This window comes from Pelagibacterium flavum, assembly GCF_025854335.1.
Lineage (GTDB): Bacteria > Pseudomonadota > Alphaproteobacteria > Rhizobiales > Devosiaceae > Pelagibacterium > Pelagibacterium flavum.
Genome location: NZ_CP107716.1, coordinates 3,801,917 through 3,858,052 on the forward strand (window position 1 = coordinate 3,801,917; position 56,136 = coordinate 3,858,052).

The following is a 56,136-nucleotide window of genomic DNA, read 5'->3' on the forward strand; positions in this document are numbered from 1 at the left end:
CGCGCAGATCGAGCCCGCCGGTGAGTTGGATCAGGCGGTCGGCAAGCGTCGATTTCCCGTGGTCGATATGGGCCACGATGGAAAAATTGCGGATGCGGGAAAGCGGGGTCTTCTGCGGTGTTTTCATGGGGCCGCTGATAGCAGTAAACCCGGCGTTTCGGGAAGATGGTTTGTGCGCGGTTAACGCGAGTTTTGGCAACATGTCGCGCCTTTGCGCGTTGGAGATGCACCTCAAGCGCCTCCCGGAGCCAAAAATGAGATGTCTCGCCATAGTTTTAGCCCTGGTCCTGCTCACCGCCATGCCGGTTGCGGGCCAGGAACCGCAAGCCGAACCCCCGCTGCCGCAGCCGCGTCCTGAAGGGCTTGGCAGCGAGAATGGCGAGTCCGAAGCGCCCGCACCCCAAGCGGAAGAAGAGCCCGAGGCTGTCCCGAACGATGAACCCGAACCAGAGACGGGCGAACCTGGCCGCATCTATCAGGCCGCCTGTCCGGCCCTGCTCACCGGATCGGTCGTCGGGGAAATGGTGCCGCCTCAGTCGGAAGGCAGTTGCGGTCTGCAAAGTCCGATCGCTGTCTCGGCCGTTCTCGTGAATGGCCGGAAAATCCCGCTTTCGGGCAGCCCGGTCACCAATTGCACGATGGCCACGGCGCTCGCCGATTGGGCCGGCGAGGTCGATGCCTATGCCGGCGCGGTGCTCGACACCGAAATCGAAAGCCTTGCCACCGGGCCGGGCTATACGTGCCGTCTGCGCAATGGCGCGGACACCGGGTTCGTCTCCGAGCATGGGTTGGGCAACGCCATCGACATTGCCGCCGTCAATCTTGCCGATGGCAGCACCATCTCGGTGCTTGAGGACTGGCGCGCCCTGCCCGCGCAGCCGGAAGCCAAATTCCTGAGCTTTGCCCATTCAGCGGCGTGCGGGCGGTTCACCACCGTTTTGGGCCCCGAGGCCAATTCCGAGCACGAAGACCATTTCCATTTCGATCTGGGCTGTCACGGTCAAAGCTGCACGGCCCGGATCTGTCAATGACCCGTTGGGCAACGCGACCCTGTACCGGGGCTCTTCTCGGGGGCGCGGCAGGGCTCCTCATGCCGTGGGTGATAGGCGGGCAGGTCGGCCAGTGTGTGCAAATCGAGGGCGTCCAGGGTTTGCACGTCGCGTTGCAGCGTCCCGGATGGGGTCTCGGCTTCGGTCAGAAACGCAATGAGTGATTTTAGCATTTGTCGTGGCCTTTGCGGATCAGGACTACAGTATCGCCTATCAAACGCCGCACTCCCATGGACATCTTCTGGTCCTGGGTTTAGAAAAACTATATGAGCGATGCCCCTGCCATCCCGTTCAATGCCCTCCATGCCCTCGCCCTTGTGGCGCGGCACGGCGCGCTCGGTCCGGCTGCCGAGGCGCTCGGGGTGACGCCGGGCGCTGTCAGCCAGCACATCCGCCGGGCCGAGGAGCGGTGTGGGCTGGCCCTGTTCGAGCGCACTCCGAAAGGGCTGGTGCCCACCCGTGCGCTCTTGGGTGTTCTGGGCGATCTCGACACCGGCTTTGCCGCGCTGGCCCGCGCGCAGGCGAGCCTGATGACGCCCTCGCAAAACCGCAACCTATTGACGGTCACCGTCGGCAATGTCTTTGCCTCGCGCTGGCTGATCTGGCGGCTGGCCGATCTGGGCGCCGTACATCCCGAAATCGAACTGAAGCTTTTGACCACCGGCGCGCTTGTCGATCTTGGCCGGCCGGACGTCGATTGCGCCATCCGGTTCGGCGCCGGTGACTGGCCGGGTGTTAGCGCCGAACCCATCGGCACCCATGCGGTGTTTCCCATCTGCGCGCCCGCGCTGGCCGAGCGGCTCAAGACGCCAGCCGATCTGGCCCATGTTCCCGTCATCATGGATCAGGCGTCCATGCTCTCCTGGCCCGACTGGCTGGCCGCCGCCGGCCAACCCGATCTGAAGCTTTCAGGGCCGGCGATCTCCGATCCCGCCCTGGCGTTCGATGCGGCCATTGCCGGGCAGGGCGTCTTGCTGGCGCTTGGCATCATGGCCGAATACGGGCTGGAGCGCGGGCAGGTCGTCGCCCCGTTCCCCACGATCACGCATTCAAAGTTCGGCTACTGGTTTGCGACCGCCAGGGGCCGGGAGTTGCCGGCCCGCACGCGCAAATTCCGCTCCTGGCTGGTCGGCCAGATGAGCGCTTGCGAAACCAGGACGCAAAAGGTGGTTGCCAGACGCGCCGAGTAGTTTAGAATAGTTCTAAACTATGTGATCGAGTGTCCTTCCATGCTGACAGCCTTCCGCCCCGCCCGCCGCGATTTTTCCTCCCTGTCCGAAAGGGAAATCCTGGCCCTCGCCATCTCGTCCGAAGAAGAGGACGGGCGCATTTACGCTGCCTATGCCGAACGGTTGCGTGAGGATTATCCGGCCAGCGCCGCAATTTTCGATGGCATGGCCGCCGAGGAAGACAATCACCGGCGCCTGTTGATCGACCGTTACGCGGCGCGGTTCGGCCCCTCCATCGTGCCGATCCGGCGCGAGCATGTGCGTGGCTTTTATACCCGCAAGCCCGTGTGGCTGATGGCCGAGCTCGATCTGGACACGGTGCGCAACCAGGCCCGCGAAATGGAGCAGGATGCGGCGCGGTTTTATGCCGAAGCCATAAAGCAGACCAGGGATGCCGACACCCGTAAATTGCTGGGCGATCTCGAGCGTGCCGAGCGCGGGCACGAGCACAAGGCCGAGAGCCTTGAGGACGCCCATCTCGACACCGAAAGCCGCGACAGCGAAAAAACCACCGCGCATCGCAATTTCGTTCTGACCTACATCCAGCCCGGACTTGCCGGACTGATGGACGGCTCGGTTTCCACCCTCGCGCCGATCTTTGCCGCCGCCTTTGCGACGGGCGACACCTGGTCGACATTCCTGATCGGTCTTGCCGCATCGGTGGGGGCGGGCATTTCGATGGGCTTTACCGAAGCGGCCAGCGACGATGGGCGCCTGACCGGACGCGGCTCACCGATCAAACGCGGCTTTGCCTCGGGCATCATGACCGCCGTGGGCGGGCTGGGCCACGCCCTGCCCTACCTGATCCCCCATTTCTGGACCGCCACCACAATCGCCATGGCGGTCGTGGTCGTCGAGCTTTGGACCATCGCCTGGATCCAGAAGCGGTTCATGGACACCCCCTTCTGGCGCGCCGTCCTGCAGGTGGTCCTGGGCGGCTCCCTGGTCTTTGCCGCCGGCATCATCATCGGCAATGCATAGATGAAACGCGCCCTTCCCAGGTGAGAGAGCGCGGCTGGGCGTCCGGGCCGCAAGTGTTGATATCTGTCGTTTCGGCAAGATGAACCCTCTCCCTCGGGGGGAGAGGGTGGCCGGCAGGCTGGTGAGGGGGCCTCGAGCGGTAGCACATCCCGCCTCACCCTGCGCCACTCTCCCCGGTCATCCCGGGCGAAGACTCCGACAGCGATGGTGAGTGGACCGCGCAACACCGTTATTCTCAACCTCGACCCACGCACCACCGTCATCCCGGGCGAAGACCCGGGACCCAGTAGCCGGCAGCGCCTGAGGCTCAATCACCTCCCTCTCCTCGCTTCCCCGGGCCCGACCCGGGGCCCATGCGCGCCGCCGCACCCTGCAGTGGTTCGGCAAGACCGCTGGATCCTTGCTCACGTCCGGGCCGGCGATAATGAGGGATGCCACCATTGCCCATCCTCCCATCTCGTTTCATAATTGAAACATGGATGTGTCCTGGGATGATCTTCGGCTGTTTCTCGACGTGGCGCGGCTCGGCGGGCTGTCGGCGGCGCGTGCTACGACGGGGCTGAGCGCGGCCACACTGGGGCGGCGCGTCACGGCGCTCGAACGCCAGATTGGCGAAACGCTTTTCATACGCGCCCAGACCGGGTTCACCCTCACCGGTGCCGGCGAAGCGCTGCTCAAGCGCGCCGAGGACGTCGAAGCCGCGATGCGCGCCGTCACCCATTGGCGGGACGGGGCCATCGGCGCACGGGTGGTGCGGGTGTCGGCGGGCGGCTGGACCACCGATTTTCTGTCCCGGCATATCGAAGAGCTCTGGTCGCCCGATGACGGGTTCCGCGTCGAATTCGTCACCGCCTATGACAAGGTCGATATCGGGCGCCGCGCCGCCGATATCGGCATCCGCAATTCAGCGCCGACCGAACCCAATCTGGCGGGCCGCAAGATGACCCCGGTCGCCTATGCACTCTATTGCGCGCCGCGTCTGGTGGCTGGAGTGCGCGATGGATTGTTCGTCGGGGTCACCGGCCCGGCCGCCGCAACGGCCTCGGCGCGCTGGCTGCAGGCCCATCATGGCGACCGCATTGTGGTCAGCGGCAACGACACCCATTCGGTGCGCGAACTGGTTGCGGCAGGCACGGGGCTCACCGTCCTGCCGTGCTTTATCGGCGACGCCGATCCGCGCCTGTCGCGCATCAGGGGTCCCATTGCCGACCTTGCCGCGCACCAATGGCTGGTCCTCCATCACGAGGAGCGCCACAGCCCGCCGGTCAGGACGCTCGCCGACCGTATCGTTCGCCTGATGGTGGCGCATGCAAAACTCTTTGCCGGCGATATTTCATAGGGCGGCGCGCCGCCTCTGATAATAAAGCGCCACCAGAAGGGCCGCGATGACCAGCGCAGCAAGCAACGCCGTCGCGCCGCCATCGGCAAACACCACCTGATGCATGATGCGGCCGGGCAGGAAGGTGAACAGACCCGCGCCGATCAACCCGCCGCCATAGACCGAGATCATCGTTGTGCGGTGCGTCTTGACATCGCCGGCCCGAATGGCCTGCCAGCCGCCCCACAATCCAAAGAGCGTGAACAGCGAAAGAATGTGGATCGGGCTATAGGGTCCGAGCAGACGGATTTCCGAAATCAGGAACGATGAGAGCGAGACACCGAGCATCAAGCCGATCCAGATCCGGCCCAGCGCCTTGTGCAGGGGCGTGCCCTTGCGCCAGAACAGCATCGCGGTTCCGATGACCAGCGCGAGCACCGCGCAGGCGACGTGAAGCTGAATGGGGAGTGGGGCATGGGTGAGGGCTGTTGCATCCATTGGACGGCGCCGGCATGTAGTTTGGGCGTGAGGCGGATGTGCACCGAGTGTCCAATGGGCGTCACCGCCGCAAGTCCGGATACGTGAACCAGGAATTTGCCTTCGTGAACGACAGCCCCATTCATTTCACGCTTCGCCAATTGCACGGTGTTTTTTCCAGCCCGCTGGCGTGGGGAATCATGGTGGGAGTGGGGGTAATCGCCGGGATTACCGGGCCTTTTTCGACCTTTGCGCATCTGGCGCCGGCGCCGCGCATCGCTTATTGGCTGCTGATCGTTGTGGGCAGCTACGGGGCGGGCACCATCGGGGCCACGCTTGCCCAGGCGCTGATCCTGCCTCGTGGCGGCCCGCTTGTCGCGCGCATCGCGGTGCTGGGCATCGGGGCCTCATTTCCCGTCACCGCCGCGGTTGCCCTGATCAGCTGGCTGTTCTTTCCCGACCTCAGCGATACCGGGCTAAGCCTTTTCGAACTCTATATCTATTGCCTTTTTATCAGCCTGGCGCTGATGGGTGTTATAGAAGGGGTGGTTGAACCCCAACTCGAAAGGCGCAGGGACCAGACGACGCCGGAAACGGTGAAAACGCCGAAAATTCTGGACCGGCTGCCAAAGGAGCTGCGCGGGCCGCTCAGCCATATGTCGATGGCCGACCATTACGTGGAAGTCCATACAGACAAAGGCAAGTCATTGATTTTAATGCGTCTTTCTGACGCAATCGCCGAAACGGAAGGCGTCGAGGGCCTACAGGTTCACCGCAGCCATTGGGTGGCCAGGGACGCCATTTCGGCCATAAAACGTGTGGACAGTCGCGTGGTCGTACAGCTTGTGACAGGGCAAACGCTTCCCGTCTCACGGAGCTATCTCGCCGCCGTACGCGCCCACGAAAAAGGCGCCGCCCGATGAGCAGCGCCTTTTAAAATCAATGGTTTAGCGAGATTACAGCGTCCGCTGAACCTTTTCGACGCGATAGCATTCGATGACATCGCCGGGGCGCATGTCTTCGTACTTCTCGAACGCCATGCCGCATTCCTGACCGGACTGGACTTCCTTGACCTCGTCCTTGAAACGCTTGAGCGTCGAGAGCTTGCCTTCGTGGATAACCACGTTGTCGCGAATCAGACGCACGCCCGCGCCACGCTCGACCATGCCATCGGTAACCCGGCAGCCTGCGACCTTGCCGACCTTGGAGATGTTGAACACCTCGAGGATTTCGGCATTGCCCAGGAAGGTTTCACGCACTTCAGGGGCCAGCATCCCGCTCATCACGCCCTTCACGTCATCGATCAGGTCGTAGATGATGTTGTAGTAGCGGACTTCGATGCCTTCGCGCTGCGCCAGATCGGCGGCCTGCTTGTTGGCACGCACGTTGAACCCGATGATGACCGCACCAGAGGCCGTGGCGAGCGTCACGTCGGATTCGGTGATCCCACCCACACCCGAATAGAGGATCTGGGCCGACACTTCGTCGGTCGAGAGCTTGTTGAGCGCGGTCACGATCGCTTCGACCGAACCCTGAACGTCGCCCTTGATGAGCAGCGGGAACTTGGCGATGCCCGAAGCTTTGAGCTGGTTCATCATCTGCTCGAGCGAGGTCGCTCCACCACCGGCGGTCTTTTCGCGAATGACGCGCTGGCGGTATTCAGTGATCTCGCGGGCGCGGGCTTCGCTTTCGACAACGGCGAAACGGTCGCCGGCGTCGGGAACGCCCGAGAAACCAAGCACTTCGACCGGCGTCGAGGGACCCGCAGTTTTGACCTGCTCGCCCTTGTCGTCGATCAGCGCACGGACCTTGGCCCACTCGTTGCCGGCCACGACAATGTCGCCGACGCTGAGCGTGCCGCGCTGCACCAGAACGGTGGCAACGGCGCCACGACCCTTGTCGAGCTTGGATTCGATGACCAGACCCTGGGCCGAACCGCTTTGGGGCGACTTGAGTTCGAGCACTTCGGACTGCAGCAGCACAGCTTCAAGCAGACCATCGAGATTGGTCTTCTTGAGCGCGGAGACTTCCACGTCCAGCACTTCACCGCCCATCGATTCAACAAACACTTCATGCTGAAGCAGTTCGGTGCGCACGCGGGTGGAATCGGCGCCCTGCTTGTCGATCTTGTTGATCGCGACAATGATCGGAACGCCCGCCGCCTTGGCGTGCTTGATGGATTCGATGGTCTGGGGCATCACGCCGTCGTCGGCTGCCACCACAAGAATGGCAATGTCGGTGGCCTGTGCGCCACGGGCCCGCATGGCGGTGAACGCTTCGTGGCCCGGAGTATCGAGGAAGGTGATCTTCTGGCCGTTCTTTTCGACCTGATAGGCACCAATATGCTGGGTGATACCACCGGCTTCGGTCGAGACCACGTTGGCCTCGCGGATCGCATCGAGCAGCGAGGTCTTGCCGTGGTCGACGTGGCCCATGATGGTCACAACCGGCGGACGGTTGACCAGATCACCTGCGTCGTCATTGTCGATATCATCGAACAGGCCACCTTCGACGTCGCTTTCGGCGACGCGCTTGACGGTGTGTCCCATTTCGGTGGCGATCAGTTCGGCCGTATCGGCATCAATGACGTCGTTGATCTTGAGCATCTGGCCCTGGGCCATCAGCAGCTTGATGACGTCGACAGCGCGCTCGGCCATACGGTTGGCCAGTTCGGCCACCGTGATCGCCTCGGGGATCGTGACCTCGCGGGCCAGCTTGGGCTGGGCCACCTTGGTGTTGCGGCCCATCTTCTTGTTCTGGCGCCGGCGCATGGCGGCGAGCGAAGGTCCACGACGATCACTGTCGTCGAGTGCCGAATTGACGTTGAGGCGCCCACGCGAATTGGAATCGCGGCGCGCCGGCGTGGCGCTCGGCCGCGGTGCGGCATTGCGCTTGGCGCGTTCGAGTTCGTCCTTGTCGACAAGGGCCTTGGGACCGGGCGCCGCACGGCGGCGCACGCGGTCATCCTCGCCTTCGCCCGGAGGCGGCGGAGGCGGCATATCGGGCTGAGCAGCGCGCGGGCTGGGCTTGGCAACGGGCTTTGGCCGGGCCTGACCGGCCTTGACCGGAACGATCCCGTCCAACTCCTCATTGGCCGCTTCCCGGGCCTTTTCGGCTTCGACCGCGGCAGCGCGGCGCTCGGCCTCTTCGCGCTCGGCCTTGCGGCGGGCGTCGATCTCGGCGTGGCGCTGTGCTTCTTCTTCGGCCTTGATGCGATCTTCTTCGGCACGGGCCGCGGCTTCGCGCAGAGCGCGTTCGCGGGCCTGGTTCTCATTTTGGGTGAGACTGGCCGAATTGACGTTCTGACGCGGGCTGGCCGATTGCGGGCGCCCACCCGGACGGGACGGCTGGGGCCGCCCGCCCCCTGATGCATTGCCGCCCGACTGTTGAGGCGCGCCCGTACCGGGCCCACCCACGCGGCGGGTGCGCTTTTCAACAACGACGGTGCGTGAGGACCGCGACATGCCGGGCCGTGCGCCAAGATTTGGCGCGCCCTTGAGGGTCAGGGTCTTTTTCCCCGAGCCCGAATTGTCGCTGGTCTTGTCCTTATCGGTCATATGGTGCCGTCTTCTTCTCTGTCTGTGGCGTTGAAAAGGGCAAGCCGATTTGCCCGTTCAATCACCGAATTTGCTGCCGCGCCGGGAGTCAGCGCAGCGTGTATCACATTTTCGAGCCCCAATGCCAAACCCAATTGGGTCGACGAGAGAGATTCGATATGAGCCAGCCTGTCGGCGACTTCGCCGCGCCGGGCCCATTGCAGCATCTTGCGGCGGCCGTCGGGAGCGGCATCGCTGGCTGTAATCAGCGCGCCCACCCGCCCCGACTGGAGAACCGAAGCGACCTTGGCGGCGCCGGTTACCAGCGCGCCCGCCTTGCGCGCCAGCCCCAGGGTGCCCATCAGGCGCTGTTCTAACCGGGTCCGCACCTGTTCTGCAAGGTCGGGCGGCACCGTTACGTTTTCCTTGAGGCTTCGCGCAAAAACCTTTTTGCGCACCGCCTCGTTCACTGCGTCTGCAGAAAGGGTGATCCAGACACCGCGGCCGGGAGCCTTGGCATCAACATCGGGCGCCAATACCCCGTCGGGGGAAACCGCGAAGCGGATGAGCGCGGAAGCGGGTTTTTCGGCCCGCGTAAGAGCGCACATCCTGTCTACATCTTTTTCGCGGCCCAATTGCGGCGCCCTTTTACCCTTGTTCTGACAAACTCCCCGATGGGGGCGTTTCGTTATTCTGCGACCTCGCCCTCGGCGGGAACTTCGCCTTCATCCTCAACGACTTCTGCCTGAGGCAGGTCGTCTTCGGTGATCCAGCCGGCCTTGAGACGCGCGGTCATGATCATGTCCTCGGCCTCTTCACGCGACAGCGGGAAGGCCGAAAGCGTGCCCTCGAAGCGCTTGGTTTCACCGTCCTTGCGCTCGGTCCAGCCGATCAGATCATCGGCGATGCAACCGGCGAAGTCCTCGACGGTCTTGATTTCTTCCTTGCCCAGGGCAACCAGCATTGCTGCCGAAAGGCCCGGAATGTCGTAAAGCGCATCCTCGACACCGAGCTTTTGACGCTCTTCGTCGAGTTCACGTTCCTGTGCATCGAGGAACTCGGTGGCACGGTTCTGAATCTCTCCGGCCGTTTCTTCATCGAACCCGCCGATCGAGGCGATTTCCGCCAGATCGACATAGGCCAGTTCCTCTATCGAGGAGAAGCCTTCCGAGGCGAGCAACTGGGCGACCATTTCGTCCACGTCGAGCGCGTTCATAAAGAGCGCCGTCCGCTCGGTGAATTCCTTCTGGCGGCGTTCGGATTCTTCCTGCTCGGTCAGGATGTCGATGTCCCAGCCGATCAGCTGGCTGGCCAGTCGCACGTTCTGGCCGCGACGACCGATGGCGAGCGAAAGCTGTTCGTCGGGAACCACGACTTCGATGCGCTCTGCCTGTTCGTCGAGCACCACCTTGGCGACGTCGGCGGGCTGGAGCGCGGATACGACCAAGTCTGCTACATTGTTCGTCCAGGGGATAATATCAATCTTTTCGCCCTGCAATTCTCCAACAACCGCCTGAACGCGGGATCCGCGCATGCCCACGCAGGCCCCGACCGGGTCGATCGAGGAATCCGAAGAGGTCACGGCGATCTTGGCGCGCGAGCCCGGATCGCGGGCGATCGAGCGGATGGTGATGATGCCGTCGTAGATTTCCGGCACTTCCTGGGCAAAAAGCTTGGCCATGAACTGGGGATGGGTGCGCGAGAGGAAAATCTGCGGTCCGCGTTGCTCGCGGCGCACGTCGTAGATATAGGCGCGCACGCGATCGCCATAACGGAACTGCTCACGCGGGATCAATTCGTCGCGACGAATGATGGCTTCACCCCGGCCCAGATCGACGATCACATTGCCGTATTCAACGCGCTTGACGCTGCCGTTGACGATTTCGCCAACACGGTCTGCATATTCTTCGTACATGCGGTCGCGTTCGGCGTCGCGCACCTTCTGGACGATGACCTGCTTGGCCGACTGGGCAGCGATACGGCCGAATTCGATCGGGGGGAGCGGCTCTGTCACGTAATCGCCGAGCTTGGCGGCGTCGTTCTTGGCAAGCGCTTCCTTGAGCGAAATCTGCCGGCCATATTCTTCGACACGCTCGACAATTTCGAGCAGGCGCCACAGGCGCAGCTCGCCGGTGCGGGGATTGATCTCGGCCTTGACCTCGGTTTCGGCACCGTAGCGGGCCTTGGCGGCGCGCTGAATGGCCTCTTCCATAGCCTCGATAACGATCATGCGGTCGATGGACTTTTCGCGCGCCACGGCATCGGCGATCTGCAAAAGCTCCAACCTGTTCGCTGAAACGGCCATTGGATCAATTCTCCTGGGTTCGCTCGTCGGCGTCGCCGCCGTCGGTTTCGTCAATGATGGTTTCGACGTCCTCATCGGCTTCGTCGTAATCGGGATTTTCGGCCTGGCGCTGGCGTGCTTCGTCGAGCAGCTTGTCGGTCATCAACAGCTTTGCTTCGGCCAGAAGCGCCAGCGGCAGCACATGGACCGGATCGGTGCCTGCCGGAGCGTCGGGCAGGCGAATCGAGAAATTATCATCGTCGGCGCCGACGATATCGCCCCGGAAGCGCTTGCGGCCCTCGATCATTTCGGCGAGTTCAACCTTGGCTTCGTGTCCGACCCAGGCCTGGAAATCGCGGGCCCGGACCAGCGGACGGTCGACGCCGGGGGAGGAAATCTCGAGGTGATATTCGCGGTCGATGGGGTCTTCGAGATCGAGAACCGGATTGAGGTCGTGGTGGAGCTTTTCGCAATCGGTAATAGCGAAATGCCCGTTTTCGTCCTCACACATGATCTGCAGCGTGCAGCCATTGTCATTGCTGATGCGCACGCGAACCAGATCGTAGCCCAGCGATTGGGCCACCGGCTCGACGATAGCGGCGACACGCGCCTCAAGGGCGGATTCGCGGATGTAGCGTTTTGTATTGGCCGTCATGCTTACCCTGATCGAGGTAATAAAAAAGAGCGGGGCCGGTCGGCACCCACTCTCTCATTTTCCGAGATTGTTACGCTTCATATAGCGCCGCATCGTCACGAACGCAAGAACTCGAAATAAAAGCTCTTCATGCGCCCCTGCCGGCGAGCCTTCTGCTCGTACCTTGTTGCCTGCCAGCCGGGATAGGGTGCGTGCCAGGCGCCGGGTTCTGCGATGGCCCAGTCAAAACTGTCGGCTCTTAAAATATGGGCCAGCGTCCAGTTGGCATAGTCCTCGATGTCGGTCGCGAACCGGAATGTGCCGCCGGGTTTGAGGACGCGGGCGAACTCGGCGAGAATTTCGAACCGGATCAGGCGCCGCTTGTGATGGCGCGGCTTGGGCCACGGGTCGGGATAGAGAACGTAAAGACACTCAACCGAGGCGTCAGGCATAACGGCGAGCAACTTGATGACGTCGTCGGGGAAAAGCGCGATATTTGTGGTGCCCTCGACATCGATGGTTTCCAGCAACTTGCCGATGCCGCCGGTAAAGACCTCGCAGCCGATGAAACCATCTTGCGGGTTTTCGCGCGCCATACGCGCGAGATGTTCGCCACCGCCATAGCCGACTTCGAGGTGGATGCGTTTTGCCTGGGAGAACAACGCGCCGGGATCCACAGGGGCGGAAATATCGACCGTTAGTTCGGGAAGCAGGGTCTCGAACAACACCTGCTGGCCCTTGTGGAGCTTCTTGCCCGAACGGCGTCCGAAAAAGGCACGCGGCCCTTTGGGGTCCTGCGGGATGGATTTGGACGTCATGGGTTCACAATCAAAAACAAGAAGCGCGGCGTGTTGCGCCGCGCTTTACAATCAATGGGTCGGCCGGGCAAGGATCAGGTCAGCTCGGCCCGGATCGCGTCGGCCAGGTCGGTCTTTTCCCAGGAGAAACCGCCATCGGCTTCCGGCTCGCGCCCGAAATGGCCATAGGCGGCGGTCCGCTCGTAAATGGGCTTGTTGAGGCCCAGATGTTCGCGGATCCCGCGCGGGGAAAGGTTCATCACTTTTTGCAGCACCACACCGAGCCGATCCTCATCGACGGTGCCGGTGCCGTAAGTATCGACAAAGATCGACAGCGGCTTGGACACGCCGATGGCGTAGGAAAGCTGGATGACGCATTTTTCCGCCAGGCCCGCCGCGACGACGTTTTTCGCCAGATAGCGGGCCGCGTATGCTGCCGATCGGTCGACCTTGGTGGGATCCTTGCCCGAGAACGCGCCGCCGCCATGGGGAGCCGCGCCACCATAGGTGTCCACGATGATCTTGCGACCGGTCAGCCCTGCGTCGCCGTCAGGCCCGCCAATGACGAAAGCGCCAGTGGGATTGACGTAGAATTCGTCCTCTGGCGGCATCCAGCCCTTGGGCAGCACGTCTTCGACGAAGGGGCGCACAAGGTCACGGACGCATTGTTGGGATACGTTCTCGACATGCTGGGTGGAGACGACGACAGCGGAAACGCCAACTGGCTTGCCATTCTCGTATTTCAGCGTCACCTGGCTCTTGGCGTCGGGGCCGAACTGGGAGACGGCGCCGGAATGGCGGGCAGCCGCCATGTTCTTCAAGATCTTATGGGCGTAAGTGAGAGGCGCCGGCATCAGCTCGGGCGTCTCGTTGACGGCAAAGCCGAACATGATGCCCTGATCGCCGGCCCCTTCGTCCTTGTTGCCCGAAGCATCGACGCCCTGGGCGATGTGGGCAGACTGCTCGTGCACGTGGCAGGAGACATCGAGGGTCTTCCAATTGAAACCCTCCTGCTCATAGCCAATCCGCTTGACGACACCGCGCGCGATGTCTTCCATGCGGGCCGCATCGATGGAGGCGGGACCGCGAACCTCGCCTGCCAGAACGATGCGGTTGGTAGTCGCCAAGGTCTCAAGGGCAACGCGCGAATAGGGGTCTTCGGCGAAGAATGCGTCGACGATGGCGTCGGACACCTGGTCGCAAATCTTGTCGGGATGTCCCTCGGAAACCGATTCCGAGGTAAAGAGATAGGAAGAACTGGCCACGTTAAACCTCATTTCAACTGGCGAGGGCGCACGCGGAAGTGCGCGTGCCCAGGCTCAATCCCGGGCACTTTCGAATTTGCTTTTCGCAGGTTGGGATGCAGAAAGCAAGGGCGATATAAAGAAAGCTTTATATGGATCAGGTCAATCGAGGCGCTTGAGGCGGCGGCGCCAACCCGGCAGTGAAGCCAGCGCACCCAAGATCAGCATGCCGACCAGCGGCCAATGGCGGTATTGTGCAAAAAACGTCGGAGCGATCGGCTTGGCCGGCGTGCCCTTGATGGCACCGACCATGCCTTCTCCCATCATCGCATCGACGCGCCCAAGCGGATCGACAATGGCCGAAATGCCCGAATTTGCTGCCCGGACCATCGATTTCCCCTCTTCGACCGCCCTGACGCGGGCATGATGGAAATGCTGGGCCAGGCCGATCGAGCCGTCGAACCATGCGTCATTGGTGACAACGAGAATGAAATCGGCGTCGGCGACGGGAGCACCAAGGCCGCCGGGAAAAACAATTTCGTAGCAGACGAGCGGCAGGATGGCGGGCGAGCCGGGCAGTTCAAGCAACCTGCGCCCGGCGCCCGCTGCCCAGCCTTGCGACCCCTCCACCAGTTGCGTGACGCCAAACCGGCGCAGGAAATCGCCAAACGGCAGATACTCTCCGAACGGGACGAGATGGGTCTTGTCGTAGGAAGTCACCACCTCCCCCTCGCCGTTGAAGGCAAGAACCGAATTGAACGGCTTGGCGCCGGGCACAATTTCACCATTGGCGCCATAAGGCTGGCGGGGAGCGCCGGTCAGAAGCCAGATATCGTCCGGCAGGGTGCGGGCGATGCGGGCAAGCAGTTCGGGCTCATCGGACAAAAAGAACGGAATGGCCGCCTCGGGCCAGATCAGATGGGTGACGTCACCCAGCCCCTGATCGTCAGGGTTGGTCTGCATGGTGGACAAATCGAGTAGGCGGGTAACAGTCTCCTCGCGCGCAAAGGTCTGCCATTTAACGTCCTGGGGGATGACCGGCTGGACGATGCGCAGCACGACGTCTTCGAAGGGCTCGGTCTGCGTCTCATTGAGGCGAAAATTGCCCCAGGCGATCTGGCCGGCGAGCAAGCCGAAGGCGGCGAACAGGGGAAGGACGCGCGCAATCAGCGAGCGCTCGGCGGCAGGCCAGACCAAAGCCGGAGTGGCCGCAATGAGGATCGCCACAAATGTCAGCCCGTAAACGCCGACGAGGCTGGTGGCCTGCATCATTTCGGGGTTGGCGGTTAGCGTGTAGCCCAAAAGATTGAACGGAAAGCCGGTGAAAAGATAGCCACGCGCCAGTTCCGCCAAGGTCAGTGCGGTCGCCAGCGCAAATATCCGGCCCGGTCCGGCTGACCAGAACAGATGGGCCAAGGCTGTGCCCAGCCCCCAGAACACAGAAAGCAGCAGCGCAAGCCCGGCCACAGCAAGTGGCATGACGACAAGCAGCCACCCGCCGTCAACGAAAAAGGCCGCGCCGATCCAGTGCAGGGCGACAAGGAAATAGCCAAAGCCAAAAGCGAGCCCGATGCGGAACGCGGGGCCCAGCACACTGGCGCGAACCGAGCGTTTGCGCTCGGCGCCGTCCAATGCCCAGACCAGCACCGGCATGGCGAGAAACAAGGCAACGAGAAAGAAGATCGGAGGGGCCGAGGAGCCGGCCAGCGCGCCTGCAACCACCAGCATCAGAATGCGCCGCCACCCGTGGGCGAGCATTGCAAACTCTGCAACAGCGGTCATGGCGGTCCTTGCGCATCGAATCACTTGCTCAGAACCGTGACCGGACGGCCCGGAACGGTCAACTAATGCAAGATATTTGGTGTGCGTACGGAAAGTAAGAATGCCCCGTACGCCTCGCGAACGTACGGGGCGATGAGATTGTGGTGCAAACAACCTCTGCCGGAGGACATCCGGCACTTATGTTGTACTTCAGGAGTTGGAGTTTGTCATTAGGATGACAGTTTTATCATCATTATTGTGATCGAAAAATATGCACGTACAGGCGCCACTCCCGAAGCGCCTGCCTATTATTTGACCAGATTGCGGCGCGCAGAATTCATCTGCTGACGGCTTTGTCCCTCCAGCAGGGCATCGCCTTGCCGACGCCAGCCACTCTCCTGTACCGAAAGGCCCGTGTTTACAGTCCGTTAACCCGGAAGTCCTCCAGCGCGCCCAAATGCTTGGCATGCTTTTTGCGACTCTAGCCAGCGCTGCAACAGCAACTGTCGGAGGACAAAATGACAGACTGGACCAAACGCATTGGGGGCGTGCTCATGGCAGGAGCCTTGAGCGCATCGATGATTTCCATGCCGGCCATGGCGCAGGACGAGGGCCCGATCAAGGTCGGCATCCTGCACTCGCTTTCGGGCACGATGGCGATTTCGGAAACCACGCTCAAAGACGTCATGTTGATGCTCATAGAGCAACAGAACGAAGCCGGTGGCGTGATGGGCCGTCAGCTCGAACCCGTCGTCGTCGATATTGCATCGGACTGGCCGCTGGCTGCCGAGTTGGCGCGCCGGCTGATCGAAGTCGATGAAGTGGACGCCGTCTTTGGCTGCTGGACGTCGGTGTGCCGTAAATCGGTGCTTCCGGTGTTTGAAGAGCTCAACTCGCTGCTGTTCTATCCGGTCCAGTATGAGGGCGAGGAATCCCAGCGTAACGTGTTCTACACCGGCGCTTCACCCAACCAGCAGGCGATTCCCGCCGTCGACTACCTGATGAACGAAGAAGGCGTCGAACGCTGGGTGCTGGCCGGGACCGACTATGTCTATCCCCAGACCACCAACAAAATTCTCGAGCAGTACCTGCTCGACAGTGGCGTGGCGTCTGAAGACATCATGATCAACTACACCCCGTTCGGGCATTCGGACTGGCAGACGATCGTCTCCGACATCGTAGCCTTTGGTTCGGAAGGCAAAAAGACCGCTGTGGTTTCGACCATCAATGGCGATGCCAACGTGCCGTTCTACCGTGAACTGGCCAACCAGGGCGTTGCGGCCGAAGACATTCCGGTCGTCGCATTCTCGGTGGGTGAGGAAGAGCTTTCGGGCTTCGATACCACGCCGCTTGTGGGGCACCTGGCTGCCTGGAACTACTTCATGAGCGTGGAAACGCCCGAAAACGAAGCATTCATTGCCGCTTGGCAGGACTTTATCGGTTCGGAAGACCGCGTGACCAACGATCCGATGGAAGCGCACTATATCGGCTTTAATCTGTGGGTTGATGCCGTTGAAGCGGCGGGAACCACCGACGCCGACGCAGTGATCGAGGCCATTGTCGGGCTCGAAACGCCAAACCTGACCGGCGGCACGGCGACCATGCTGGCCAACCATCACATTACCAAGCCGGTGCTGATCGGTGAAATCCAGGACGACGGTCAGTTCTTCGTGGTCTGGGAAACCGAAGATCTGGTTCCTGGCGACGCATGGTCGGATTACCTGCCCGAATCCGCGGTTCTCGAAGCCGACTGGACCGCTCCGATCAACTGCGGAAACTACAATACCGAGACCGAAACCTGCGGCGGCTCGACCAAGTAAGCCCAGCGCTTGCTATCTCTCCGGGGGCAGTAACGCCCCCGGAGCTTGCGGGCCCGGCTCGCCCCGATTTGTCTTCAGCTCGATTGTGAAAGGGGACGCGGCATGCGCAGTCTCAATCGGCTCACCAGATTCATTTCGGTCCTGTTCCTTGCCGTGCTCGCTTCATTGTCGGCTGGAAGCACCCGGGCACAGACCGTCACCGAAATCGTTCCAGGACTTTACGATGCCAGTCTTGGCGAGTTGCGCGATGCCGTTGCCGCTCTGGTGGCAAGCGGTGAGGATGAGGCGCTGCCGATCCTGCGCGCTCTCGGCAATGGCACGCTCCATGAAGCCGACAATGGCTTCATCTTCATCGAGACCGGACGTGACCAATATGCCGACGCCCTGACGGGCGAGGACGCCGATCTTGAGATCACCGGGGACATGAGCGTCATCAGGATCAACAATTCGCTGCGCCGCGACATTGCCGCAGCGATCGGCGGCATGACGCTGATGAGCGAAAATCCGGCCACGCGCCGGTCGGCGGCGCAGCAAATGATTTCGAGCCCGGATGAGGGCAATCTCGAATTGCTTGAAACCGCCATTGCCGCCGAAGACGATGCCGGGGTGCGCGCCATCATGGAGCAGGCGCGCGCTGCGACGCTTCTGGAAACAGACGTTGAGGGAGATGCGTTCGCGGAGGCTGTCGCCACAATCGCGGCGCGCGGCGACCGTACGGCGCTCTCGATTCTCAGCTCGGCGCGAGGCGGGGCCAGCGAGGCCCAGCTGGCCATTCTCGATGCCGGGCTCGCCCAGATCAACCAGTCTCTGGCCATATGGAGCGTGGGCCAGAACGTCTGGTACGGCATATCGCTGGGCTCGGTTCTGCTCCTGGCCGCCATTGGACTTGCCATCACGTTCGGGGTGATGGGCGTCATCAACATGGCGCATGGCGAGATGGTCATGCTGGGCGCCTATGTCACCTTCGTCGTGCAGGAAATCATCCGCACGACCAGCCCGGGTCTTTTCGACTATTCCCTGACCATCGCGATCCCACTGGCCTTCTTGATTACCGCGATGATCGGCATCGCCATCGAGCGCGGCATCATCCGTTGGCTCTATGGCCGGCCCCTGGAAACGCTTTTGGCCACATGGGGTCTTTCGCTGATCATCCAGCAGGGGGTGCGGACCATTTTCGGGGCCACAAACCGAGATGTGGGCAACCCGTCCTGGATGTCGGGGGCATTCGAGCTGGGCGGACTGGCGATAACCTGGAACCGGATGTGGATCGTGGTGTTTGCGATCGTCGTCTTTGCCCTGCTGTTATTGGTTCTCAACCGCACTCCACTCGGCTTGCAGATGCGGGCGGTGACACAGAACCGGCGCATGGCGTCGGCCATGGGCATCCGAACGCCCTGGGTGGACGCCATGACGTTCGGGCTCGGTTCGGGTGTTGCCGGACTGGCGGGAGTGGCCTTGAGCCAGATCGACAACGTTTCCCCCAATCTGGGGCAGGGTTACATCATCGACAGCTTCATGGTCGTGGTGTTCGGCGGGGTCGGAAATCTGTGGGGGACGCTGGTGGGCGCTTTGACGCTGGGCATCGCCAACAAGTTCCTTGAACCCTATGCCGGGGCCGTCCTGGCCAAGATCCTGATCCTCGTTCTCATCATCCTGTTCATCCAGCGGCGCCCACGAGGCCTGTTCGCGCTCAAGGGAAGGGCGGTGGAAGCATGATAACCGGCAAGATCTTCGAAAAGCTCGGGGCAAAGGCCATCTGGGTGGTCGCCATATTGCTGATTGTCGCGATCGCCGTGCCCCTTTCCAACCTGATGCTCCCCGCCGGCCATCCCCTCCGGGTGCCCAATTATCTGGTGCCGCTGATGGGGAAGTACCTGACCTATGCTACCCTCGCGCTGGCGCTCGACCTGGTCTGGGGTTATTGCGGCATTCTTTCGCTGGGCCATGGCGCGTTCTTTGCGCTGGGTGGCTATGCCATGGGCATGTACCTCATGCGCCAGATCGGCGATCGGGGCGTCTATGGCAATCCGGTGCTTCCCGATTTCATGGTGTTTCTGAACTATTCCGAGCTGCCCTGGTACTGGCAGGGGTTCGACATGTTCTGGTTCGCCGCCATCATGATGGCGTTCGTGCCGGGGCTCTTAGCGTTCATTTTCGGCTGGTTTGCTTTCAGGAGTCGGGTGACGGGTGTCTATCTCTCGATCATCACCCAAGCGCTGACCTACGCACTCATGCTCGCCTTTTTCCGCAATGACATGGGGTTTGGCGGCAATAACGGGCTGACCGATTTCCGCGATATTCTGGGGGCACCGATCTCGGCAGCGTCGACCCGGGCCAGTTTGTTTGCCGCCTCTGCCATCCTTCTGGCCCTGTGCTTTATCCTGTGCTCGCTCATCGTGCGCTCAAAGCTCGGCAAGGTCATGATCGCCGTGCGCGATGCCGAAAGCCGGACGCGGTTCATTGGCTACCGGGTGGAAAACGTCAAACTCTTTGCCTTTACCGTATCCGCAGTGATGGCCGGGCTTGCCGGGGCGCTTTACGTGCCGCAGGTGGGGATCATCAATCCTGGAGAGTTTGCACCAGCCAACTCGATCGAAGTTGTGATCTGGACGGCGGTGGGGGGGCGCGGAACGCTTGTCGGGCCAATCATCGGCACGGTGCTCGTCAATGCGGCAAAGTCCTATTTCACCGGCACGTTCGCCGATCTGTGGCTGTTTATCCTGGGCGGCATGTTCGTGTTCGTGACGCTGTTCATGCCCAAGGGGATCGTTGGCATTTTCACCTCGGCCTGGACAGCGCTGCGGCAGCGCCGCGCCTCGGATACTTTCGAAAAAGGCACCGGCCCCACCCCCAGTCCGGCAACCGACGAGAAACCGGTCGAAAGACATGACCATAGCGACGCGCCGCACGGCGCCAGACCCTCGCCGGCGGAGTAAGGAAAATGGTTGATACACTGCGCGAAGGTTCGCTTCTTTATCTCGATGGCGTCACCGTCTCCTTTGATGGGTTCAAGGCGCTCAATTCGCTCTCTCTACTCGTCAAGCGCGACGAATTGCAGGCCATTATCGGCCCCAATGGGGCGGGCAAGACAACGATGATGGACATCATCACGGGCAAGACCCGGCCCGATACGGGCGAAGTGTTTTTCGAGGGTTCGATCGATTTGACGCGAAAGGATGAAACCGAGATTGCCAATCTGGGCATCGGCCGCAAGTTTCAAAAACCGACGGTATTTGAAAGCCATACCGTCTGGGACAATATCGAACTGGCGCTTAAAAAGCCGCGCGGGGTGTTTTCGTCCTGGCTGTATACGCGCGACACCGCCGATACCGACCGCATCTCCGAGATTTTGGACACTGTGCGACTCTCCCACAGGAAGGACGAATACGCGGCCAATCTCTCTCACGGTCAAAAGCAATGGCTCGAGATCGGCATGTTGCTCGCCCAGGACCCCAAGCTGTTGTTGGTCGACGAGCCGGTGGCCGGCATGACCGACTCGGAAACCGAGGAGACGTCGAAACTGCTCAAGTCGATTTCCCGGCATCACTCGGTCGTCGTTGTGGAGCATGACATGAGCTTCGTGCGCGATCTTGATTGTCGCGTGACGTGCCTGGCCGAGGGCTCCGTACTGGCGCAAGGCTCGCTTGAGCATGTCTCGGCCGATCCGCTGGTTATCGAACGTTATCTGGGGCGCTGACATGACGACACTGACCGTTACCGATGTCGATCTACATTATGGCGCTGCGCAGGCGCTCAAGACAGTTTCGATCACCGCCCAGCCCAACAAGATCACCTCGGTCCTGGGGCGTAACGGGGTGGGAAAATCATCGCTGTTGCGCGCCATCACCGGAACGCACCCGATTTCCGGCGGCACGATCAGGCTCGAGGATTTCGAGCTCAAGAAAATTCCGCCCTACACGCGGGCGCGAATGGGCATCGGGTATGTGCCGCAGGGGCGCGAAATCTTTCCGCTTCTGACCGTCAAGGAAAACCTGCTCACCGGCTATGCGCCGCTCAAGGCAAAGGACCGCTCGATCCCCGACACGATATTCGAGCTGTTTCCGGTGCTCAAATCCATGCTGGGCCGCCGAGGCGGCGATCTTTCGGGGGGCCAGCAGCAGCAACTGGCCATAGGGCGGGCGCTGGTGACGCGCCCGAGCCTTCTGGTCCTTGATGAACCCACCGAAGGCATCCAACCTTCGATAATCAAGGACATCGGGCGGGCACTGCAGTTTTTGCGCGACGAGATGGGCATGACCATTCTGCTGGTCGAACAATATCTCGATTTCTGTCGCGAATTGAGTGACCATATCTACGTCATGGATCGGGGGGAGATCATGCATTCGGGTCCCGCCGCCGATCTCGACGATCCCGACGTCAAGCGGCATTTGATGGTCTGATGCTCGAAAGCCCGGCTTTTCAGGGGGGCACGCCCCAGATGCAGCGTGCCGAAGGCGAGGGCCGCGTCGCGACCAAGGCGCGCGACGGGCTATCGGTGCTCGATACGCTTTATCAGTCCGGCTGCGGCAAGATCCGCGTGCCCAGGGCCTATGGAAACTGGCTCGAGGCCGTGCTGATCAATACATCTGGCGGCCTGACGGGCGGTGACAGGATGGCATGGTCGGCGGTCGCTGCCGCGGGGACCCATCTTGCCATCACGACGCAGGCTTGCGAGCGCATCTATCGCTCGAGTGGCGGAGCGGCGTGCGTAGCATCCAAATTGACCATAGACGCTGGCGCGAGGCTCGACTGGTTGCCGCAGGAAACGATTGTGTTCGACGGCTCGGTGCTGGAGCGGACGATCGAAGTCGATATGGCTGGCGACGCGACTTTTCTCGGGCTCGAAGCGATCATCCTCGGGCGAGAGGCGCATGGCGAGGATGCGCGATCAGCGATGATCTCGGATCGCTGGCGTGTGCGGCGGGAGGGCGAACTCCTCCATGCCGAGGCAGCCCGGCTAGATGCGGACGACACTCTGGCGCGAGACAATCTGGCGCTTTTGGGCGGCGCGCGCGCCTATGGGACGCTGTGCTATGTCTCACAGGATGCCGAGCGGCATATCGAACGGCTCAAGGCGCTTGTCGCCGGTCATCCCACCGCGGGCGCGTCGCGCATCGGGGACAAGATCGTGCTGCGCGCGACAGGCCGATCGGGCTATCATCTGCGCAAGATCATCATGCCGGCAATCGCCGCACTTTCGGGAGCCGGGGCCGTGCCCAAGCTCTGGTCGCTATAAAAAGGGAGGCACCATGAACCTGACACCACGGGAAAAAGACAAGCTGCTGGTCTCGATGGCTGCCATGGTGGCGCGGCGCCGGCTCGAGCGCGGCGTCAAGCTCAATCATCCCGAGGCGATCGCCCTGATCACCGATTTCGTCATCGAGGGCGCCCGCGACGGGCGCCCGGTTTCAGAACTCATGGAAGCGGGCGCGCATGTGATTTCCCGCGATCAGGTGATGGAGGGCATTGCAGAGATGATCCATGACATTCAGGTCGAAGCGACCTTTCCCGACGGGACCAAGCTCGTCACCGTCCATTCTCCAATTCGCTAAGGAGCCTGATCATGTTCAGACGTCTTTTCGCAGCACTCGTCATTGTTGCCGCCGCCACGGCTCCGGCTTTCGCCCATCTCGATCCGCTTGAACATGGCTCGTTCGCCGCGGGGTTCAGCCACCCGCTGTTCGGGCTCGACCACATCCTGGCCATGCTCGCCGTCGGTCTTTGGGCGGCTTCGGTAGGAGGCAGGGCGCTTTGGGCCGTACCAGCCGCCTTTGTCGCCACGATGGCCCTGGGATTCGGCGCGGCTTTGGTGGGGATGCCGCTGCCGTTCGTCGAGCCGGTCATTCTGGCCTCGGTGATTTTTGTCGGCATCATGGTGGCACTGGCCCTGCCGCTGCCGACGGCGGGCGTTGCCGCGACGGTCGCGTTCTTTGCACTCTTTCACGGCTATGCCCATGGTGGGGAAATGGGTGAAGCGGGGGCGTTCGGCTATGCCGGTGGCTTTCTTGTCGCCACCGCGTTCCTGCATGCAGCAGGCGTCGGTCTGGGTCGCGGTCTGGCGACGACGCGAGGCGTCATCGCTACACGGATCGCTGGCGGTGTGACCGCATTTGGCGGGCTGTGGCTGGTTATCGCAGGTTAAGGACGGCGACATGATTCCGGGCGAAATCATACCCAAAGCTGGCGAAATCGAACTCAATGCGGGGCGCGAAACCGTCACGCTCGAGGTTGCCAACACTGGCGACCGGCCCATTCAGGTGGGCAGTCATTACCATTTTTTCGAAACAAATGCCGGGCTGGCATTCGAAAGAGAGCAGGCCCGCGGCATGCGGCTCGATATTGCCGCCGGCACAGCCGTTCGGTTCGAACCGGGGCAGACCCGTGAAGTAACCCTTGTCGCGCTTGATGGGGACCGGCGTGTGTTCGGGTTTCGCCAGATGGTCATGGGTCCGCTGGACAAATGACATGAGACGCGCCGGCAATTTCCTTTGCGGGCAAAAAAAGAGGCGGGGTGCTATAGCACCCCGCCCGTCATACCTGTCATCTCGGCGTTTATTGCGCCACTTCGCCTTCGACAGACGCGTCTGCCTCGGCTTCGCCCTCGACGCTCATGTCAGATTCCATGGCGTCTCCAGCCGCGTCGGCTTCAGCCGAACTCTGGCTGTCAACGAAGACCGTCAGCGCGCCGTCGGCCTGGGTCCAGACAGCAACAACGTCGCTTTCGGTATAGCCTTCCGCCTCAAGAGCGGCCGTGATGTCGGCGTTGCCCGAAATGTTGGATTGCAGAAGGTCGATATCGCCCTGGAAATCGGCACGAGACTCCGCGAAAGCATCAGCGGTGAATTCGCCGTCTTCGCCAAGCGAGGAGATTTCGACGATTTCGATTTCGGTATCCGCAGTCACAGCCGAGAAATCGGCAGTGCCCGCACCATGGATCGCATCGTCAAGATCAGCGTAGGTGTAAGCGCCAGCCGATGCGTCGGCACCCACGCCAACGCTCGTTTCACCGGCGCCTTCGGACGGCATTCCGGCGTCAACGCCAACATCAACCCCAGCGTCGACTCCAACGTCGGCGCCGGCATCTTCGCCGCCCAGTTCAGTCTGGACACCACCATCAAGGGTGACACCAGCGTCAGCGTCCTGGGCCATGGCTGCAAGTGGCATCGACAGAGTCAGAGCCGTACCAAGAGCAAGAGCAGAGAGCTTTTTCATTTTCATTCTCCGTTTGAGTTCGGTTTTACCGCCCCTCTGGAGCCTACAAACGAGCAAGCGGGCTTCCGGTTGCAAATTGTTTCAGGGCAATCGGACGCACTCAAATTGGACCGAACCCGCTCAAAAAGCGGAATTTTCCCTTTGACGAGGAGCTGATCATGGCTGCCAGAATTTCCCGCGCGCTTTACGCCGACATGTACGGCCCAACAACCGGCGACAAGGTGCGGCTGGCCGATACGGAGCTGTTCATCGAGGTGGAAAAGGACTTCACGCTCTATGGCGAAGAGGTCAAGTTCGGTGGCGGCAAGGTGATCCGTGACGGCATGGGGCAATCACAGGTTACTCGCGCCGCAGGCGCCGTCGACACGGTAATCACCAATGCTCTGATCGTCGATCACACGGGAATCTACAAAGCCGATATCGGCCTTAAGGACGGTATGATCACGGCGATCGGCAAGGCGGGAAATCCCGATACCCAACCGGGTGTCAACATCATCGTGGGCCCTGGTACCGAGGCGATTGCGGCCGAAGGCAAGATCGTGACGGCTGGCGGCTTCGACGCTCATATCCATTTCATCTGTCCCCAGCAGATCGAGGAGGCTCTGACCTCGGGCCTGACCACGATGCTGGGCGGCGGCACGGGGCCGGCCCATGGCACGCTCGCCACTACATGCACGCCCGGCGCCTGGCATCTGGGTCGGATGATCCAGTCATTTGACGCCTTTCCCATGAACATCGCGCTGGCCGGCAAAGGCAATGCCTCAAAGCCCGAGGCACTTGTAGAAATGGTCATGGGCGGCGCCGCCGCGCTCAAGCTGCATGAGGACTGGGGCACGACGCCCGCAGCCATCGACAACTGCCTTTCGGTTGCCGACGCCTATGACGTTCAGGTGATGATCCACACCGACACGCTCAATGAATCGGGCTTTGTCGAAGACACGATCGAAGCCTTCAAGGGCCGGACCATCCACGCCTTCCATACCGAAGGCGCCGGCGGCGGACACGCGCCAGATATCATCAAGGTGTGCGGGCTGGAAAACGTCATCCCTTCATCCACCAATCCCACACGCCCCTACACGCGCAACACGCTGGCCGAGCATCTCGACATGCTCATGGTGTGCCATCATCTCGATCCCTCGATTGCCGAGGACGTGGCGTTCGCGGAAAGCCGTATCCGCAAGGAAACGATCGCCGCCGAGGATATCCTGCACGATATCGGCGCCTTTTCGATCATTTCCTCGGATAGTCAGGCCATGGGCCGGGTGGGCGAAGTGATCATCCGCACCTGGCAGACCGCCGACAAGATGAAACGCCAGCGCGGGCCTCTGCCAGAAGAGACCGGCGACAACGACAATTTCCGGGTCAAGCGCTATATCGCGAAATACACGATCAACCCAGCCATCGCCCACGGGATTTCGACCCATATCGGATCGATCGAAGTGGGCAAACGGGCCGATTTGGTTATCTGGAACCCGGCCTTTTTCGGGGTAAAGCCCGAACTGGTGCTTATGGGCGGAATGATCGCCACCGCACCAATGGGCGATCCCAATGCCTCGATTCCGACACCCCAGCCCATGCACTACCGCCCCATGTTCGGCGCCTATGGCAAAGCGATTGCCAACACGTCGGTAACCTTCGTTTCCAAGGCCGCGCTCGAAGGCGGGCTCAAGGACAGCCTGGGCGTCGACAAATCAATGCTGGCAGTCGACAACACGAGGGGCGGCATCGGCAAATCAGCGATGGTCCACAACAGCGCTACCCCCGAGGTAACCGTCGATCCGGAGACCTATGAAGTGCGAGCCGATGGTGAATTGCTGACGTGTGAACCTGCCGACATTCTGCCCATGGCACAGCGCTATTTCCTGTTCTAGCACGAGCCGGGCAGGCATCTGGCTTTCCGAAAAGATCGGCCCTATAGAGGGTAGCACTATCCATCCTCGATGACCCTTCCATGTCCTCTCCCCTCGCCAGTTTCCGCTCCGGCGCAAATGCGTCAACGCCCATCGCCATCGGTTATGTGCCGGTCGGCGTTGCGTTTGGCATTGCTGCTATCAAGGCGGGCTTTTCGGCGTTGGATGCTATCATGCTCTCGGCGGTGGTCTATGCGGGAGCGAGTCAGTTTCTGGTTCTGGCGCTGGTGGGAGCGGGTGCGCCGATCCTGGTCACTGCGGTGTCGATCATCGCCACCAATCTGCGGCACGTTTTTTACGGTCCGGCGATCCTTGAAGCGGCCCGTGACCGGGCAACGCGACGCCATGCCTGGGCGTGGAGCTTTTTCCTTTCCGACGGCGCATTCGGTTCGGCAATCATCGCGCTCAATCGCTCAAAGGATCATTTTTCGCCGCGATTCATGTTCGGAATCGCCGCGGGCCCCTATCTTTCCTGGGTGACCGGCACGGCGATAGGCGCCTTTCTCGGCACTTCGCTGGCTGAATGGCCCGCGGTCGATGCGGCCATGGGCTTTCTCATGCCTGCACTTTTTCTGGCCATGGCGCTTTCACTTCTAACCAAGGAACATATTCCCGTAGTGATCGTCACAGCATGCGTTACGCTGCCGTTGATCCTGCTCATTTCGCCCACGGTCGGGATACTGGGCGGGATGGTGATCGGCGCGTTCACGGGTTTGGCGGTCAGGAAGCGGCAATGAACATCGAATTTTTCATTGTTACGCTGCTCGTCGGGCTCGGGACCTGGATGCTGCGCTTTTTGCCGACGCATTTCATGCGCGGCACGGGTGATCCCGCGGCACCCTTGAGCCGGTTCCTGTCGGCAACCGGACCGGCGGCCATCGCCGCGCTCTATGTCGGGGCGATCCTGCCCATGCTGTCGCCAGAGCTGCATGCCAATGCTCCGCTCGTGCTGGGCTCAGGCGCTGTGATCGGGATCTATTTCTGGCGGCGTGACGTCTCGCTGGCGACGCTGGGCGGCGCCATTGTCTACGGTATCGTCTTTGCCATTGTGTGATTGGACCAGTCATGGTGCTGCCCGGAATCCGATGCTAGGCTTCATCGGTCAAATCTCACAGGAGGCCAATCATGAAGCCCTTTGCACTTGTCGTTTGTCTGGCTCTTGCTGCGCTTCCCGCCAGCGCAGTGGAAACGTCCATGCAGTTCGTTCTCGAGTTCGACGGCAACGCCCAGCGTGATGTGATGACCTATCAATGTGACGGGATCGACGAGCCAATGGATGTGCAATACATCAACGCGCATCCGACTTTTCTCGCCATTGTGCCGATCGAGGGCGAGGACATGATTTTCGTCAACGTCATCTCCGCCTCTGGCGCCCGCTATGTTTCGGGACAGTATGAATGGTGGTCGCGCGGAAATGAGGCGATGTTCACCAACATTATGGACGGCACCGATGAGGCCGAGGCCGAACCGATCACCTGTCACGCCGCTCAGGATATCCCCTGATCGCTGGCGTGGTTCTTGCATCGGATCCTCCACAGGAACGGACTGACAATGAGGATGGGATGCGCGCGACAGGCGTTGAAACGAAAGGCAAATGGCAAGGCGCTCTCGCTGGGAGGGCCGAACTGGCCCATGATCAGCGCGCCCTGCGCCGCAAGCTGGTGACGCTCGACAATGGGCTCGACGTTCTTGTCGACCTGCCTCATACCGTAGCGCTGGAAACCGGCGATGCACTGAGGCTCGAGGACGGCCGTTTTGCCGAAATCGTCGCGGCCAAAGAACCGCTCTATGCGATCACCGGCAACAGCACGGCCCATCTTGCCCAATTGTGCTGGCATATCGGCAACCGCCATCTGCCCTGCCAGATCGAGGCCAAATCGGGCGTACCAGAGCGGCTTCTGATCGGACGCGACCACGTCATCAAGGACATGCTGGAAGGGCTCGGGGCCAAAGTCGCGGAGATCCGCGCACCGTTTTCGCCGCTACGCGGTGCCTATTCGGGCCACGAGAACGGACACACGCACCATCATCATGGATGAGCAGACCGCCTTGATCCGGTTGTTTTCCTGGCTCTCGCCGGCGTTCCCCATTGGCGGGTTTGCCTATAGTCAGGGTCTTGAGACGGCCATTGCCGATGGGCGCGTCAGGGACAAGGACCAACTTGCCGGCTGGATCAGCGGTCAGTTGCATCGTGGCAACCTGCGTACCGATGCCTATTTTCTCGCCATCGCTGCCCGCGCGGTAGCCAATTGCGATTGGACAACGCTTGCCGAGGCCAATCAAGTATGCCTCGCGCTGCAGGTATCGGCTGAGCGCGACAAGGAAACGCGCGAACAGGGGAAGTCCTTTCTGCAAGCGGCATCGGCATGGCCGATGCGCGCGCCAGATGCGCTTAACGCCGCTTTCGAGCAAGCCATGGCCTTACCGATCGCATTTGGCGCAATGGCTGGCCTGCACCGTGTTTCACCTGGAGCGGCAATCGCGGGCTTTGCCAACAGCGCCGTCGCCCAACAGATATCGGTCGGCGTGCGGCTCATCCCTCTTGGGCAAACGGCGGGCCTTGCCGTTCAGGCCAGCCTCGAAGCAGAGATCGCACAGATGAGCACAGAGGCCCATTCGGCCCAATTGGCCGATATTTCGGGCCTTTCCTATGGCACCGATATTGCAAGCATCAAACATGAAGATCTCAGGGTAAGGATTTTTCGATCATGAGTTCAAAAAACGGCCCGCTCCGCGTCGGAATCGGAGGTCCGGTGGGATCGGGCAAAACCACGCTCACCGAAAAACTCTGCAAGGCGCTGCGCGACAATTATTCGGTGGGCGTCGTCACCAACGACATCTACACCAAGGAAGACGCCATGATGCTGGCGCGCCTGCAGGCGCTGCCCGAGGACCGGATCCTGGGGATTGAAACCGGCGGCTGTCCACATACGGCCATCCGCGAGGATGCATCAATCAATCTGCGCGCGATTGCCGAGCTCAATGCCCGCATCCCCGATCTCGATATCGTCTTTATCGAATCGGGCGGCGACAATCTGGCGGCGACGTTTTCGCCGGACCTTGCCGACATCACGCTTTATGTCATCTCGGTCTGCCAGGGAGAGGAAATCCCGCGCAAGGGCGGGCCGGGCATTACGCGCTCGGACATGCTGATCATCAACAAGTCCGATCTGGCCCCTTATGTCGAAGTCGATCTGGACGTCATGGAGGCCGATGCCCAGCGGATGCGCGATGGCCAGCCCCACGTCTTTACAGACCTCAAGCGGGGTAAGGGCGTCGACGAAATCGTTGCGTTTCTTGAGCGTCACGGGGGACTGGTCCGCACGCAGATGGCGCTGTAAGCGCAACAGCACGCCGGCCTTCAGCTTGTAGCTCTTCGTTGTCCTCGCGCAGCGCAAACAGGCTGATGGGACCTTTTTCGTGCATCACCTTGCGGCTGATGCGTCGCAGATCGGCCTCGCTTAGCCCCAGGTCTCGCCTCAGATGAGGATCGAGCCGCCTCAGCGCACTATAGGTCTGGTGGAAAACGATCCAATCACGCAGCATCACGAAAGCGGATTTGAACATGGCGCGGCCTTTCAGGCGCGCTCGACGCGCCTTGTCCTACATTTGAAATATGGATGACAGGCGATGAAGGATGCTCATCGACAGTCCCACTATGCGGCCAGGCGACTGCTGGGCGCTACAGACGTGTTCGCAACCAGTATTTCATTTCTGAAATATCGAGGGTCTGGCCACTACCGTTCAGAAAGAATAAAATGAGAACATGAGCCAGACCGAATCCAGCATCGAGCCCCAGATCGTCGATGGTCGTCAGTCACCCACCGCGCTGCGCGTGCAGCGGGGCGTGATGCGTTTTCTGCGTTCGGTCTATGACATGACGTGCTTTGCCGAAGTGCCGCTTTCCAACGGGCGGCGTGCCGACGTAATTGCACTGGGCGGCAAAGGGGAAATCTGGATCGTGGAAATCAAGTCGAGCCTTATGGACTATAAGGTCGACGCCAAATGGCCCAACTACAAGGATTTTTGCGACCGGTTCTTTTTCTGCAAGCCGCCGGAACTCGATGCCGAAATTTTCCCCGCAGAAGAAGGGCTGATGGTGGCCGACGGCCATTGGGGGGATATCCTGCGCCACGCGCAGCACGATCCCTTGCCCGGCGCGCGGCGCAAAGCGATGCTGTTAAAGCTCGCCCGGCTGGGGGCGGACAGAGTCCATGCGCTGATGGACCCCGAAACCCGCAGAGAAGACCTATTCTGAGGCGCACGCCGCAAGCGTTGCGACAGCATTGCCTTCTTCATTGAGGAGGGTGAGTATCTCTCTCGCAATGACGTAGTTCGATGTTGTGCCAATGCGTCGAAAAGGCGCGCTCCTGGCCGATTCTGGGCTTTTCTCCGGCTATCATCGTCGAATAAGACATCCGAAACCGACAGGGCACCATTGCCTCCGACCGTAGTGGAGCACGGTCTTGCCGGTTCTGCGGGGTGAACCGGTGCAAGTGAAAGGCCATCTATTGACGGCGCCAGATAGCGGATGGCCCGCCCAGTGACGAAATCATTTGAGTTCGATGCTTTTCCTCTGGCACAAGAAGAAAAATTGATGCCCGGGAGGACAGTTGCCGTGATCGTTGTGTTCGGCTCCATCAATATCGATCTGATTGGCCAAGCGCCCACGCTGATGCGGCCGGGCGAAACCGTTCTGGGCACGAGCCTTGAATTTTCGCCTGGCGGAAAGGGCGGCAACCAGGCGCTTGCGGCCAGCCGGGCCGGCGCGGAGGTCAAGATGGTGGGGTGCGTTGGCGGCGACGATTTCGCGACGCGCGCACTCGCCCTTCTGAGCGAAGCGGAGATCGACCTGTCGGGCGTGCGGCGCATGGACCGGCATACCGGCACTGCGCTGATCATCGTCGATGACGCAGGGGAAAACATGATCACCGTGCTGCCCGGTGCCAATTCGCGTCTGACGGCAGCGGCGCTGGAGCAGGCGGGGATTGCGGAGGGCGACTATCTCCTGCTGCAGTTGGAAACGCCGATGGAGGGGGTGCTGGGCGCCGCGGCGCTGGCTCGCGAGAACGGCGCCAAAGTCGTTCTCAATCTTGCGCCGTTCATGGACTTCGATCTGGCACTGCTGGACAATGTTGATGTCCTGGTGGTCAATGAGACGGAATTGGCCGGGGTGCTCAAAATGCTCGACGCTCCCAAGCTTGACGAGACCGAAGCCGTCGTCTGGCTGTCGGAGAAGTTCGGCAATATTGTCGTGGCAACACTCGGTTCGCGCGGCGCCATTGCCGCGGCGGATGGGACGGTCACCACCGTTCCATCGCTCAAGATCAAACCGGTCGATACCGTCGGCGCCGGCGATACGTTCGTGGGCTATCTGGCTGCTGGGCTGGCGGAGGGAAACGAGCTGTCCCCGGCAATGAAACGGGCTTCGGTTGCAGCCGGACTGGCGTGTCTGACGCCGGGTGCCCAACCATCGATTCCCGAGCGCGCCGCGGTCGAGGATCGTCTCGCGGCCGGTGAGAATTCAACCGCGAAATGAGCCGCATTGAAACCCTCACGATCGAGCGCCTCGGGCATCGGGGTGAGGGCGTTGCGACGCTCGATGGTAAACCTGTCTTTGTCCCGCTGACCCTCGAACGGGAAAACGTCACCGCGACAATCGAGGGCAGTCGCGGGCGTCTTGTCGAGATAGTTACCCCCAGTCCGAAGCGGGTCGAACCGTTCTGTCCCCATTATGGTGCGTGCGGGGGCTGCCAGTTGCAACATCTCGAGGCGGAGCACTACCGCCAGTTCAAGCGTGGCCTGATTGTTGATGCGCTATCGCGTGCCGGCGTTGACGCCACAGTCGCCGACCCGATCACCGCTCACGGCGCTGGTCGTCGGCGGGTCACAATGCATGCCACGAAATCGGCGGCCGGTTTCATGGCGCTGCGCAGCCATGCGATTCACGATGTGGATACCTGCCCCATTCTGGTGCCTCCATTGGCGCGTGCGCCCGAAATTTCGCGCGCCATCGCGACCGTGGTGGGGCCGTGTGATGTGAGCCTTACAGCCAGCGATACGGGCCTCGACGTTGCCATCCGGGCCAAGGGCGCCAGGGCCGGTGCGCCGCTGACCAAGATCGCTCAGCGGTTCGATCTCGCACGGCTCTCGCTCAATGGCGAGCCTCTGATCCTTTTGCGTCGGCCTATGGTTGCGATGGGGCCATCAAATGTGCCCCTACCCGTATCGAGCTTCCTGCAAGCAACCGCAAGAGCCGAAGAGGTCCTGGCATCTCTGGTCATTGAGGCGGTGCGGGGTGGCAAGCAGGTTGCAGACCTTTTTTGCGGCGTCGGCCCCTTTGCTCTTCGGCTCGCCGCCAGCGCCCCGGTGTTCGCCGCCGATTCCGATATCCACGCCATTGATGCGCTTGATACCGCAAGACGCAATACCAAAGGGCTCAAACCCATAACCGCCGAGCGGCGTGACCTGTTTCGCGAACCACTCGGCGTATTCGAGCTCAATCGCTTCGATGCTGTGGTGCTCGATCCGCCGCGGGCCGGCGCCAAGGCCCAGGCCGAGGAACTGGCCAGGTCAAAGGTTTCGACAATTGCCTATGTCAGCTGCGACCCTCAGAGCTTTGCCCGGGATGCCGCCATTCTGATCGCGGGCGGATATCGCATCAGTGCGGTGACGCCGATCGACCAGTTCGCCTATTCGACCCACCTCGAAGTTTTCGCGGTTTTCTACAGGGCGAAATCAGCGCGCTGAATCGGGTTGTTAATTGTGACGATAGTGTCACAATAGCTTGGTCGTTCACGCAAAAATGTGGAGCGGCCGGCCACACGATCGTGGCGTGAGGAGGAGGCCAGAGGACCTGTCGCGAGCTTGCCCGAGAAGCTTGACGCCGCGCGCGTCAGGGTTTTCCACTGTCATGCAATCATCACGATACTGTCACCTGCGCTTTGCACGCCCCGTCTAGGCATCACGCCCATGGTTTTAAGCCATCGGCCGGATGCGGTCGCAATGACATTGATCGGGAGAACATCATGTTCAAAACACTTCTGGCCAGCGGCACTGCCGGTTTGGCTCTTTTTCTGGGCGCCTCTTCGGCGTTTGCCCAGACCGAGATTTCCTTCTGGCACTCAATGGGTGGCGAACTGGGCGAGCGCGTTGCCGCTATCGCCGAGGATTTCAATGCGTCTCAGGACGAGTATGTCGTAAACGCCTCTTATCGCGGCGAATATGAAGAGACCATGGTCAACGCCATCGCCGCTTTCCGCGCAGGTGAACAGCCCACTATCGTTCAGATCTACGAAGTCGGCACGGGCACGATGATGGCCGCCGAGGGCGCTGTCTATCCGGTCTATGAGCTGATGGAAGCTCACGGCAACAATTTCGATCCTTCGGTCTATCTGCCCGTCGTCACCGGCTACTACACCGACACCAACGGCAACATGCTCTCGATGCCGTTCAATTCCTCGACCCCGATCCTCTATTACAACAAGGACGTGTTCGCAGAGGCTGGCCTCGACCCCGAAACTGCCCCGGCCACCTGGGCGCAGGCCGAAGAGTTCTCGCGCCAGATCGTCGAGTCGGGCGCTGCGAGCTGCGGCATGGCCATCACCTACACCGCCACATGGATCGGTTCGGAAAACTTCTCGGCCCTGCACAATTTGCCTTATGGCACGCTGGAAAACGGCTTTGGCGGCATGGATTCCGAATTCACCTTCAACAACGAAGTCGTCGCCCGCTTCTGGGACGATCTTGCTCGCTGGCAGGATGAAGGCATCTTCGTTTATGGCGGACCGGCCGGTGGCTCGGACAATGCTCCGGCCTTCTATTCGGGCGAATGCGCCATCTATATGGGCTCGTCGGCTTCACGCGCCGGTGTTGTCGCCAATGCCGACTTCGAAGTCGGCTACGGCATGCTGCCCTATTATGACGACGTTGAAGGCGCTCCGCAGAACTCGATCATCGGCGGCGCGACCCTGTGGGTCCTCTCCGGTCACGAAGAAGCCGAGTATCAGGCAACCGCCGCTTTCCTCGACTATCTTTCTTCGGCCGAAGTTCAGGCCGAATGGCACCAGGGCACCGGCTATCTGCCGATCACCCAGGCAGCGTTCGAGCTGAGCCAGGAGCAGGGTTACTATGAAGAAAATCCCGGCACTGACATTGCGATCGAGCAGATCAACCTTAATGCACCGACCGAAAACTCAAAGGGCCTGCGCTTCGGCAACATGCCCCAGGTTCGCATGATCATGGATGAGGAACTGCAGTCGGTTCTCGCCGGCGAAAAGACCGGCCAGGAAGCTCTGGACTCGGCTGTCGAACGCGGCAACCAGATCCTGCGCGATTTCCAGGCCGCCAATTCCTAAAGCGGTTCTGACCTCAAACATTCCGACCCCGACTTTACCTGGCCGGGGTCTCTTCCATTAAACCGGTCCGTTGCAAGAAGACCGGCGGATGAGACAATACCCAGGGGCGTTGCATGCAGACCAAACGGTCGATCTTTACCAATCGCTGGCTTCCCTATGCGCTTCTGGCGCCGCAGTTGGCCATTACCGCGATCTTTTTCATCTGGCCGGCCAGCCAGGCAGTTAAGTCGAGCTTCGAGCGCGAGGATCCGTTTGGCTTCCGCACGACGTTCGTCTGGTTCGAGAATTACACCCGCATCCTGTCGGACCCAAGCTATCTCAATGCGCTTGGCCGAACCGCGGTGTTCGCTGTTTCGGTCACCGTGCTGTCGATGGGATTTGCGCTTCTGTTGGCCGTCTGCGTCGATCGGGTATTGCGCACGGCGAAAGCCTATACAACCTTGCTGGTCTGGCCCTATGCCGTGGCCCCGGTGGTTGCCGGTGTGCTCTGGTGGTTTCTGTTCAACCCAACGATCGGCCTTCTGCCCTATGTGCTCGACTGGTTCGGCATCGATTGGAACCATCGCGTCAACGGCACCCAGGCCATGGCGCTGATCACCATTGCCGCTGCCTGGAAACAGATTTCATATAATTTCCTGTTTTTCGTCGCCGGGCTGCAATCGATCCCCGCCTCGCTGTCCGAAGCCGCCTCGATCGATGGCGCCGGACCGTTCAAACGGTTCTGGACCATCGTTTTTCCGCTACTCTCTCCGACCACGTTTTTCCTTCTGATCATCAACATCAATTATGTGATGTTCGAGACCTTCGGTGTGATCGACGCCACGACGGAAGGTGGACCGGGACAGGCAACGATGACGCTGGTCTACAAGGTCTATACGGACGGCGTGGCCGGGCTCAACATCGGTTCATCATCGGCCCAGTCGGTGCTCTTGATGGGTATCGTGATCATCCTCACCTTCATCCAGTTCCGCTACGTGGAACGCCGGGTCAATTACTAGGAAGGACCCAGACATGGTTGAAAACAGGCCCTGGCTCGATTTCCTCACCCATCTCATCCTGATCGTCGGCGTTCTGATCGTCGCCTTTCCGGTCTATGTCGCGTTCATCGCCTCGACCCACGAACCCGCAGCCTTCATTCGTGGCGTCATGCCGCTTTTGCCGGGCGACAATATGGGTGCCACCTATTCCCAGATGCTGGGCTCGGGGCTCGAAGTGGCCGGCACACCGCCGGTGTGGCTGATGCTGGGCAATTCGTTCTGGATGGCGATGATCGTTGCCGTGGGCAAGATCGCCATTTCGATCACGTCGGCCTTCGCCATCGTCTATTTCCGCTTCCCGTTCCGGCTCCTGGCCTTCTGGATGATCTTTGTCACCCTGATGCTGCCGGTCGAGGTGCGCATCATCCCGACCTTTGCGGTGGTGGCAAACCTTGGGATGCTCAATTCCTATGCCGGGCTCACCCTGCCGCTGATCGCGTCGGCGACGGCCACCTTCCTGTTCCGGCAGTTCTTCATGACGGTGCCCGAGGAGCTGATGGAAGCGGCACGGGTCGATGGCGCGGGTCCAATGAAGTTCTTCAAGGACATCCTGATTCCCATTTCGATCACCAATATCGCCGCGCTGTTTGTGATCATGTTCATCTATGGCTGGGTGCAATATCTCTGGCCGCTCCTCATCACCACTCAAGAGCAGTTCTACACAATCGTGATGGGTATCAAACGGCTGATGGCCAATACCGACAGGGAGCCGGCCTGGAACCTTGTCATGGCGACCGTAATGCTCGCCATGGTCCCGCCCGTGCTCGTCGTCCTCCTCTTGCAGCGCCTGTTCATCAAGGGCCTCGTCGAAACCGAGAAATAACACAATGGCTACAATTGAAATCTCCGACGTCCGCAAGGTCTATCCCGGCAATGTCCAGGCGATCAAAGGCATCGACCTTTCGATCGAGGATGGCGAACTCGTCGTTCTCGTCGGTCCCTCGGGCTGCGGGAAATCGACCTTGCTGCGCATGCTGGCCGGGCTCGAAACCATCACTTCGGGCGAAGTGCGGATCGGCGAAAAGCTCGTCAACAAGCTCGAACCGGCCGAGCGCGACATTGCAATGGTGTTCCAGAACTATGCGCTTTACCCTCATATGAGCGTGCGCGGCAATCTCGAATACGGGTTGAAAAACCGCAAGACGCCGAGGGCCGAGATCGATGAGCGCGTCAACGAAGCGGCGCGCATTCTCGAGATCGAACCGTTTCTCGATCGCAAGCCGCGTCAGCTTTCCGGCGGTCAGCGCCAGCGCGTGGCCATGGGACGGGCCATCGTGCGCAAGCCCAAGGCATTCCTGTTCGACGAACCGCTGTCCAATCTCGATGCCAAGCTGCGCGGCCAGATGCGGGTGGAAATCCGCCGGTTGCAGCGCACGCTGGGCACGACCTCGGTTTATGTGACACATGATCAGCTCGAAGCCATGACGTTGGCCGACAAGCTGGTGGTCATGAACAGCGGGCGGATCGAACAGGTTGGAAAGCCTCTCGACATCTATACAAACCCCGCATCGGTGTTCGTTGCCGGCTTCATGGGATCTCCGGGCATGAACCTGCTCGACACAGCGGCGCTCGCACGGGTGGCGGGCGACCTGCCTGATTTCGTTTCCTCCCAGTGCGGCACCATCGGCATTCGTCCCGAAGACATGACGTTAACGGCCCCGGCCAAACCACACTTCAAGCTCGAGGTCATTGTCGACGCAGTCGAACTGGTCGGCTCGGAAAGCCTGGTCTATGCGCATGCGGAGGGGATCGCCAAGGAACTGGTTCTGCGCACGCAGGGCATCCATCCTGGTGAGCATGACGACAAGCTTACGCTTTATATCGAGCATGCGCATCTGCATTGCTTCGATGCGGACACGGGGCGGAAAATCGCGCGCTAGAGAGGCCCTTTTGCCAGAATGGTGCCCTAGAGCACGGTCACTGTACCCGACGCGACCCGATCGGTCGGTGACAATCGGAGGATAATGGTGACGCGCATCCTGACCATTTTCATAGCCGCCATGCTCGGCATGCCGGCGCTCGGGCAGGCCCCCGATACCGGGGGTTACGCCAAGTCACTGTTCGGGCGGCTATATCCTGAGGACCAATCACTTGCCAAAGGCTGGGAGACCGGACTTCAGGCGCTGCTCGATGAACTCAAGGACAGCTCAGAGGATCAGGAAACCCTTGATGCCATTCCTGAATTTGAACGTCTGATCGAAGCGGAGCATCTGGCGTTCTCGATCGAAGAGCTTGATGGTTCATGGCGGATGCGTTCGCTTCAGGCGACCGATTATGGCGCCTTTATCTATCAGTATTTCCCCGCACGGATTTATCCGGAAGCCCAAGCCATGGTCTTCGACAAGAACTCGGGCAGTCAGCGGCACCGGGGGCTTATGGCCCAACTCGACGCGGAAACCGTGTTCTTTGTTGGCGCCCTCTATTATGGCTATGAAGACCCGCGGATCTATTCTGCAATGACTCCGGGCGAGGTCACCGAGGAGCAGCGCGAGTTCGACGCCGTGGCCGAAATCTACAAGATCGGCGACAATCACTTCCTTATGGCATTTGCGCCGAGCGCAAATCGCTTTCGACTCTATGAAATCCGCAAATAGCGATTCATGGCGATGGGTAGAACACCATACACAGAAGCGGGGATAATGTTCCCGTTCCCACCCACTGGACAGACCAAGGGCAAAAAAGGCGGAAGATTTTTTCCGCCGCCGATTGCCGCGACCTCCATGCAGGGCTAGCCATCAATCTCCATCCCTGTGCCGCCTCTCAGTGCACAGGCGTTTGGAATATGGAGGAAAATCAAATGACTATCGCTACCCGCTCCCTTGTTGGAGCCATGGTTCTGCTCGCCTCTAGTTCAGCTTTCGGCCAGGAAATCGCCGCTCAACCCGGCGCTTCCGACGTCGGACTGGATGCCCCCAGGCAAATCCTGTTCGTTGGCAATTCGTACTTCTATTACAATGACAGCCTGCACAACCATACCAGCCGAATGGTCGGAGAAGGCCAGGGGATCGATGATCTTGCCTATCGCTCCATCACCATTTCGGGCGGCTCGCTCGATATGCACCCGTTCGGCCATTACCTCACACCCGATGCAATCGGGTATGATGAGCCCTTCGACGTGGTAATCCTGCAGGGTCACAGCGCGGCGGCCAATTCGGAATCGCGCAGCGAACGCTTCCGTGACGCGGTTGTTGCAGCCGATGCGCTGATTGATGAAAGCGGCGCACAAACCGTGCTTTACATGAGCCACGCCTATGCCGAGGGGCACAACAGCCACGATCCGGAAATGACCGCCAATCTGGCCGCGCTCTATACCGAGGTCGGAGCAGAAGTCGATGCACTGGTGATCCCGGTGGGACTGGCATTTGCCAAGGCGTATGCGGAGCGGCCTGACCTCGAACTGCATATGGAGTTCGACCACAGCCACCCCAATCTGGCAGGCACCTACCTGGCGGCAGCAACGACCTATGCGACGCTTTATGATGCTTCGCCGGTCGGGCTGGCGTATGATTACTACGGGCGGCTGGATGGTGAGACCGCCGCTTTTCTGCAGCAGATTGCCGCGGATACGGTGGCGGAATTCCAAGGCACAGGTTCTTAACGGTCGATCCGCGTCGAGAGAATGATTGATGACATGGTGCGCTCGACTCCGTCGAGCGCACCAATTTTGTCGATGACGGCATCGAGTTCGGCGACTGAGGGGGCTTCGACGATGACGATCATGTCAAAGCTGCCCGAGACCGAGTGGACGGTGCGGACTTCGATCAAATCATCGAGGAACCTGACGACCTTGGGCGCGAGCTTGGGCGAGACCGTGACCATCAGGTGGGCGCGAATCTGGCCGGCCAGATAGTCGTAGGAGAGCTTTACGACATAGCCGGCAATGGTGCCGTTGCGCTCGAGCTTTTCGAGGCGCGACTGGGCCGTGCTCCTGGAAATTCCCAGCTTTCTTGCAATCTCGGCGACCGGCATGCGGCCATTTTCGCGCAGCAGGGCGATCAGTTGGCGATCGGCGTTAATTTTCGTCATTGTGGCGTAAATTTTCGGCTATTTGCTTTTTTAAAGCTGCGATTATGTCTGATAGTAGTCTGCAAATCAACGAAACTGTGTGTCATCATGTCAAACAATGACGCCAAAAGCTGTGAAGTTGAGCGTTTGGTGCCCAACATTTGGGATCTTTGACCAAGAGGGGTTTTGGGATGAAAGAGATCGTTGTTATCGGTGCCGGACGCATTGGCGCAACCATCGCGGACATGGCCAGCCAAAGTGGCGACTATTCGGTGACGGTGGTGGACCGTTCCTCCAACGCGCTGGCGGCGCTCGATACGGATGCGAAGGTGAAGACGGCGCGCTGCGAAGTGGCCGACCCGGGGGAACTGGAAAAAATTCTGGAAGGGAAGTTCGCTGTCCTATCAGCGGCTCCCTACTCGCTGACCACGCGGATCGCCGAAGCCGCCGCGGCGGCAAAAGTCCATTATCTCGATCTGACCGAAGACGTGAAATCGACCCGGCGGGTCAAGGAGATCGCGGCGAAGGCGGAAACGGCGTTCATCCCTCAATGTGGGCTGGCGCCGGGGTTCATTGCCATTGCAGCGATGAGCCTGGCGAAAAAGTTCGATACGCTCGATACTGTCGCCATGAAGGTGGGGGCGCTGCCCCAGTTTCCGACCAATGTGCTCAATTACGCGCTGACCTGGTCGCCTGAGGGGGTGATCAACGAATATTGCGAGCCGTGCGAAGCGATCGTTGACGGGAAGATGGCCGAAATCGCGCCGCTCGAGGATATCGAGCAGCTGACCATCAACGGGGTGGATTACGAAGCGTTCAACACCTCGGGCGGACTGGGTTCGACGCCGGAAAAACTGCTGGGCAAGGTCAGAAATCTCAACTATCGCACCATCCGGTATCCCGGCCATGCGCGCATCATGAAGCTGCTGCTCAACGACCTGAATCTCAAAGACCGGCGCGATCTGGCGCTGGACATTTTTCGCCACGCGCTGACCCCGACCAAGCAGGACATGGTGGTGATCCGGATCGATGTGACTGGCACCAGGGTCGGCAAGCCGGCGCACGAGATCTTCGAACGCACGGTGCTTTCAGGCTATGTGGGCAAGAAAGAACGCTCGGCCATCCAGATCACCACGGCTGCGGGCATCTGTACGGTGCTCGACATGCTGGCGGCGGGCGATCTGGCGCAGAAGGGGTTCGTGGCGCAGGAAGAGATAGACCTCGATGCGTTTCTGGCAAACCGGTTCGGTCGGGCGTTTGCGGCGGATCAGGCGGCGCGGAAGGTCGCTTAGCGCGACAGAGAGCCCTGAGAAGGACGTGGAGCATTACTTCCGTCGAACGGGGCGGCGTGTTCCGTGCTGTCAGGCGTAGCACGCCCAACCGCGGAAACTCAGGCCGGCATAAAAGAGGGTGATATCGGTAAATCCGGCCTCTTCCAGCATGGCCTCGTCCTCTTGCGGTGAGAGGATGAAGAGGCTTGTGGCGATGGAGGCGCGGGCGGCTTGGTTTTGTGGATCGCCGCCACCGAAGGCGATGTGGCGAGCGATCCATTGGCTGCGCTCGGGCTCGATCTGGGCAAAGCTGATATGGGCGAGGACAAAAGGCGCGCCGGGCACCAGGCGGCGGCGGATCTGGCGGAGCGTTTCAAGCCGGTTTTCGCGTGGGATAAAGTGGAAGGTCAGTAGGCACACGGCGCCTTCGAACGGGCCATCAGGGGCCTCCTCGATATAGCCGTGGTGCAGGTGGACGCGGGCCGCATGGGCGCCGATGGTCTCCCGGGCGGCCGCCAGCATATCGGCTGATGGGTCGACGCCATCGAACGTCCAACCGGGGTGACGTTCGGCCAGCGCTTTAAGCTCCAGCCCGCCACCGGCCCCGAGCACGACAATTTTTCCGTCCTGCGGCACGCGCTCGGCCAGAAGCTGGGACGTCATGGCGTGCAGGCCATCGAAACCGGGCACCTTGCGGGGCGCGCAGGCCGCATAGGTGCCAGCATGGCCGGCGCCGAAAGCGGGGGCCGTGGGTTCGGGTGGCTTCATGTAACTTTATGTGTGGCGTTTTGGCCTGGGTGTCAAGATGGGAAGCGGCGGGCGATTTTTGACACGAGTGATGCCCACCAGCGGCTGTGGCAGTGTTCGAAATGAGCAGGCCGATATAATAGCGCCAGATAAATGGAAACGCTGCCATCCATCGCCTAGCCTCAACCGCAATAGATCGTCCGGTCCTTACATACCCATGTTGGACGCGCCACAATCTATTTCCGGCGAGCGCTGCGGACCCAAGCGTCGATGCGGCACACGCGGCTTCACCGGGTCGGACAACCGCACGGTTGCCATGGGGTCTGGGATAGGCTAGAGGGGCGCCCCCATTGCCGGAGGTATTTCCATCGGCAAGCAGCTATTGCCCACTTGAAAGCCTTCTCTCATGTCATCGCTTTATTGTGGCGTCGATTTCGGCACCACCAATTCCACTATCGGTGTGGTCCAGCCCGATGGCGCGCCGGTGCTGATTCCGGTCGAGGGGGATGAGGTAACGTTGCCTTCGGCGCTGTTTTTCAGTTTCGAGGACCAGAGCACCCATTTCGGGCGGTCGGCGGTGCATGAATATATGGACGGGGCCGAAGGGCGGTTCATGCGGGCGCTCAAATCGGTGCTGGGAACCCAGTTGATGGAGGAGACGACCCAGATCGGTCGCGAGCGGATCGGGTTTGAGGGGTTGATCGGGCGGTTTTTGAGCCATTTGCGCGACAGGCTGACCGCGCACACCGGGGCGATGCCCGAGCATGTGGTTCTGGGGCGGCCAGTTTATTTCGTCGACGGAGACCAAAGCGCCGACCGGGCAGCGCAGAACCAGCTGGAAGCCGCGGCACGCGGCGTTGGATTTTCCCATGTCGAATTTCAGTTCGAGCCGGTAGCGGCGGCGCTACATTTCGAGCGCACGCTGGAGGCCGAAGCGCTGGCGCTGGTTGTCGATATCGGGGGCGGCACATCGGACTTTTCGGTGCTCAGGCTTTCGCCGGAACGCCGGGCCAGCGCCGACCGGCGACAGGACATCTTGAGCACGACGGGCGTGCATGTGGGCGGCACCGATTTCGACCGTCAGCTCAACATTTTCAAGGTGATGCCCGAAATGGGGAGCGGAACCATGACGCGCGACGGCAAGCGGGAGATGCCGCGCTGGTATTTTCACGACATGGCGACCTGGCATAAGATCAACCAGCTCTATCGCCCGGAGATTTTGCGCGACATCCGCGAATTGCAGCGCGAAGCGGAGGAACCGGAAAAGCTTGAGCGGTTCAGGCACCTCCTCGTCCACCGCTCGGGACACCGGCTGGCCGGGCAGGTGGAAAAGGCAAAGATTGCGCTGACCGATACGCCGATGGTCGATATCACGCTTGATGAGCCGGGGCTGTCGCTGGCCATTGCCACGACGCGGGCGGAATTCGAAGCAGCGAGCGCGGGGCTGACCGAAAAGATCGGGGCAGTGCTGGACGATGCGCTCATGGCAGCGGGTGTAAACGCGGAGGCGATCGAAACGGTGATCCTGACCGGCGGCGGCGCCCAGGTGCGCCAGGTGCGGGCGCTGGTCGATACGCGCTTTGCCCATGCGCACATCGCACAATCGGACCGGTTCGGCGCCGTGGGGCTGGGGCTGGCGGTGGACGCAGCGCGGCGGTTTGCGTGAACGTTGCTGACCGAGGTCAGCCGGCGCGCTTTTTCGCCCTTTCGATCAGCGCCATTGCGGCGGCGGGGTTTTTTTCCTTGAAGCCGGAAATCACGAAGGCGAAGACGTCGCGAGGCTTTTCGGTTGGTGCAGGGCCGAAGCTGGGAAGATCGTCGGGGACGCCGCCTTTGGCATAGGTGACGATGCGGTCGGCCCAGGCGTCGAGGGCTTTTTCCGAATAGCCTTTTTCGTTGTCCTCGGAGGTGCCCTGGAGGCGCAGATAGACGAAATCGGCAGTGGGGTCGGCGATCACCGAATATTCGGCATCGGCGCCGGTGATCAGCGCCACGCCGGCCTCGCGGGCCAGGGCGACAGCCTCGGCATTGGCAAAACTTTCGTGGCGGGCCTCCACGGCGTGACGGAGGGCCCTGTTGTCCTGAGTGGCGGGCAGGAGTTTCAAAAATGCGCCGAAATCGGCGGGATCGAACTTCTTGGTGGCGGCGAGCTGCCAGTTGATGGGGCCGAGCTTGTCCTTGAGTTCGACGATGCCCGACGAGGTGAAACGGTTGACCGATTCGCCGGCCTCGGCCAGCACCTTCTTGTTGGTCGCGTAGCGGGTGCCCTTCAATGTGAACATGAAATTTTCGGGCACTTCGTCGTGCCATTTGCGGAAGCTTTCGGGCTTTTGGGAACCATAGAAGGTGCCGTTGACCTCGACCCCGGTCATGGTCGAGCCCATGTGTTCGAGCTCGCGCTTCTGGGTGAGTTTTTCGGGGTAATAGGTGCCGCGCCAAGGCTCGAACGTCCAGCCGCCCACGCCAATGAAAATCCTGCCCACAGCCATTGCAGCCTCCCATAACATCGTTTGCGACAGACTAGCATTGCGGTCCTCAATCGAAAGCCCGGAATTGACGGCGGGGCAAAAAATCCTGGGTGGCAGGCAACCGAATGGAAAGCGGGGGGTTCAATCGGAGCGACAAGGCGGGTAGCCTCGGCGCAAATTCCATCAGCCCATCTGCAGGTCCATGCCGCTTTTTATCCTCCCCCGCCTGTTCCGGTTCGTTGCTGTCATAGTCATTGGTCTGGGGCTTTGCCTGCCAGCGATGGCGCAGGACGAGGCCACCGACACCGGCAGCGAAAGCCCACAGGAGGCACTGAGCCAGCTGATCGAGGTGCTGCGCGACGATGCAGCGCGCGATGCACTGATTGCCGAACTGGAAGCGGGGCTCGAAGGCAGCGCGACGAGTGATGGCGCCACCGAATCGACCGAGGGCGGCGAGGGCAATGAATTGCAGTCGATCGGCGGTCAGATTTCCGACGTCACCCTATCTGCGGTCGAGAACACCATGGCCTCGCTGGGTCAGCTGTGGCGGCAGCTGACCGCCACGCCGGAAATCTTTGCGGCACTTTCGCTTTCGGAGCTCAATGCGCTGTGGGCCATTCTGGCCAATGTCGCCGCTCTGGTGGTTCTGACCTATGGCGGACTGTTTTTGATGCGTCGGCTGGTGCGCATTCCGCGCGAGCGGCTGCGGGCGCTGTTCAATTCAGGCGGCTGGATCGCCAAGCCGGTGGCGCTGGTTCTCGAATTCATGCTCGACGTGCTGGCGGCGGCCATTCCCTATGCCGTGGGCTATGGCATCGCGGCGGTGTTTCTAGGCGAGGCCGGGGTAATCCGGCTCGAGCATGCGCTCTATCTCAATGCGTTCCTGATGGTCGAAATCGTGATGGCGATCATCCTGACCATTGTTTCGCCCAACCTGCCCGAGCAGCGGCTCGTGCATCTGTCGGACGGCGAGGCGAAATCGGTGATGGGGTGGTCGCGGTTCATCATCTCGCTGTTCGTTTTCGGGCAGATGATGGTGCTGCCGCTTATAGCCGCCAGCGTTTCGTTTGCAGCGGGGCGGGCCATTTCGGTTGTCCTTTTGCTTTTGACGCTGATTGCCATGGCAGTGGCGGTGATGGTGGCGCGCCAGCCGGTCAAACACAAGCTGATGGCGATGATCGAGAACAAGGAGGCGCAGCGCGGGTTGGGCCTGCCGATCCGCAACTGGCACATCTTTGCGCTGATCTACCTGGCCGTTCTGGCGGTGATCGCTCTGACACGGACCAGCGTCCAGTTTCAGGCCTATGTCTGGGACAATGTGCAGGTGGTGATCGCCATCATGATCGGGGTGGTGATTCTCAATCTCATCAAGCGCAGCGCCCGCAAGGGGTTTAACCTGCCCGAAGGCCTGCGCAGGCGTTCGCCCGAGCTGCAGCGGCAATTGCACAAGATCGTGCCCGCCGTGCTCAAGGTGGCGCGGTTCATCATTATCGGCTCGATCGTGATCTTCTGCCTGCACAAGCTGGGCTTTTTCAACTTTGTCGACTTTATTGAAGGCGAGTTCGGGGCGCGGGTGGCCGGATCGGCGGTGACGATCCTTATCATACTGAGTGTCGCGGTCCTTGCCTGGGTGGGGCTCAACACCTGGATGGACAGCCAGGTCAATCCCGAACTGGCGCCGGGCGCCACGGCGCGCAAGCGGACGCTGTTTGCTCTGTTGCGCAATGCGTTGACCATTGCTCTCATCGTCATCACGCTGATGTTCGTTCTGTCTGAAGTCGGCATCAATATTGCCCCGCTTCTGGCCTCGGCCGGTGTTCTGGGCCTCGCCATCGGTTTCGGGGCGCAAAAGCTGGTGCAGGACATCATCACTGGCATCTTCATCCAGCTTGAAGGGGCTATCGATGTGGGTGACGTTGTATCGGTTGGCGGAATTTCAGGTGTCGTCGAGCGGTTGACCATCCGCTCGGTCTCGCTGCGCGACATCGAGGGCTCCTATCACATCATTCCGTTTTCCTCGGTCGATACGGTCACCAATTTCATGCGCGGCTTTTCCTATGCGGTCATCGACATGGGAGTGGGCTATCGCGAGAATGTCGAAGAAGCCCGCCAGGCCATGCTTGATGCGTTCGAAGAATTGCGGGCCGATCCCGAATATACGAGTGCGATCATCGACGATTTCGAATGGATGGGCGTCAATGCGTTCGGGGCGAGCGAAGTGGTGCTGCGGGCCCGCATCAAGACGCTGCCCGGCAAGCAATGGGGCATCAAGCGGGCCTACAACGCCATCGTGAAGCGGATATTTGACGCGCGCGACATCGAAATCCCCTTCCCACACCAGACTTTGTATTTCGGCGTGGGCAAGGACGGCAAGGCACCGCCCATGCATATGGTTCGCGAGGACGAGCCAGCCGACGATACGGCGACGGCGAAACCGGCCAAAACGCTGGAGGCCAAGCCAAAGCGCCGGCGGCGCGAGGACGAAATCGCGGGTAAGGATATGCCCGATGTCGATGAGGGCCCAGAGGACGAGAACTGAGGTTCTCAGCTTTGTCGCGTTTCGCTTGCGCGGCCCTTCGGGTCCGAACCGGATAGGTGGGCGCCACCTATCCTGGAAACGCTCCGTGGCAAGGTTGACATGATGATGCCTTTTATCGGCCTTTCGATCGTGCTAGTGGACCGTGCTTTCCGAACTTAGTGCGAAAGCTCCTCATGTCTCCGCTCTCCCATCCCTTCGATGCCGTCATCTTCGATATGGACGGAACGCTGCTCGATACCGAAGCGGTGTTCAAGGCCATTGTCTATGAGGTTTGCACGGAGATGGGGTTCGAAATGACCGACCTCGTTCACGGGCGCATGGTGGGATCTTCGCACGAGGCGACAGCCGCGCTGCTACTGGAAAATTTCGGCGCGCATTTCCCCTATGAGATGTTCGACGACAAATGCCGGGCTTCCATGAAAATCCGGATGGCGGATGCCGTGCCGGTCAAGCCCGGCGCTGTGGAACTGGTCACGGCGCTGCGTGAGCTCGATATTCCGCTGGCGGTTGCGACCTCGTCGCGGGCCAATCATGCACTGGGCCATCTCGAAGCGGCGGGGGTGATCGGGTTTTTCGACACCATCGTTACCCGCGACGACGTCATCAACCCAAAGCCGCACCCCGAACCCTACCTGACGGCAGCGCGGCGGCTCAAGGTCGATCCGGTTCATTGCGTGGCGTTCGAAGATTCGGTGTCGGGGGTTAGGGCGGCGCATGCTGCGGGTATGCGCACCGTAATGGTGCCCGATCTGGTTGCGCCGTCCGATGACGTCGCGGCGCTGTGCGTGGCGGTGCTCGAGAGCATGGCCCACGCCCATGAGCACTTGGTTTCAGCGCCCCGTTCTGCAAATGGCTTTCAGGAGCATTTGCAAGTAAAATCAAGAGGATAGACACAGCGCATCGGTTGGGCTAGGGGCTAGCCTATTGCTTCTCAACCGTCGGAGCGCTTGAGGCGCTCTCGGTCCTTGTTTGTCGCGCTTCCGAACCGCAAAAGTGGAGACCACTTTTGCTGGAAGCACTCCAGGTTGCCCGCCATGTCACAGGTCCTCAAACTCGCCATCGGAAGTATCGTCGTCGCGCTGGGCGTTCTGGCGCTGAAATTGTGGGCGGCTCAGATCACCGGGTCGGTGGCGTTGCTCTCGGATGCGCTGGAATCGATTGTCAATCTGGCGACAGCGGTGGCGGCGCTGGTCGCCGTGCGCCTTGCGGCCCGGCCTGCCGATTCCAAAATGCCCTTCGGCTACTACAAGGCGGAATATTTTTCCGCGGTGCTCGAGGGCGTGTTCATCGTCGTTGCGGCGCTGCTGATCTTTCATCAGGCCTGGCAGGGATTCATGGCCCCCACCCCGCTTGATGCTCCGTTCGAGGGCATCGCCATTTCCATGGTAGCGACGGCGATCAACTGGGGCTGGAGCGTGGTTCTGGTGCGGCAAGGGCGCAAGCTGCAATCGCCGGCGCTCGAAGCCGACGGGCACCATCTTTGGACCGACGTGGTCTCTTCGCTCGGCGTCGCCGTGGGGCTGGTTCTGGTGGTGGTGAGCGAACAGCCCCTGCTCGATGCGGCTCTGGCGGTGCTGGTGGGGCTCAATATCCTGTGGTCGGGCTCAAAGCTCCTGGCGCACAGTGTAGGCGGGCTGATGGATGTTTCGGCGGGGCCCGAACGGCTCGACGCCATCCGCCAGACCATCGCCGACAACGCCGACGGGGCCATCGAGGCCCATGACGTGCGGGCCCGTGAGGCGGGCAAGGCGGTGTTCATCGATTTCCATCTTGTGGTGCCCGCTGCAATGAGCGTCAAGGACGCCCACGACATCTGCGACCGGATCGAGGTGGCGCTCAAAAACACCGATTCCGGCGCCATAATCACCATCCACGTGGAGCCCGAGCACAAGGCCAAGCACTCCGGGATCGTCGTGCTGTGAAAGTGCGCCGGGCGGAGTCGGCAAAAATTTGCATAAAATCCAAGGTGTTTGAAGCACTCCCCGTTCAGGCCCCTCCTTTAGGGCTCTTTGCAATACGATCCAAAAGCGATACAAATTAACCATTGATTAAGCTTAACATCGCGTTAATGGCATAATCGGGTTAAGGGTCAGGGCAACGAGATAACGGCATCACTGTGAGGTGCCGAACCGGACAAGGGGACACATGGCTGGCGATTTGGCGCGGGGCAAGCACGCCATCTTGAAGCGGGTGACAGGGGCCGTTCTCGGTCTGGTGAGCCTGTTTCCGGCATATGCTGAAGAAGCGGTTCTGACCGCTGATCTGCTCAGCGAATACGTTTCCCAGGGCTATGTGAGCACCGCCGAGCGCAAGCAGTTTGCGGCTGCGGAAATCGAGTGCCTTGCCCAGGCGATCTACCATGAATCGCGTGGCGAACCCGATCGCGGCCAATGGGCCGTTGCATCGGTGATCCTCAACAGGGTCGACAGCCGCACCTATCCCGATACCGTTTGCGGCGTGGTGTTCCAGAATGCCCATATGGTCAATCGCTGCCAGTTTTCCTTTGCCTGCGACGGTCGCCCTGATGATGGCGGGCACGGCAATATCATTGATCGGGAAAGCTGGGTTCAATCCAACATCATGGCGCTGATCGCCTATCGCAAATCGCTCGAGGGCAAGCGGCCTGAGGACGGGCTGACCACGGCGATGCACTTCCACACCACCACGGTTTCGCCCTCCTGGGCCTCGGCCTATACGCAGGTCGCCGCGATCGGCAATCACATCTTTTATTGATCGAAGGCCGAGGTGACAGAACAGCGGGCATGACCGGGCCGAACCTTTCACAAAAGAAAACCCGCACCGGACGTATCCGGCGCAGGCTTTCCTCACTGTGAGATGTTTCCCCCGATGCTTATTCGGCAGCCACTGCAAGGCGCGGGCCGGCTTCGGCGATCTGGGCGTCGGCAGCGGCAAATTTTTCGAAATTGGCTTCGAAAAGGCCGACAAGCTTGGCTGACTGGCGGTCATAGGCAGCCTTGTCTTCCCAGGTTTCACGCGGTGTAAGGAGCCTGGAATCCACACCTTCAACCGCGAGCGGGACGGCAAAGCCGAACACTGGATCGATACGGGCCGGAACGTTGATCAATTCGCCCGACAGCGCCGCATTGAGCAGACGACGGGTATCCTTGATCGAAATGCGCTTGCCAACGCCATAGGCGCCGCCGGTCCAGCCGGTGTTGATGAGCCAGCATTCGGCGAGGCTCTCGCGGATGCGCTTTTTGAGCATGCGGCCATAGACAGTTGGGTGCAGGCTCATGAAGGGGGCACCGAAACAGGCCGAGAAAGTGGCCTGGGGTTCGGTGACACCGCGCTCGGTTCCGGCGACCTTGGCGGTGTATCCGGAAAGGAAGTGATAGATCGCCTGATCGGGCGACAGCCGGGCAATGGGGGGCAGGACACCAAAGGCATCGGCAGTCAGAAGCACCACATTGGTGGGCGTGGGGCCGGTCCCGGTGCGCGAGACGTTGTCGAGCACATAGAGCGGGTAGGCGGCGCGGGTGTTCTCGGTTTTCGATCCATCGTCGAAATCGGGCTCGCGGGTGTTCTCGTCGAGCACGACGTTTTCCAGCACCGTTCCGAAGCGCTTGGTGGCGGCGAAAATTTCCGGCTCAGCCTGGGGCGAGAGGTTGATGGTCTTGGCATAGCACCCGCCTTCGAGGTTGAAGACGCCATCATCGGACCAGCCATGCTCGTCATCGCCGATCAGAATGCGCTCGGGGTCGGTGGACAGGGTGGTCTTGCCGGTGCCTGAGAGGCCAAAGAACAGCGCCGTGTCGCCCTGCTTGCCGGTGTTGGCGGAGCAGTGCATGGGCAGAACGCCATCTGATGGCGCATGGAAATTGAACAGCGAAAACACCGATTTCTTGATTTCGCCGGCATAGGCCGTGCCGCCGATCAGAACGATATTGCGGCTCAGATCGAGCGCAATAACGGTTTCGCTGCGGGTGCCATGGCGCGCCGGGTCGGCCTTGAAAGCGGGATTGTGCAGGATCGTTACATCGGGAGCAAAGCCGGTAAGGCCGGCGCGCGCCGGGCGGATCAACAGATTGCGGATGAACAGAGCATGCCAGGCCGACGGGGTCAGCACTTCGACATTGAGCTGATGTTTGAGATCGGCACCCGCGAAAAGCTGCTGACCGAACAGGTCGGCACCTGCGAGCGACGCCGTGAAATCGGCGAGCAGGATTTCGAACTGGGCCGGATCGAGCGCCTTGGTGTTATCCCACCAGACCAGTTTTTCGGTCAAATCGTCGCGCACGATAAACTTGTCAGACGGCGAGCGGCCGGTGAACTTGCCAGTATCGGCGACAAAAGCACCATCGGCGCTGAGCCGCCCCTCGCCGTTGGCGATGGCGGTTTCAACAAGGATCGGCGCGGCGTCGTTGAACCGGACCGATGCGGCTTTGGCAGCAACGGTCTTGGCAAGGCTCTGGCACGTGGTGGCGGTCATCTCTGGCACTCATAAATCCTATGGCATATTGAGCGCCACCATAGTCCCCCCGCCAGCCCCGCTTCCATCTGGCAATGGGTCGTAAGACGTTCGTCTAGCGCACCGGCATGGAACCGGGGCCACAAGCAAGCGTTTGGTTTTGCCATAATTTGCGCGTATTGTGCACGGCAAAAGTCGACACAAGAGTTTCACTGAAGCGACATTGAAAAGCGCCCCATGCAGTCTTACCTGCCGGGCGCTTGCAACAGATAAAGGGAAATCCATGCCCAAAATCGCTCTTGTCGATGACGACCGCAATATTTTGACGTCGGTCTCGATGACGCTGGAGGCGGAAGGCTATCAGGTTGCCACCTATACCGATGGTGCGTCAGGACTTGACGGGCTGACATCGGAGCGTCCCGATCTGGCCATCCTCGATATCAAGATGCCCCGCATGGACGGCATGGAGTTGCTGCGCCGGTTGCGGCAGAAATCGGATGTTCCAGTGATCTTTCTGACCTCCAAGGATGAAGAGATCGACGAGTTGTTCGGGCTCAAGATGGGGGCCGATGATTTCATCACCAAGCCCTTTTCCCAGCGCCTGCTGGTCGAGCGCGTCAAGGCCGTGCTGCGCCGTGCCGCCGCACCCAAGGAGGCCGGTTCGACCGTAGTCAATGGCGACGAGGGCGCGCCAAAGACCTCACTGGAACGCGGCGCGCTGGTGATGGATCAGGAGCGCCACACCTGCACCTGGAAGGGCCAGCGGGTGACGCTGACGGTGACCGAATTTCTGATCCTTCTGGCGCTGGCCCAGCGGCCGGGCGTGGTCAAGAGCCGCAATGCGCTGATGGATGCGGCCTATGACGACCAGGTTTATGTGGACGACCGGACGATCGACAGCCACATCAAGCGGCTGCGCAAGAAGTTCAAGAGCACCGACGACAGTTTTGACATGATCGAAACGCTCTATGGGGTGGGCTACCGCTTCAAGGAGCAATAAAACAATGCCTTCGGCATTTGTTTGAAGGCGCTCCAATTGGACGCAGGCGAAACCATTTCAGGATCGGCCCCCTCATCGAAGGGGGAAGAAAAGGCCAAGGCCGCCCAGGCACGCCAGGCGGCCCGGCAGCCGCTTTTGCGCGCGCTGTTTGCGTTTTTCCGCGGCGTGGGGCGCCTGGTCAACTTCACGTTCTTTTCGTCCCTCACCCGCCGGATCGTGATCCTCAACCTGGTGGCCCTGGCGGTTCTGGTTGCCGGGATCATGTATCTCAACACCTTCAGGGCCGGACTGATCGACGTGCGCGTCTCAGCGCTCAGGGTGCAGGGGGAAATCATTTCCGCGGCTGTCGCGGCATCGGCAACCGCCAACTCCGATCAGATTACTGTCAATCCCGACAGGCTGCTTGAGCTCTATATGGGGGATTTTCCCTCGTCCTATACGCTATTTGATCCGGCGCTCGAATTTCCCATTAGCCCCGAACGGGTGGCGCCGCTGCTGCGAAACCTCGTGACCCCCACGCGTACGCGCGCCCGGATCTACGATCGGGACGGGCTGATGATTCTCGATTCCAACAATATCTATGCCAGCGGGGAAATCCTGCGCTCCACGAGCACGCAGGAGAGCCCGCAATCGCAGCCGTTCTTTTTTGGCATCTGGAACTGGTTCGGGCGGCTTTGGCGGGGCGGGGAATATCCGGTCTATCAGGATTATCCGGCCCATGAAGGGCTGCGCTATCCCGAGGTCGCGTCCGCGCTCAACGGGTCGCCGGCCGATATCGTGCGGGTGGACGCGCGCGGGCAATTGGTGGTGTCTGTGGCCGTTCCCGTGCAGCGTCAGCGCTCGGTGGTGGGCGCGCTGCTGCTATCCACCAGTCCGGGGGAGATCGATGCCATCGTTGCCCAGGAGCGCTGGTCGATCCTGCGGCTTGCGCTGGTGGCGGCGCTGGTAACGGGCACACTTTCGGCGCTGATGGCGGGCACGATTGCCGGGCCGATGCGGCGGCTCTCGGCGGCGGCCGAGCGGGTGCAAAGCTCGATGAAGGCCCGGGCGGAAATCCCCGACTATACCGACCGGTCCGACGAGATCGGGCATTTGTCAGGCTCGCTGCGCGCCATGACCAACGCGCTTTACAACCGTATCGAAGCGATCGAGCGGTTTGCGGCCGATGTGGCCCATGAGCTGAAAAATCCCCTGACCTCGCTGCGCAGCGCCGTGGAAACCCTGCCACTTGCCAAGACCGAAAAGGACAGAAAGCGGCTTGCCGACATCATCCAGCATGACGTGCGCCGTCTCGACCGCCTGATCTCGGATATTTCCAACGCCAGCCGGATCGATGCGGAGCTGGCGCGCGAAAACACCGAAACGGTCCATCTGGGTGAACTGGCAGCCGCCATCGTTTCGATCCAGGCCGATCTGGCCGCCAATCGGAACGTGTCGGTCGAACTCAAGATCGAAGACAGCAAGTATGCGCCGCTGGTCAAGGGACACGACACGCGGCTGGCGCAGGTCTTTACCAATCTGATCGACAATGCTGTATCCTTTTCGCCCGATCGCGGCACCGTGACGGTCCGCATCACCACCGATGCCGAAAACGTCGTTGCGCAGGTGGAAGATCAGGGGCCTGGACTGGGAGACGCTGAAAAGGTGTTCCAGCGATTTTACACCGACCGGCCCGAAGGCGAGAGCTTTGGCGACCATTCGGGGCTGGGGCTGTCGATTTCGCGCCAGATCGCCCAGGCCCATCAGGGTACGCTTGACGCAGGCAACCAAAGCAAGGCAACTGGAGCGGTGTTTACCCTCACCCTACCCAGAGCTAAAACTTGAGCGCAGAAAAGCACAACGCCCACGGCACCGGTATCCTGATCGGCCATCACGGCATTCTTCTGACCGGCGTTTCGGGCGCGGGCAAATCGCTTCTGGCGCTCGACCTGCTCGAACAGGCGCGGTTGCGGGGGGAAACGGCGCTGCTGATTTCCGATGACCGGGTGGTGCTGTCCACCGATGAGGACGGGCTGATCATGGAAGCGCCCGACACCATCGAGGGCATGATCGAATTGCGCGGGCGCGGCATCATCACGTTGCCCTTTGCCAAAAAGGCGCATGTCCATCTGGTCGTCGATCTCGTGGAAGAAGAAGAGCGCCTGCTCGAGGAATCGGCACTGACCACGAAGATCCAAGGAATCTGGGTGCCACGCTGTCCGGTGCCACGGCGCGGGCGGATCGACGGGCTGCACCAGCGGTTTCTGGTTCATGCCGCGTTAAGGGCGCTTGGCGCAAATCTGCAATAAGACCGGCAAACCCTACTCTCTTGGGAAAGCCGACCGAAAAGACTTGAAACCCGCGCCGAGCCGATCAAGACTTCGCCCGGTTGCGCGGACAGAAAAAGGTAGCGAAGCGATCATGATGGGCTTGGTCCTCGTGACCCATGGCAGGCTTGCCGAAGAGTTCCGTTCGGCGCTCGAACACGTCGTGGGCCCCCAGGACGGGATTGCTGCGGTTTCCATCGGTCCGGACGACGACATGGAGGGACGGCGACAGGACATCATTGCCGCTGTTGAATCGGTCGATACCGGGGACGGAGTGGTGATCCTGACCGACATGTTCGGGGGTACGCCATCCAACCTTGCCATTTCGGTTATGCAGGATCGCGACATCGAGGTGCTGGCCGGATTGAACCTGCCCATGCTGGTCAAGCTGGCGCGGATCCGGCCGGAAATGGCGATGCGTGACGCGGTGCGCCTTGCAGCAGAGGCCGGGCGTAAATACATTAACGTCGCCAACGACGTTTTGGGAAAATGAGCACAACAGTTACCGAGCCGGGAAAGGCCGTGTGCCAGCGGCTGACCATTTGCAACAAGCGCGGCCTGCATGCGCGGGCTTCGGCGCGCTTTGTGCGTACCGCCGACCATTTCGACGCGCAGGTCAGCGTGACACGCGACGGGGTGACCGTAGGCGGCACCTCGATCATGGGGCTGATGATGCTGGCGGCAGGGCCCGGATCGACAATTTTGGTCCAGGCGACGGGCAATCAGGCCCGTGAGGCTGTCGAAGCGCTTACCGAACTGGTTACATGCGGGTTCGATGAGGACCAGGACGGCGAAGGGGGCGCCTGACGGCACTTTCATGGCCGGCGAAAGGAAGCCCGATCGATGCTCAAGCGCATTGTCTGCCTGATCGGCGCCGCTCTTGGCGGCGTGACGCTGTCCCAAGCTCCTGAATACACACAGCAATATACCCAACGCCTGGCCGGTGCCGTTGACGAGTTGACGACGATCATCGACCAGTTCGATGCCGATGCCGCCCGGTTCGGGCTGACCCGGCAGGAGGGACTGGAGCGCTATCAGGCCAGTGCCGACGGATTTTTGTCCGAGCGGGGCATTTCCATGCAAGCCGTGTTCGAACGCCACGCGCGGCTGACCACGCAACTGACAGACCTGCGCCAGGCGCCGGCCGGAACACAACTCTTTGAGATGGCGCGCTATTTCGACACCGAAGTTGGTGCCGCGGCGCTCGAGGATTTTGAACCTGCCGTACCACTGACGGTCGTCGGGCTCGCCTATGTGATCGTGGGGCTGGCTCTGGGTTTCGCGGTGTTCTGGGTGCTGGCCAGCCTGCTTGGCGCGCCGTTTCGCCGGCGGCGCAGCCGGGTCAAGATCAGCCGGGCCGGGCGGACATAGGGATATAAAACTTTCTTTATATCCCGGTTGCCGGACCCCATGTCTCTCGGATATAAACGGGCCACGCTTTTTTCAGTATCAGACGTGGAGATCGGGCCGATGAGCGCCGCATCCAATTACGCCGTTAAGGACATCTCGCTGGCTCCCTATGGCCGCAAGGAAATCGGGATGGCCGAGATCGAAATGCCGGGCCTTATGGCCATCCGCGCCGAATATGCGGCGAGCCAGCCGTTGAAGGGCGCGCGCATTGCCGGCTCGCTCCATATGACCATCCAGACAGCCGTGCTGATCGAAACGCTGGTGGCGCTGGGTGCCGAAGTGCGCTGGGCTTCGTGCAACATCTTTTCGACCCAG

At 60.9% G+C, this 56,136-nt stretch carries 59 protein-coding genes (2 of these 59 only partly in view); 43 read left to right on the forward strand and 16 right to left on the reverse strand.

Annotated features, from left to right (window positions below; all coding sequences use genetic code 11):
• Positions 1–127, reverse strand: partial view of a translation elongation factor 4 gene (lepA, locus tag OF122_RS18965; protein ID WP_264225728.1) — the start only. The gene continues 1,688 nt to the left of window position 1, outside the view; 127 of the gene's 1,815 nt are visible here — the first part of the coding sequence; the start codon lies at positions 125–127; the stop codon falls past the left edge of the window.
• A 127-nt stretch (positions 128–254) separates the two neighbouring features.
• On the opposite strand from lepA, the gene OF122_RS18970 reads away from it, so the two are divergent.
• On the forward strand, positions 255–1,031 hold the full coding sequence (locus OF122_RS18970; RefSeq protein WP_264225729.1) for an extensin-like domain-containing protein: 777 nt from the start codon (positions 255–257) through the stop codon (positions 1,029–1,031).
• Here the strand turns inward: OF122_RS18970 and OF122_RS18975 are convergent.
• Positions 1,025–1,222, reverse strand: coding sequence for a hypothetical protein (locus tag OF122_RS18975; protein WP_264225730.1), 198 nt, complete (start codon positions 1,220–1,222; stop codon positions 1,025–1,027). The two genes, OF122_RS18970 and OF122_RS18975, sit on opposite strands and share 7 nt — an antisense overlap.
• A 93-nt stretch (positions 1,223–1,315) precedes the next feature.
• Between OF122_RS18975 and OF122_RS18980 the strand changes: the two genes are divergently transcribed.
• The 3 genes from OF122_RS18980 (at position 1,316) to OF122_RS18990 (ending at position 4,598) form a co-directional block, all read left to right on the forward strand.
• On the forward strand, positions 1,316–2,239 hold the full coding sequence (locus tag OF122_RS18980; protein ID WP_264225731.1) for a LysR substrate-binding domain-containing protein: 924 nt from the start codon (positions 1,316–1,318) through the stop codon (positions 2,237–2,239).
• Between the two features lie 39 nt (positions 2,240–2,278).
• Positions 2,279–3,259, forward strand: coding sequence for an iron exporter MbfA (mbfA, locus tag OF122_RS18985; RefSeq protein ID WP_264225732.1), 981 nt, complete (start codon positions 2,279–2,281; stop codon positions 3,257–3,259).
• Positions 3,260–3,740: 481 nt separating this feature from the next.
• Complete coding sequence (locus tag OF122_RS18990) at positions 3,741–4,598, forward strand: LysR family transcriptional regulator (RefSeq protein ID WP_264225733.1); 858 nt, start codon at positions 3,741–3,743, stop codon at positions 4,596–4,598.
• Here the strand turns inward: OF122_RS18990 and OF122_RS18995 are convergent.
• Complete coding sequence (locus tag OF122_RS18995; RefSeq protein WP_264225734.1) at positions 4,593–5,075, reverse strand: DUF2306 domain-containing protein; 483 nt, start codon at positions 5,073–5,075, stop codon at positions 4,593–4,595. The genes OF122_RS18990 and OF122_RS18995 overlap by 6 nt on opposite strands.
• A 104-nt stretch (positions 5,076–5,179) precedes the next feature.
• Between OF122_RS18995 and OF122_RS19000 the strand changes: the two genes are divergently transcribed.
• Positions 5,180–5,977, forward strand: a complete 798-nt coding sequence (locus OF122_RS19000; protein WP_264225735.1) for a LytTR family DNA-binding domain-containing protein — start codon at positions 5,180–5,182, stop codon at positions 5,975–5,977.
• Between the two features lie 33 nt (positions 5,978–6,010).
• Here OF122_RS19000 and infB read toward each other — a convergent pair whose 3' ends face one another.
• The 7 genes from infB to lnt form a co-directional block, all read right to left on the reverse strand.
• Positions 6,011–8,611: a translation initiation factor IF-2 gene (gene infB / locus OF122_RS19005; RefSeq protein ID WP_264225736.1), complete on the reverse strand. Its 2,601-nt coding sequence runs from the start codon at positions 8,609–8,611 to the stop codon at positions 6,011–6,013.
• Positions 8,608–9,225, reverse strand: coding sequence for an RNA-binding protein (locus tag OF122_RS19010; protein WP_408636272.1), 618 nt, complete (start codon positions 9,223–9,225; stop codon positions 8,608–8,610). Before OF122_RS19010 ends, infB begins: the two co-directional genes overlap by 4 nt.
• 53 nt (positions 9,226–9,278) lie before the next feature.
• The gene (gene nusA, locus OF122_RS19015) at positions 9,279–10,895 is read right to left on the reverse strand and encodes a transcription termination factor NusA (RefSeq protein WP_264225738.1); all 1,617 of its coding nucleotides are present in this window, start codon (positions 10,893–10,895) and stop codon (positions 9,279–9,281) included.
• Between the two features lie 4 nt (positions 10,896–10,899).
• A complete protein-coding gene (gene rimP, locus OF122_RS19020) occupies positions 10,900–11,529 on the reverse strand; it encodes a ribosome maturation factor RimP (RefSeq protein WP_014132686.1) in 630 nt (209 codons plus the stop codon).
• Positions 11,530–11,624: 95 nt separating this feature from the next.
• Positions 11,625–12,326 carry a tRNA (guanosine(46)-N7)-methyltransferase TrmB gene (gene trmB, locus OF122_RS19025; protein ID WP_264225739.1) on the reverse strand — a complete coding sequence of 234 codons (702 nt, stop codon included), beginning with the start codon at positions 12,324–12,326 and terminating at the stop codon, positions 11,625–11,627.
• 74 nt (positions 12,327–12,400) lie between these two features.
• Complete coding sequence (metK, locus tag OF122_RS19030) at positions 12,401–13,570, reverse strand: methionine adenosyltransferase (RefSeq protein WP_264225740.1); 1,170 nt, start codon at positions 13,568–13,570, stop codon at positions 12,401–12,403.
• 141 nt (positions 13,571–13,711) lie between these two features.
• Complete coding sequence (lnt, locus tag OF122_RS19035; RefSeq protein ID WP_264225741.1) at positions 13,712–15,331, reverse strand: apolipoprotein N-acyltransferase; 1,620 nt, start codon at positions 15,329–15,331, stop codon at positions 13,712–13,714.
• A 533-nt stretch (positions 15,332–15,864) separates the two neighbouring features.
• On the opposite strand from lnt, the gene urtA reads away from it, so the two are divergent.
• The 9 genes from urtA (at position 15,865) to OF122_RS19080 (ending at position 23,594) form a co-directional block, all read left to right on the forward strand.
• Positions 15,865–17,130: an urea ABC transporter substrate-binding protein gene (urtA, locus tag OF122_RS19040; protein WP_264227712.1), complete on the forward strand. Its 1,266-nt coding sequence runs from the start codon at positions 15,865–15,867 to the stop codon at positions 17,128–17,130.
• Between the two features lie 102 nt (positions 17,131–17,232).
• Positions 17,233–18,846 carry an urea ABC transporter permease subunit UrtB gene (gene urtB, locus OF122_RS19045; protein ID WP_264225742.1) on the forward strand — a complete coding sequence of 538 codons (1,614 nt, stop codon included), beginning with the start codon at positions 17,233–17,235 and terminating at the stop codon, positions 18,844–18,846.
• A complete protein-coding gene (urtC, locus tag OF122_RS19050) occupies positions 18,843–20,066 on the forward strand; it encodes an urea ABC transporter permease subunit UrtC (RefSeq protein ID WP_264225743.1) in 1,224 nt (407 codons plus the stop codon). Before urtB ends, urtC begins: the two co-directional genes overlap by 4 nt.
• A gap of 5 nt (positions 20,067–20,071) precedes the next feature.
• The gene (urtD, locus tag OF122_RS19055) at positions 20,072–20,827 is read left to right on the forward strand and encodes an urea ABC transporter ATP-binding protein UrtD (protein ID WP_264225744.1); all 756 of its coding nucleotides are present in this window, start codon (positions 20,072–20,074) and stop codon (positions 20,825–20,827) included.
• 1 nt (position 20,828) lies between these two features.
• Positions 20,829–21,530, forward strand: a complete 702-nt coding sequence (gene urtE / locus OF122_RS19060; RefSeq protein ID WP_264225745.1) for an urea ABC transporter ATP-binding subunit UrtE — start codon at positions 20,829–20,831, stop codon at positions 21,528–21,530.
• Positions 21,530–22,366 carry an urease accessory protein UreD gene (locus tag OF122_RS19065; protein ID WP_264225746.1) on the forward strand — a complete coding sequence of 279 codons (837 nt, stop codon included), beginning with the start codon at positions 21,530–21,532 and terminating at the stop codon, positions 22,364–22,366. The genes urtE and OF122_RS19065 overlap by 1 nt, the downstream gene beginning before the upstream one ends.
• Before the next feature lie 13 nt (positions 22,367–22,379).
• Complete coding sequence (locus OF122_RS19070; RefSeq protein ID WP_264225747.1) at positions 22,380–22,682, forward strand: urease subunit gamma; 303 nt, start codon at positions 22,380–22,382, stop codon at positions 22,680–22,682.
• 11 nt (positions 22,683–22,693) lie between these two features.
• Positions 22,694–23,272, forward strand: a complete 579-nt coding sequence (locus OF122_RS19075; protein WP_264225748.1) for a HupE/UreJ family protein — start codon at positions 22,694–22,696, stop codon at positions 23,270–23,272.
• A 10-nt stretch (positions 23,273–23,282) separates the two neighbouring features.
• Positions 23,283–23,594: an urease subunit beta gene (locus OF122_RS19080; RefSeq protein WP_264225749.1), complete on the forward strand. Its 312-nt coding sequence runs from the start codon at positions 23,283–23,285 to the stop codon at positions 23,592–23,594.
• A gap of 88 nt (positions 23,595–23,682) precedes the next feature.
• Here the strand turns inward: OF122_RS19080 and OF122_RS19085 are convergent, their stop codons facing one another.
• Positions 23,683–24,342, reverse strand: a complete 660-nt coding sequence (locus OF122_RS19085; protein ID WP_264225750.1) for a hypothetical protein — start codon at positions 24,340–24,342, stop codon at positions 23,683–23,685.
• Positions 24,343–24,500: 158 nt separating this feature from the next.
• On the opposite strand from OF122_RS19085, the gene ureC reads away from it, so the two are divergent.
• From ureC to ureG, 7 genes are all read left to right on the forward strand, one after another.
• Positions 24,501–26,213: an urease subunit alpha gene (gene ureC / locus OF122_RS19090; protein ID WP_264225751.1), complete on the forward strand. Its 1,713-nt coding sequence runs from the start codon at positions 24,501–24,503 to the stop codon at positions 26,211–26,213.
• 80 nt (positions 26,214–26,293) lie between these two features.
• The gene (locus OF122_RS19095; RefSeq protein WP_264225752.1) at positions 26,294–26,989 is read left to right on the forward strand and encodes an AzlC family ABC transporter permease; all 696 of its coding nucleotides are present in this window, start codon (positions 26,294–26,296) and stop codon (positions 26,987–26,989) included.
• A complete protein-coding gene (locus tag OF122_RS19100) occupies positions 26,986–27,306 on the forward strand; it encodes an AzlD domain-containing protein (protein WP_264225753.1) in 321 nt (106 codons plus the stop codon). Before OF122_RS19095 ends, OF122_RS19100 begins: the two co-directional genes overlap by 4 nt.
• A 71-nt stretch (positions 27,307–27,377) precedes the next feature.
• Positions 27,378–27,755, forward strand: coding sequence for an MliC family protein (locus tag OF122_RS19105; protein WP_264225754.1), 378 nt, complete (start codon positions 27,378–27,380; stop codon positions 27,753–27,755).
• Between the two features lie 59 nt (positions 27,756–27,814).
• Positions 27,815–28,291: an urease accessory protein UreE gene (locus OF122_RS19110; protein ID WP_264225755.1), complete on the forward strand. Its 477-nt coding sequence runs from the start codon at positions 27,815–27,817 to the stop codon at positions 28,289–28,291.
• A complete protein-coding gene (locus tag OF122_RS19115) occupies positions 28,284–28,964 on the forward strand; it encodes an urease accessory protein UreF (protein ID WP_264225756.1) in 681 nt (226 codons plus the stop codon). Before OF122_RS19110 ends, OF122_RS19115 begins: the two co-directional genes overlap by 8 nt.
• The gene (ureG, locus tag OF122_RS19120; protein ID WP_264225757.1) at positions 28,961–29,593 is read left to right on the forward strand and encodes an urease accessory protein UreG; all 633 of its coding nucleotides are present in this window, start codon (positions 28,961–28,963) and stop codon (positions 29,591–29,593) included. Before OF122_RS19115 ends, ureG begins: the two co-directional genes overlap by 4 nt.
• Here ureG and OF122_RS19795 read toward each other — a convergent pair.
• On the reverse strand, positions 29,511–29,819 hold the full coding sequence (locus OF122_RS19795) for a DUF1127 domain-containing protein (protein ID WP_408636274.1): 309 nt from the start codon (positions 29,817–29,819) through the stop codon (positions 29,511–29,513). The genes ureG and OF122_RS19795 overlap by 83 nt on opposite strands.
• Before the next feature lie 199 nt (positions 29,820–30,018).
• On the opposite strand from OF122_RS19795, the gene OF122_RS19125 reads away from it, so the two are divergent.
• The 9 genes from OF122_RS19125 to OF122_RS19165 all read left to right on the forward strand — a co-directional run bounded on the left by OF122_RS19125 (position 30,019) and on the right by OF122_RS19165 (position 39,244).
• Positions 30,019–30,510 (forward strand): MmcB family DNA repair protein, encoded by a 492-nt coding sequence (locus OF122_RS19125; RefSeq protein WP_264225758.1) that lies wholly within the window; start codon positions 30,019–30,021, stop codon positions 30,508–30,510.
• Positions 30,511–30,849: 339 nt separating this feature from the next.
• Entirely contained in the window at positions 30,850–31,791 is a 942-nt protein-coding gene (locus OF122_RS19130; RefSeq protein WP_264225759.1) for a ribokinase, read from the forward strand.
• Positions 31,788–33,002 (forward strand): class I SAM-dependent RNA methyltransferase, encoded by a 1,215-nt coding sequence (locus tag OF122_RS19135; RefSeq protein WP_264225760.1) that lies wholly within the window; start codon positions 31,788–31,790, stop codon positions 33,000–33,002. The genes OF122_RS19130 and OF122_RS19135 overlap by 4 nt, the downstream gene beginning before the upstream one ends.
• Before the next feature lie 278 nt (positions 33,003–33,280).
• Positions 33,281–34,609: a sn-glycerol-3-phosphate ABC transporter substrate-binding protein UgpB gene (gene ugpB, locus OF122_RS19140; RefSeq protein ID WP_264225761.1), complete on the forward strand. Its 1,329-nt coding sequence runs from the start codon at positions 33,281–33,283 to the stop codon at positions 34,607–34,609.
• 113 nt (positions 34,610–34,722) lie between these two features.
• Complete coding sequence (ugpA, locus tag OF122_RS19145) at positions 34,723–35,607, forward strand: sn-glycerol-3-phosphate ABC transporter permease UgpA (protein ID WP_264225762.1); 885 nt, start codon at positions 34,723–34,725, stop codon at positions 35,605–35,607.
• Positions 35,608–35,620: 13 nt separating this feature from the next.
• Positions 35,621–36,469, forward strand: coding sequence for a sn-glycerol-3-phosphate ABC transporter permease UgpE (gene ugpE / locus OF122_RS19150; RefSeq protein WP_264225763.1), 849 nt, complete (start codon positions 35,621–35,623; stop codon positions 36,467–36,469).
• A gap of 4 nt (positions 36,470–36,473) precedes the next feature.
• Positions 36,474–37,526, forward strand: a complete 1,053-nt coding sequence (locus tag OF122_RS19155) for a sn-glycerol-3-phosphate import ATP-binding protein UgpC (protein WP_264225764.1) — start codon at positions 36,474–36,476, stop codon at positions 37,524–37,526.
• An 84-nt stretch (positions 37,527–37,610) separates the two neighbouring features.
• Complete coding sequence (locus tag OF122_RS19160; RefSeq protein ID WP_264225765.1) at positions 37,611–38,240, forward strand: DUF4893 domain-containing protein; 630 nt, start codon at positions 37,611–37,613, stop codon at positions 38,238–38,240.
• 203 nt (positions 38,241–38,443) lie between these two features.
• Entirely contained in the window at positions 38,444–39,244 is an 801-nt protein-coding gene (locus OF122_RS19165; RefSeq protein ID WP_264225766.1) for a DUF4886 domain-containing protein, read from the forward strand.
• On the opposite strand, the gene OF122_RS19170 is transcribed toward OF122_RS19165, so the two are convergent.
• The gene (locus tag OF122_RS19170; protein ID WP_264225767.1) at positions 39,241–39,672 is read right to left on the reverse strand and encodes an Lrp/AsnC family transcriptional regulator; all 432 of its coding nucleotides are present in this window, start codon (positions 39,670–39,672) and stop codon (positions 39,241–39,243) included. The two genes, OF122_RS19165 and OF122_RS19170, sit on opposite strands and share 4 nt — an antisense overlap.
• 170 nt (positions 39,673–39,842) lie before the next feature.
• On the opposite strand from OF122_RS19170, the gene OF122_RS19175 reads away from it, so the two are divergent.
• On the forward strand, positions 39,843–40,943 hold the full coding sequence (locus OF122_RS19175) for a saccharopine dehydrogenase family protein (protein WP_264225768.1): 1,101 nt from the start codon (positions 39,843–39,845) through the stop codon (positions 40,941–40,943).
• 69 nt (positions 40,944–41,012) lie between these two features.
• Here the strand turns inward: OF122_RS19175 and OF122_RS19180 are convergent, their stop codons facing one another.
• A complete protein-coding gene (locus OF122_RS19180; protein ID WP_264225769.1) occupies positions 41,013–41,690 on the reverse strand; it encodes a class I SAM-dependent methyltransferase in 678 nt (225 codons plus the stop codon).
• Between the two features lie 385 nt (positions 41,691–42,075).
• Here OF122_RS19180 and OF122_RS19185 point away from each other — a divergent pair, with 385 nt between their 5' ends.
• On the forward strand, positions 42,076–43,335 hold the full coding sequence (locus tag OF122_RS19185) for an Hsp70 family protein (protein ID WP_264225770.1): 1,260 nt from the start codon (positions 42,076–42,078) through the stop codon (positions 43,333–43,335).
• A 16-nt stretch (positions 43,336–43,351) separates the two neighbouring features.
• On the opposite strand, the gene OF122_RS19190 is transcribed toward OF122_RS19185, so the two are convergent.
• A complete protein-coding gene (locus OF122_RS19190; RefSeq protein WP_264225771.1) occupies positions 43,352–44,158 on the reverse strand; it encodes a DUF72 domain-containing protein in 807 nt (268 codons plus the stop codon).
• A gap of 181 nt (positions 44,159–44,339) precedes the next feature.
• On the opposite strand from OF122_RS19190, the gene OF122_RS19195 reads away from it, so the two are divergent.
• The 4 genes from OF122_RS19195 (at position 44,340) to OF122_RS19210 (ending at position 49,409) form a co-directional block, all read left to right on the forward strand.
• The gene (locus OF122_RS19195) at positions 44,340–46,676 is read left to right on the forward strand and encodes a mechanosensitive ion channel domain-containing protein (protein ID WP_264225772.1); all 2,337 of its coding nucleotides are present in this window, start codon (positions 44,340–44,342) and stop codon (positions 46,674–46,676) included.
• 173 nt (positions 46,677–46,849) lie between these two features.
• Positions 46,850–47,566 (forward strand): HAD family hydrolase, encoded by a 717-nt coding sequence (locus OF122_RS19200; RefSeq protein ID WP_264225773.1) that lies wholly within the window; start codon positions 46,850–46,852, stop codon positions 47,564–47,566.
• 144 nt (positions 47,567–47,710) lie between these two features.
• Positions 47,711–48,598 carry a cation diffusion facilitator family transporter gene (locus OF122_RS19205; protein ID WP_264225774.1) on the forward strand — a complete coding sequence of 296 codons (888 nt, stop codon included), beginning with the start codon at positions 47,711–47,713 and terminating at the stop codon, positions 48,596–48,598.
• A gap of 223 nt (positions 48,599–48,821) precedes the next feature.
• Positions 48,822–49,409, forward strand: a complete 588-nt coding sequence (locus OF122_RS19210) for a cell wall hydrolase (RefSeq protein WP_264225775.1) — start codon at positions 48,822–48,824, stop codon at positions 49,407–49,409.
• A 118-nt stretch (positions 49,410–49,527) separates the two neighbouring features.
• On the opposite strand, the gene OF122_RS19215 is transcribed toward OF122_RS19210, so the two are convergent.
• Positions 49,528–51,126: a phosphoenolpyruvate carboxykinase gene (locus tag OF122_RS19215; protein WP_264225776.1), complete on the reverse strand. Its 1,599-nt coding sequence runs from the start codon at positions 51,124–51,126 to the stop codon at positions 49,528–49,530.
• A 262-nt stretch (positions 51,127–51,388) separates the two neighbouring features.
• On the opposite strand from OF122_RS19215, the gene OF122_RS19220 reads away from it, so the two are divergent.
• The 7 genes from OF122_RS19220 to ahcY form a co-directional block, all read left to right on the forward strand.
• The gene (locus OF122_RS19220; RefSeq protein WP_264225777.1) at positions 51,389–52,105 is read left to right on the forward strand and encodes a response regulator transcription factor; all 717 of its coding nucleotides are present in this window, start codon (positions 51,389–51,391) and stop codon (positions 52,103–52,105) included.
• Positions 52,106–52,141: 36 nt separating this feature from the next.
• Positions 52,142–53,929 carry a sensor histidine kinase gene (locus OF122_RS19225; RefSeq protein WP_264225778.1) on the forward strand — a complete coding sequence of 596 codons (1,788 nt, stop codon included), beginning with the start codon at positions 52,142–52,144 and terminating at the stop codon, positions 53,927–53,929.
• Positions 53,926–54,393 carry an HPr kinase/phosphorylase gene (locus tag OF122_RS19230; protein WP_264225779.1) on the forward strand — a complete coding sequence of 156 codons (468 nt, stop codon included), beginning with the start codon at positions 53,926–53,928 and terminating at the stop codon, positions 54,391–54,393. The genes OF122_RS19225 and OF122_RS19230 overlap by 4 nt, the downstream gene beginning before the upstream one ends.
• Positions 54,394–54,505: 112 nt before the next feature.
• On the forward strand, positions 54,506–54,904 hold the full coding sequence (locus OF122_RS19235) for a PTS sugar transporter subunit IIA (RefSeq protein WP_264225780.1): 399 nt from the start codon (positions 54,506–54,508) through the stop codon (positions 54,902–54,904).
• Positions 54,901–55,218 (forward strand): HPr family phosphocarrier protein, encoded by a 318-nt coding sequence (locus OF122_RS19240; RefSeq protein WP_264225781.1) that lies wholly within the window; start codon positions 54,901–54,903, stop codon positions 55,216–55,218. Before OF122_RS19235 ends, OF122_RS19240 begins: the two co-directional genes overlap by 4 nt.
• 36 nt (positions 55,219–55,254) lie before the next feature.
• The gene (locus OF122_RS19245) at positions 55,255–55,782 is read left to right on the forward strand and encodes a DUF2937 family protein (RefSeq protein WP_264225782.1); all 528 of its coding nucleotides are present in this window, start codon (positions 55,255–55,257) and stop codon (positions 55,780–55,782) included.
• 99 nt (positions 55,783–55,881) lie between these two features.
• Positions 55,882–56,136: the 5' portion of an adenosylhomocysteinase gene (gene ahcY / locus OF122_RS19250; RefSeq protein WP_264225783.1), read on the forward strand. 1,146 nt of this gene lie beyond the right edge of the window; the window shows 255 of its 1,401 coding nt (coding positions 1–255); the start codon lies at positions 55,882–55,884; the stop codon falls past the right edge of the window.

Coding starts and splice junctions, on each gene's coding strand:
- OF122_RS18970 (WP_264225729.1), top strand. CDS start 255: ATGAGATGTCTCGCCATAGTTTTAGCCCTGGTCCTGCTCACCGCCATG.
- OF122_RS18975 (WP_264225730.1), bottom strand. CDS start 1,222: ATGCTAAAATCACTCATTGCGTTTCTGACCGAAGCCGAGACCCCATCC.
- OF122_RS18980 (WP_264225731.1), top strand. CDS start 1,316: ATGAGCGATGCCCCTGCCATCCCGTTCAATGCCCTCCATGCCCTCGCC.
- mbfA (WP_264225732.1), top strand. CDS start 2,279: ATGCTGACAGCCTTCCGCCCCGCCCGCCGCGATTTTTCCTCCCTGTCC.
- OF122_RS18995 (WP_264225734.1), bottom strand. CDS start 5,075: ATGGATGCAACAGCCCTCACCCATGCCCCACTCCCCATTCAGCTTCAC.
- infB (WP_264225736.1), bottom strand. CDS start 8,611: ATGACCGATAAGGACAAGACCAGCGACAATTCGGGCTCGGGGAAAAAG.
- nusA (WP_264225738.1), bottom strand. CDS start 10,895: ATGGCCGTTTCAGCGAACAGGTTGGAGCTTTTGCAGATCGCCGATGCC.
- rimP (WP_014132686.1), bottom strand. CDS start 11,529: ATGACGGCCAATACAAAACGCTACATCCGCGAATCCGCCCTTGAGGCG.
- trmB (WP_264225739.1), bottom strand. CDS start 12,326: ATGACGTCCAAATCCATCCCGCAGGACCCCAAAGGGCCGCGTGCCTTT.
- lnt (WP_264225741.1), bottom strand. CDS start 15,331: ATGACCGCTGTTGCAGAGTTTGCAATGCTCGCCCACGGGTGGCGGCGC.
- urtA (WP_264227712.1), top strand. CDS start 15,865: ATGGCAGGAGCCTTGAGCGCATCGATGATTTCCATGCCGGCCATGGCG.
- urtB (WP_264225742.1), top strand. CDS start 17,233: ATGCGCAGTCTCAATCGGCTCACCAGATTCATTTCGGTCCTGTTCCTT.
- urtC (WP_264225743.1), top strand. CDS start 18,843: ATGATAACCGGCAAGATCTTCGAAAAGCTCGGGGCAAAGGCCATCTGG.
- urtD (WP_264225744.1), top strand. CDS start 20,072: ATGGTTGATACACTGCGCGAAGGTTCGCTTCTTTATCTCGATGGCGTC.
- urtE (WP_264225745.1), top strand. CDS start 20,829: ATGACGACACTGACCGTTACCGATGTCGATCTACATTATGGCGCTGCG.
- OF122_RS19065 (WP_264225746.1), top strand. CDS start 21,530: ATGCTCGAAAGCCCGGCTTTTCAGGGGGGCACGCCCCAGATGCAGCGT.
- OF122_RS19070 (WP_264225747.1), top strand. CDS start 22,380: ATGAACCTGACACCACGGGAAAAAGACAAGCTGCTGGTCTCGATGGCT.
- OF122_RS19075 (WP_264225748.1), top strand. CDS start 22,694: ATGTTCAGACGTCTTTTCGCAGCACTCGTCATTGTTGCCGCCGCCACG.
- OF122_RS19080 (WP_264225749.1), top strand. CDS start 23,283: ATGATTCCGGGCGAAATCATACCCAAAGCTGGCGAAATCGAACTCAAT.
- OF122_RS19085 (WP_264225750.1), bottom strand. CDS start 24,342: ATGAAAAAGCTCTCTGCTCTTGCTCTTGGTACGGCTCTGACTCTGTCG.
- ureC (WP_264225751.1), top strand. CDS start 24,501: ATGGCTGCCAGAATTTCCCGCGCGCTTTACGCCGACATGTACGGCCCA.
- OF122_RS19095 (WP_264225752.1), top strand. CDS start 26,294: ATGTCCTCTCCCCTCGCCAGTTTCCGCTCCGGCGCAAATGCGTCAACG.
- OF122_RS19100 (WP_264225753.1), top strand. CDS start 26,986: ATGAACATCGAATTTTTCATTGTTACGCTGCTCGTCGGGCTCGGGACC.
- OF122_RS19105 (WP_264225754.1), top strand. CDS start 27,378: ATGAAGCCCTTTGCACTTGTCGTTTGTCTGGCTCTTGCTGCGCTTCCC.
- OF122_RS19110 (WP_264225755.1), top strand. CDS start 27,815: ATGCGCGCGACAGGCGTTGAAACGAAAGGCAAATGGCAAGGCGCTCTC.
- OF122_RS19115 (WP_264225756.1), top strand. CDS start 28,284: ATGGATGAGCAGACCGCCTTGATCCGGTTGTTTTCCTGGCTCTCGCCG.
- ureG (WP_264225757.1), top strand. CDS start 28,961: ATGAGTTCAAAAAACGGCCCGCTCCGCGTCGGAATCGGAGGTCCGGTG.
- OF122_RS19795 (WP_408636274.1), bottom strand. CDS start 29,819: ATGTTCAAATCCGCTTTCGTGATGCTGCGTGATTGGATCGTTTTCCAC.
- OF122_RS19125 (WP_264225758.1), top strand. CDS start 30,019: ATGAGCCAGACCGAATCCAGCATCGAGCCCCAGATCGTCGATGGTCGT.
- OF122_RS19130 (WP_264225759.1), top strand. CDS start 30,850: ATGCCCGGGAGGACAGTTGCCGTGATCGTTGTGTTCGGCTCCATCAAT.
- OF122_RS19135 (WP_264225760.1), top strand. CDS start 31,788: ATGAGCCGCATTGAAACCCTCACGATCGAGCGCCTCGGGCATCGGGGT.
- ugpB (WP_264225761.1), top strand. CDS start 33,281: ATGTTCAAAACACTTCTGGCCAGCGGCACTGCCGGTTTGGCTCTTTTT.
- ugpA (WP_264225762.1), top strand. CDS start 34,723: ATGCAGACCAAACGGTCGATCTTTACCAATCGCTGGCTTCCCTATGCG.
- ugpE (WP_264225763.1), top strand. CDS start 35,621: ATGGTTGAAAACAGGCCCTGGCTCGATTTCCTCACCCATCTCATCCTG.
- OF122_RS19155 (WP_264225764.1), top strand. CDS start 36,474: ATGGCTACAATTGAAATCTCCGACGTCCGCAAGGTCTATCCCGGCAAT.
- OF122_RS19160 (WP_264225765.1), top strand. CDS start 37,611: ATGGTGACGCGCATCCTGACCATTTTCATAGCCGCCATGCTCGGCATG.
- OF122_RS19165 (WP_264225766.1), top strand. CDS start 38,444: ATGACTATCGCTACCCGCTCCCTTGTTGGAGCCATGGTTCTGCTCGCC.
- OF122_RS19170 (WP_264225767.1), bottom strand. CDS start 39,672: ATGACGAAAATTAACGCCGATCGCCAACTGATCGCCCTGCTGCGCGAA.
- OF122_RS19175 (WP_264225768.1), top strand. CDS start 39,843: ATGAAAGAGATCGTTGTTATCGGTGCCGGACGCATTGGCGCAACCATC.
- OF122_RS19180 (WP_264225769.1), bottom strand. CDS start 41,690: ATGAAGCCACCCGAACCCACGGCCCCCGCTTTCGGCGCCGGCCATGCT.
- OF122_RS19185 (WP_264225770.1), top strand. CDS start 42,076: ATGTCATCGCTTTATTGTGGCGTCGATTTCGGCACCACCAATTCCACT.
- OF122_RS19190 (WP_264225771.1), bottom strand. CDS start 44,158: ATGGCTGTGGGCAGGATTTTCATTGGCGTGGGCGGCTGGACGTTCGAG.
- OF122_RS19195 (WP_264225772.1), top strand. CDS start 44,340: ATGCCGCTTTTTATCCTCCCCCGCCTGTTCCGGTTCGTTGCTGTCATA.
- OF122_RS19200 (WP_264225773.1), top strand. CDS start 46,850: ATGTCTCCGCTCTCCCATCCCTTCGATGCCGTCATCTTCGATATGGAC.
- OF122_RS19205 (WP_264225774.1), top strand. CDS start 47,711: ATGTCACAGGTCCTCAAACTCGCCATCGGAAGTATCGTCGTCGCGCTG.
- OF122_RS19210 (WP_264225775.1), top strand. CDS start 48,822: ATGGCTGGCGATTTGGCGCGGGGCAAGCACGCCATCTTGAAGCGGGTG.
- OF122_RS19215 (WP_264225776.1), bottom strand. CDS start 51,126: ATGACCGCCACCACGTGCCAGAGCCTTGCCAAGACCGTTGCTGCCAAA.
- OF122_RS19220 (WP_264225777.1), top strand. CDS start 51,389: ATGCCCAAAATCGCTCTTGTCGATGACGACCGCAATATTTTGACGTCG.
- OF122_RS19235 (WP_264225780.1), top strand. CDS start 54,506: ATGATGGGCTTGGTCCTCGTGACCCATGGCAGGCTTGCCGAAGAGTTC.
- OF122_RS19240 (WP_264225781.1), top strand. CDS start 54,901: ATGAGCACAACAGTTACCGAGCCGGGAAAGGCCGTGTGCCAGCGGCTG.
- OF122_RS19245 (WP_264225782.1), top strand. CDS start 55,255: ATGCTCAAGCGCATTGTCTGCCTGATCGGCGCCGCTCTTGGCGGCGTG.